The following is a 57,671-nucleotide window of genomic DNA, read 5'->3' on the forward strand; positions in this document are numbered from 1 at the left end:
AAACACCAGACCGGCTTTACAGCCATGGCTTTTAATCAGCTGCAGGGAGCGGTCGACATGCTCGGACGCTTCGGGATGGAAAGTAATGTAAGAGGCACCGGCTTCGGCAAAATCCGGGATCAGACGATCAACCGGTTTGACCATCAGGTGAACATCGATCGGCGCGGTAATGCCGTAGTTACGCAGCGATTTAAGAATGGCTGGCCCCATCGTCAGATTGGGGACGTAGTGGTTATCCATCACATCAAAATGGACCACATCTCCGCCCGCTTCCAGAGCTTTCGCTGTGTCTTCGCCCAAACGGGCAAAGTCAGCAGACAGAATGGACGGTGCAATCAAAAACTGTTTCATCCGCTTCTCCAAACGATAGGTTTATCCGATGATCACCGCTTGGCCGGTAATCAGCGATATAGCGCTAAAAGTTCATTCACCATGCTGCGCTGGGCAACTTTACTGCTGATAGTGCGGCGCGCTGACACGCGGTGCAGCTGTTTCGCCTGTGCATACCATTCCAGCGTAAGTGGTGTTTCGTGGTTGGAAATCAGCACCGGCACATCGTTCTCATTGGAAAGCTGATACGCCAGACGAGCCAGATTACGCTGATCATCCATGCTAAAACTGTTGGTGTGGTACGCCGTAAAATTTGCCGTAGCAGAAAGCGGGGCATAAGGCGGATCACAATAAACCACCGAGCCAGACTGCGCTTTCAGCAACGTGTCCTGATAATGCTCACACACGAATACTGCATTCTTCGCTTTTTCAGCAAACCAGTAGAGTTCTTCTTCAGGAAAATAAGGCTTTTTATAACGCCCGAAAGGCACATTAAACGCGCCACTGAGATTATAACGACACAGGCCGTTGTAACAATGGCGGTTAAGATAGAGGAAAAGTACCGAGCGACGATAAGTATCGCTGCTGGCATTAAACTCAGCCCTCAGGCCGTAAAAACAATCTGATTCGTTAAACTCTGGCGTAAAAAGCACGTGAGCATCACGCACGAATTCTTCAGTGCGTGTCTTCACAATGTTGTAGAGATTGATCAGGTCGCTATTGATGTCCGCCAGAATATAAGCGTCATACTCGGTATTCAAAAATACGGAGCCCGCGCCAACAAAAGGCTCAATCAGACAATCTCCCACAGGAAGATGACGTTTGATGTCATCAATCAGCGGGTATTTGCCGCCAGCCCACTTCAAAAACGCGCGGTTCTTCTTCATGCCGTCAGTTAGCTACTTATATACAATTCACAGCCGCGGATTGTATCCTGTTTTTAGACAGCAAATCGCGTTGAGATCAGTTTCATTTTTTCAGGTCTTGCTGTACCTGATGTACAGGCTTGACCCACGGTTTTTTCGCCTGAACTTCCGCAGGCAAGCTGGAAATAGCACGTTTGGCTTCTGCAGAAGAAGCGTAGTTACCACTCACCAGTACAAACCACGGCTTCCCGTCGCGGGCGGTCTGATAAACCAGATAATTTTTCAGGCCCTGCTGTTTTGCAAACGCATTCAGTGTATTGGACTGAGAAGCGCCGCTCAGTTGCAGGGTAAAGTGCGTACCTGGCGCAGACTTAATGGCAGATGTGCTGCCAGAAGCTGTTGCCGGTGCAGAGGCAACCGGAGCAGGTGACGCGGAGGATTTGGTTGCCGGCGTTTTCGCGGTATGCGACGCCGTTGCTGATGTCTTATGCTCAGCCTGTTTCGAGGTATGAGCAGGCTGCGCATTACGCGAAGACTGTGCCGGACGTACATGGGTGGCTGACGGCTGAGAACCTGCCGGCGCCTGAGTATGAGCTGAACCGTTGACGGTCGCTGGTGCGGTCGGCAAAGAAGTCAGTGACTGAGCCGCAGGCGCCATACTGCCTTGTGCCACGCCATCGACCTGATTTTGCTGGGAAGAAAGCGCATCGCTCATATCACCCGGCAAATCGACACGTTCTTTCGCCTGACCATTATTGGGAACAGGCTCGGCTTCGGTTGGTGTCGGGGAAACTGGCGGTAAACCGATACTCTTCGGTTGCTGGCCATCAGCTGGCTGTTGACCGTCTACGGCTTGCGCCGTATTAGCCTGAGCAGAAGGTTGAGCAGAAGGTTGAGCAGGTGCCGCAGCATCGTTACCTGAGAGACTGATGTCTTTCGGACCATTGGTCTGCTGAGCAGGCTGGCTGGAGGAAGGTGACTTCATGGCTGAGCCGATACCGACAATCAGCAATACCAGCACCACAATCCCGATGCCGATCATCACGTACTGACGGGATACAGCGACTTTTGGAATGGAAGGAGACGGTTTGCGCGCGCGCGGTGGGCGGCGATCGCTGGTGTCTGGTTTGAGATCGTCTTCCGGTGTTAAATCATCCATCTAAAACCTCCAACCCGGCAAAAGCCTCAAGAGGCTTTACGCGGAGCAACTATCCTGACTAAAAATATAAAGCTTTGCTGGCAAACGTAAAATCGGTCGTTATCTGGCCATCATTATGGCCACAGTCTTAACGGCAATCTTCAATCGAAGCCAGCACCATTTCATGCGATACGCCGGAGCGTACTTCAGACTGACCAATTGCTTTCGGTAAAACCAGACGCAGCTCGCCAGCCAGTACTTTCTTATCACGCATCATGTGCGGCAGATAAGACTGCGCGTCCATAACTTCGGGGCCCGTCACAGGCAAACCTGCGCGGGTCAGCAGGGCTTTCACCCGGGCGATATCACCCAGACTGAACTGCCCCAGGCGATGGGCCGTATAACAAGCCATCACCATTCCAGCTGCCACAGCTTCGCCATGTAACCAGTTACCGTAACCCATTTCTGCTTCAATAGCATGGCCGTAAGTATGGCCCAGATTCAGCAAGGCGCGCAGTCCGTTTTCACGTTCATCGGCAGCCACAACCTCGGCTTTCAGCTCGCAGCAACGACGGATGCAATACGCCAGCGCATTCATATCCAGCGCCAGTAAAGCGTCCATGTTGTCTTCAAGCCACACAAAGAAATCAGCATCCAAAATAATGCCGTATTTGATAACTTCCGCAAGACCCGATGACATTTCGCGGGCAGGCAGAGTTCGCAGACAGTCGAGATCAACCACCACCGACGCAGGCTGATAAAAAGCGCCGATCATGTTTTTCCCGAGCGGATGGTTTACCGCTGTTTTACCGCCAACGGAGGAATCAACCTGAGAAAGCAGCGTGGTTGGCACCTGAACAAAGCGCACACCGCGCTGATAACTGGCTGCAGCGAAGCCGGTTAAATCACCGACTACGCCACCACCAAGAGCGATCAAAGTCGTATCACGTCCGTGCGGTTTTTCGAGTAGCGCGGAGAACACGTCATTCAGAACAGTCAGGGATTTGTATTGTTCACCATCAGGCAAAATGACCTGATCAACACGAACGCCTGCCTGCTCCAGCACTGAACAAATTGCATCCAGATAGAGAGGGGCAAGGGTTTCATTGGTCACTATCATGACCTGATCGCCTGCCTTTACCGGCATAAAAGAAGCCGGATCGTGGAACAATCCGGCAGCAATCGTAATGGGGTAGCTACGCTCCCCTAACGTTACGGTAATCCTCTCCATGTCGTGCTCTGTGACCTTCTTTAACTGACACCCTCAGGCAATGATGGACACCAATAATCAGTTACTTTCCAGCATATTGATAATCTGGTTAGCAACGACTTTGGCACTTTGATCATCGGTACGAATAGTGACGTCGGCAATCTCCTCATACAAAGGATTGCGCTCTCTCGCCAGTGCTTCAAGCACTTCACGCGGCGGAGCACTCACTTGTAATAATGGACGTTTTTTGTCGCGTTGTGTACGCGCCAGTTGTTTTTCGATGGTAGTTTCAAGATAGACGACAACGCCACGCGCTGACAAACGGTTACGGGTTTCACGTGATTTCACGGAACCGCCACCTGTCGCCAGAACAATGCCTTGTTTTTCGGTCAGTTCGTTGATCACTTTTTCTTCGCGGTCGCGGAATCCGTCTTCGCCTTCCAAATCAAATACCCAGCCCACATCAGCTCCGGTACGTCGCTCAATTTCGTGATCGGAGTCGAAAAACTCCATATTGAGTTGCTGAGCTAACTGTCGACCAATAGTGCTTTTGCCGGCACCCATAGGCCCAACCAGAAAGATATTGCGTTTCTCTGCCATGTTTTTCGGTATTACTAAGACAATTCGTTGATGATAACCCGCCCCGCCAATCAAATTAGCGGCGGGACCTAAACTGAAACCTCATGAGCGATATAGTGCGAGATCAGAAAAAAATTATCTCAACACTCTTGGTAGTTTGGCAACCGAATAAATCACTTTGCACGCCGCAGGAGGGAAACCGTACGTTTTTATCGGCGTGTCTGTCGTAATAAAAAGATCACGGTGCTCAATTCGGTAACCCTTGTAAGCTAAATCGACGGCAGCGTCAAACTCAGAAGCCTCTTGCAACACAAAAAGTTGCATGCGCTCAACGTTATTAAGTCATTTACAAGGGGTAAGAATACCCATTTAACGGGTGAGGATTAAGGTCGGAGTGATGAAAATCACCAACTCACGCCGCTGTTCATTGGTGTATTGGTGTTTAAACAAAGAACCGACCACCGGAATGTCACCCAGGACAGGGACTTTCGTATCCGTTTTTTGGTTTTTACGCTGGAATATCCCGCCGAGTACGATCGTTTCCCCGTTTTTTACCGTCACCTGGGTTTTTATTTCCTGCTTATCGATCGCCAGCGCCTCGCCTTCGGACTGTTTGATACTTCGCCCCGGCATGTTCTGGCTAATCTGCAACGCCAGTTGAATACGCCCGTCACGCTGAATTTTCGGCATGACTTCCATTCCCAGCACTGCTTCTTTGAATTCGATCGACGTGCTGCCACTCGCCCCGCTGGAAACCTGATACGGGATTTCCGTTCCCTGTTTAATACTGGCAGTCTGCATATGCGCCGTCAGCAGCCGCGGGCTGGCAATAATATCGACCTTATCTTCCTGCTCAAGCGCCGTCAGTTCGAGATCAAGGATCCGCCCGCTGATGTGAGCAAGATTGAAGCCGGCAGTAAATATCGGATTTTCGACCGGCATTCCCATACTGAAATTGTTCATGCGCACCGCTTTTGTAATGGGTTCCTCCCCGGTAAATCCCCAGCGCACTCCAAGTTCGCGCAGGCTTTCGCTGTTCATGGTGACGATATGCGCCGCCAGCTGGACCTGCTGGAGGGGTAAATCCATCTCCTTTACCCACGGTGCCACTACATCCAGCGCCGCCTGCGTGTCACGTAACAATAGCGTATTGGTGCGGGTATCTGCAGAAGCATTGCCTTTTTGCGACAACAGCGATCCTTTCTGAGCGTTCAGGCTAAGCGCCGTCTCTTTCGCATCCGCATATTGCAAAGGGACGGTGAGGCTGATCAGCGGGCTTTGCAGCGCCTGCTGTTCGGCGGCATCTTTTATCCGCTGTTGTACAACCTGCGGGTCTTCTTCAGGCGACACCAATAAAACGTTGCCCTGCAACTGACTGGTGAGATGGTTCATTTGCAGAATGATGTCGAGCGCCTGCTGCCACGGCACATCTTTGAGTTTCACACTCATCTGCCCGTCCAAACCCGGTGCGGTGACCAGATTCAGTTGCCGGGCATCCGCCAGCGCATGCAATACCAAACCGACCGGTGAGGACTGAAACTCCAGCGAAATCAGCGGTGGCGTACCGGCTTTCACCGGGCTAAGACATAAACACAGCAAAAACAGCACAATCCGTTTATTTACGTATTTCATTATTTTCCTTTCCCTGGAGAATCATTACCTTTACCCAGCCTGATAATCTGACGCTGTAAGCCGCAACGTGCGTCACTGAGGCTAAGTTCAACCTGCACACTGCTGAGCACTTCAACCGTCCATTGCGGCATCCCAACGAGTGAACCTGTTTCGACTTTATTCCAGCGCCCCTGCGGAGAAAGCAGCCAGCCATAACGTTGCCCTCCGACATCTGAAATCCCGCTTAACAGCCATTCAGATAATGGAGAAATACCAGCACAGTCGGGTGTCTGTGGCACATTAAACGGATCACGCACGGCTTTCGACGCGACGACACCGCTAACAAACTCCGCCGCTGGCGCAGTTTGTGTCAGTAACACTGATGCTTTCATCCCACCACTACCGGTGGTATGCAGATTCAGCTCGCTAAACGCAGGCTGTTCGGGACGTTGCAACAGCGCATGAAGAAAATGCATCAGTTCGGTAAAAGTCACCTGCAATTGCAATTCACCCTGCGGTTCTTGTTTCGGTTGCGAAACGGGTTGCCAGCGAATCAGCACCGCCTGAGAGTCTTTCAGTGGCCGGGAAAACGCTTGCTCCAGAGGCAGGCTTTTGCGCAGTGATGTCGCATTACCGGCCAGTTCCTGCTCCAGTCTTTCCAGTGGAATCATGCGCATTAGCGTCACCTGAGCCAGGGAAAGGGTCTGTTGTGCGATGTCAATCTCCCGTTTCAGGGTTTCCTGTTGCTGCCATAATCCGCGCAATCCGAACTGATACAGCGTCAAAACCATCATCACTAAACATGCGGTCAGAATGAATACCCGCTGCCAGCCGGGTTTTTCCATCAGCGGTTCAATACGCTCTGATAGAAAACCGGTCATTGCGGTACTTCCGGCGCAGGCAGTGGCCTTTCAGCGCGAAACTGCGTTTTCATCACGAAGCTCAGATTCTGGTTGGGCTGTTGCTGTACATCAGAAAGACTGACCTTGCTGAGCAAGTCTCCTGCCGACAGCATGTCACTCAATGCCAGAATGTCGTGGTACAACCGCCCCTCGCCTTTTAACGTCAGCATTCCCTGATGTTCTGTCAGCTCAGTCAGCCACAGTTCTTCGGGCATCTTTAACGCCAGCAGCTCCAATAATTGCAGATAGTCCCGGCTCCGCTGCACACGCTGGTGGCTCAAAAGACGTGCTTCAGTCAGAACCTTTACCTGTGCTGATGCGGCCTCCACACGACGCTGCTGAAGCATAATCTTTTGAATGCCTGAATTTAGCGCTGACAGCTTCACCTGCAATAACGTCCGCTCCTGCACAATGAAAGCGGCCAGAAGCCAGGCACAGACCACCACAGAGACCGGAAACGAAACGAAAATCTTCAGCCAGCAACGCATCCGCTTTTGACGGCGCAGCTTTCGCCACGGTAATAAATTGACCTGGAGCATCAGTAATCCGCCTGACGAATAGCCAGCCCGACGGCGGGCGCAAACGCACCGGGATTCGCAGGCAAAGGCGCGGACAATTGCGCGATTGCGCTTAATGGCGACCAGCATTGCATTACCGCAGATGGCGATTCGCCACTGAAATAGTCCTCCGCGTGGCACAGTGCGGCCGCGCGATACTGTGTGCGGATCTTCTGAGAAATTGAGGTTTCAGTCATGGCCTCTGCGTGATCCAGCAAGCCAAACTGGAACGGCAAGCTGTGCGGCGAAGCCCAGAGAAAGGCATCGTCAAGGGGATGAATCAGCAATGCATCACCCGGAACGCCAGCAGCACAGGCCGCCATCTGAAGTGCGCAAGGGGCCAGTTCAATAGCATCCGGGAACAACCGTGCCTGCGCCATGCATCGCACCCACTGTTCAATTTCCTGCTGCCTTGCGGCTGTAACCACCAACTGATTATCACCATGAGGGTCAGCCCGGTAGTCCATCACCAGATGTTCCATGCCGAGGGGGAATTGTTTCGCGGCGTTAGCGAAAATAAACGCACTGCGCTGCGGCTCACCCAACCGGGCATCGGGCGCGGCCATTCGCTGTTGCATAATACGTTGTGCAGGAAGGCTTATTCGTAATGAAAACGACGTCGGCAGCGTTTTTCGCCAGCACGATAAAAGGGCGATCAGCGGCGCGGTCTCATGTAATATCCCCTCCCGCAATGTGAAAGGAGGCAAAGGATGCTGCCACCAGTGACGTAATTGCCAGCCATGACGCCGCCGCTGAACGGCGATCGCACGGGCAAAACCGGCTTGAATATCCAGACCTACCTGCCATGCTTGTAGTCGCATTTTCGCCCAATCTCCATATCGTCAGGTAAATAAAAGAACGTATCCATGTTGCTGGCTTGCCTTTATACTACCGCGCGGTTGTTTATAAACTGCCCAATTGACACTTAATGGGAAATCTCAGGTGAAGTTCGTAAAGTATTTATTGATTCTTGCAGTGTGTTGCATTTTGCTGGGAGCCGCCTCGATCTTCGGTTTGTATAAATATATCGAGCCACAGCTACCCGATGTCGCCACGCTTAAAGACGTGCGCTTGCAAACACCGATGCAAGTTTTCAGTGCCGAGGGTGATTTAATCGCTCAATATGGTGAAAAGCGCCGTATCCCACTGAAACTCGACCAGATCCCACCGGAACTGGTGCATGCGTTTATCGCGACAGAAGACAGTCGTTTCTATGAACATCACGGCGTGGACCCGATCGGTATTTTCCGTGCGGCTTCCGTTGCGCTGGTGTCCGGCCACGCCTCACAGGGCGCGAGTACCATTACTCAGCAACTGGCCCGTAACTTCTTCCTGAGTCCTGAACGCACGCTGACCCGTAAAATCAAGGAAGCATTTCTGGCCATCCGCATTGAGCAGATGATGTCCAAAGATGAAATCCTTGAGCTGTATCTGAATAAGATCTATCTCGGTTATCGCGCTTATGGCGTGGGTGCCGCTGCACAGGTTTACTTCGGGAAAAATGTCAACCAACTGACGCTCAGTGAAATGGCGGTGATTGCCGGTCTGCCAAAAGCACCGTCAACCTTCAATCCGCTGTATTCTCACGATCGTTCTCTGGCGCGTCGCAACACCGTACTGGCGCGTATGCTGGATGAGAAATACATCACGCAGGCCCAGTACGATCAGGCGCGTGCTGAGCCGCTGGTGGCGAATTATCATGCTCCACATATCGAGTTTTCTGCGCCGTATCTGACCGAAATGGTGCGTCAGGAGATGGTGAAACGTTATGGCGACAACGCTTATAACGATGGCTACATGGTTTACACCACCATTACCAAGAAAACCCAGCTGGCCGCGCAGGAAGCCCTGCGCACCAACGTGCTCAATTACGATATGCGCCACGGTTACCGTGGCCCGTCAAATCAGTTATGGAAAGTGGGTGAACCTGCGTGGGATCAGGACAAGATTGTTCAGTCGCTGAAAACCCTGCCGGTGTATGGCCCGCTGTTCCCGGCCGTTATCACCGCAACGGACGACGCTCAGGCGACGGCAACGATGTCCAACCGCGCGGTCATCAACCTGCCATTCAGCGGCATGCGCTGGGCGCGACCTTACCGTAATGACAATGCTCAGGGCCCGACACCGAAAAAAGTCACTGACGTGGTGCGCCCTGGTCAGCAAGTTTGGGTACGTAAAGTGGGTGATGACTGGTGGCTGGCGCAGGTGCCTGATGTCAACTCAGCCATCGTTTCACTCAATCCAAACGACGGTGCCATTGAAGCGCTGGTCGGCGGGTTTGACTTCAACCAGAGTAAGTTTAACCGCGCCAATCAGGCGGTTCGTCAGCTCGGTTCGAACATCAAACCTTTCCTGTATACCGCAGCAATGGATAAAGGCCTGACGCTGGCGACTATCCTGAATGACATGCCAATCACCCGCTGGGATGCCGGTGCAGGTACCGACTGGCGGCCGAAGAACTCCCCGCCAACGTATTACGGTCCGATCCGTTTACGTCAGGGTCTGGGCGAGTCTAAAAACGTGGTGATGGTGCGTGCGATGCGTGCGATGGGTGTGGATTACGCGGCTGAATATCTGCAGCGTTTTGGCTTCCCGGCGGCGAACATTGTTCATTCCGAATCACTGGCATTGGGTTCTGCTTCATTCACTCCGTTACAGGTGGTGCGCGGTTACGCCACACTGACCAACGGCGGTTATCTGGTTGACCCGTATTTCATCACCAAAATCGTGGATGAATCCGGCCAGGTTCAGTTTGAAGCTAAACCTAAAATCGCCTGCCGTACCTGTAATATTCCGGTTATTTATGGGGATACGCAGAAATCTGCCGTGCTGTCGGATGACAACGTAGAAAATGTTGCTACGTCCACCATCAATAACAATACCAGTGTGCCAACGCCACAACTTGAGCAGGTTCCGCCGAACTCGCCACAGGTTGATGCCGCACAGCAATACGCACCGCATGTGATCAGTACTCCTCTGTCATTCCTGATCAGTGATGCACTGAACTCCAACATCTTCGGGGAACCGGGCTGGATGGGGACGGGCTGGCGCGCAGGACGCGACCTGAAACGTCACGACATTGGCGGCAAAACCGGGACAACCAACAGCTCGAAAGATGCCTGGTTCTCCGGATATGGCCCTGACGTGGTGACATCAGTCTGGATTGGCTTTGACGATCACCGTCGTGATTTAGGCCGTTCGACGGCTTCCGGTGTCATCCCGGATCAAATCTCCGGTGCCGAAGGCGGCGCGAAAAGTGCTCAGCCAGCCTGGGATGATTACATGAAAGCCGTGCTGGAAGGAGTGCCGGAACAGCCACAGACTCCGCCTCCGGGTGTGGTGACCGTCACTATCGATAAGAGTACCGGTAAGCTTTCTGACGGCGGCGGTAACAGTCGCCCGGAATACTTTATCGACGGGACTCAGCCGACAGAACATGCTGTGCATGAGGTCGGAACAACCATCATGGATAACGGTCAGGAACACGAACTGTTCTGATGCCTGAGCTGTAAAGCAAAAAGCCGGTCTGCGTAATGCATGACCGGCTTTTTTAATGATGTTTTATCGCAGGCTCAGCGGGCATCGCGCATCAGAAACTCATGCGCCAGGAATAACGCACTCACGTTGCGGGCTTCGCAAAAATCGGGATGTTGCAGCAGTTCCATCATGCGTGACACCGGCCAGCGCGTTTGTGGCAAAGGTTCCGGCTCATCACCTTCCAGGCTTTTCATATACAAATCTTTAGCAATGACTATATTCATGCGACTGGAGAAGTAAGAAGGTGCCATGGTCAGTTTTGCCAGCACGTCAAAGTGCCGTGCACCGTAGCCCACTTCTTCCATCAGTTCCCGGTTCGCCGCCTCAAGCACACCTTCACCCGGATCAATCAGGCCCTTGGGGAAACCCAGCTCGTAGCTTTCAATCCCAACGGCATATTCCTGAATTAACAACAGCTCATCATCAATGATCGGTACAATCATCACCGCTTCGCGATCGGAAGGACGCATGCGTTCATACACGCGTTCAGCGCCATTGCTGAATGTCAGATCAACAGATTCGATGGTGAATAATCGCGAACGGGCTACGGTTTCCACCTTCGTAATTTTCGGTTTTTGCAGGTGTTGTGTCATCTCATCCCCAACTTATTATTCACCTGACCAGAGGTGTTCTAATGGGTTCGTTTGTCTGTTCAAAAGCCGCTACCGGTAGTCATTGTGCGTTAAGGAGCGTCAGCATCGCAATCTTTACTGAAAAACTGTCTTTGTCCTGCCTGTTTCCCGTTCAAAATATCACTAAATAATCGCCGTTAATCGCGCAAAAAAAACACGTTGACTCATGGCTGTCACATTTTTGCTTTAACAAAAACACTCTCACTTAAAAATAGGATTATACCGATACCCGTTAATTCCCAAATGCAGGTATCCTCTAGCGTGGTATTTTTGTGCACGCGATTCAGGTTAACAATAATAAAATTCCTATCAAAAAGCACCCATGCGCAGAATGTGCATTTCGTTATATGTATAATACTTTCACAGAGTTGACGTAAGTCACCCACGTCTGAACGGGGATCGGATGAGCACAGTAGTCGTGACACTGGTGTTGTTGTGTATCGCAATTATTGCCACAGCGTCTTATTTTTGGCTCGTATTGCGTCGCCGCCAACGCGGCGAGTCAGTCGTGCGTTTTTCCACACCCAGTCAGCGCAAACTCTCCCAGAAAGAACGCGACGCAGTAGAACGCTATCTGCGACAAAATGAAGGCCTCGGCCAGACACCAATCACCCACCGCAATAATCTGATTATCCTGCGCGATAAACTGACGCTGACCACCAAAAGCGAAAATGTTTATAGCCTGACCCGCGCGATCACCCGTTATGGGGTGGCGAGCGAAGATCCTAACAAATGGCGTTACTTCCTCGATTCTACTGAAATTCACCTGCCGCCATTCTGGGAGCAATACATTGCTCAGGAAAACCAGGTCGAGCTGATCAAAACACAGACTCTGCCGCTGGTGATTTCACTCAACGGTCATACGCTGACCGAGCACGTTTACGAAGGCCCGGCGCCGGTTTCGGCGGTGATACCTTCTCAGCCGCAAAATGCGTCTATCCGTCATGAAGAAAGCGAGCATATTGAACTGGTCAAAGTGCGTCGCGAAACACGTGAAGAGCATGCGCTGACCCGTTCGAATGGTGTAAAAGAAGCGCTGGCTGTTTCCGCTATTCTGCTTCTGCTTTTCATCACACTGCAAAGTCCGGTGATATTTCTGCCCTGGTTGCTGGTGATTTCGGCAGGATTAGCCGCCTGGGTTATCTGGCGGTTTGTGTCTGAACGTTTAGGTAAGAATCGTAAGGAAATTCATTGCCTGCGCGGCTTACCTAAACGCTGGGGTTTGTTCGGTGAATCCAAACAAGGTGATATCAGCAATATTTCGCTCGGTGCGGTAGACCTGATTTATCCGCCTCACTGGCAACCCTATATTGGTCGTGATCTCGGACAGCCAACGGACGTGGAAGTCTATATGAACAGCCACGTTGTCCGTCAGGGAAGCTATCTGACACTGCACGAGGAAGTGAAAAGATTCCCGCTCCAGCAGTGGGGAAGAAACCTGGTGCTCGCCACCAGCGCCTTCCTCTTGCTGCTGGCGTTACTGGTTTATGTGCCGCTTGGCCTGCCGCTCAAACTCAGCGTAGCCTGGCTGCAAGGTGCACAAAGTTCGCAGGTTAACAGCGTACAGGAACTGGAAAAGGCTGCCCTGCGCGTCGGCGACACCCTGAAAGTTCAGGGTACCGGCATGTGTTATGTGCCACCGGCGGCCAGCCGTTCTGCATCCGGTTTTATGCCTTTTGATTGTTCCGCGATTTACTGGAATACCGCGACGCCGCTGCCGGTGCCGCAGTCAGAAATTATTGATGCAGCTACAGCGCTGCAAACCACGGTGAACAACCAGCTGCATCCCGGCCAGAACCAAACCCCCGAGCAAAACATTAACCCGCAACTGGCCACCGCCATCGAGAAATCCGGGATGATCCTGCTTGATGATTTCGCGGATATCGTGCTGAAAACCGAAACGCTATGCGGAAACAGTAACGATTGTGTTCGTCTGAAAAATGCGCTGGTGAATCTGGGCAATTCGAGCAACTGGAATTCGCTGGTGAAGCGGGCAAAAGCAGGCACATTGCAGGGGATTAACGTTCTGCTGCGTCCGGTCAGCGCGCAATCGCTGAGTGAACTGGTGAATAACGCAACGTCTTCTTTCTTTGTTCAGGAAACCCGTCGCGCCGCTGACAGCCTTAACAGCCCGCCTCCGGGCGGATTCTTGATCAGTAACGATGAAGGACGCCAGTTGATTGAAATGCCCACGCCTCCGGTCAGCGTGTTTGCTAACCCGCCTCAGGAGCAGTGGAAGCAACTGCAACAATTATCGACACTCCTGCTACATACACCGTTCAGTGCGCAGGGCGTGATCACCAGTATCAGCATTGATGCTAACGGAACCCGTCACATTTCGCTGCACAGCGAGCCGGATATCTCAACGCTCTGGCGCTATCTGGGCACCAGCTTATTACTGTTACTGTTAATCGGTGTTCTGGCGGTCAATCTCGTGCTGTTTACCCGCCGTTTCATCAAAGATAAGCGCAGAATCGACGATATTCAGCAATATTATAACTCCTGCTTTCATCCCACATTAATGCCAATCCCCGTGCAAAAACTGGGCTGAAAACCACCGGGTGTCCCTGCGCCACCCGGTCAGATTATGCTACCCTGACGCCCTTCCCTGCTTTCATCTGTTCGCCCCTGCGGTTTCTCACAGCCGCAAGAACCTGGAGTCTTCATGCCCCCCGATTTTGACTGGCAATGCATCGATACTGTTTTACTGGATATGGACGGCACATTGCTGGATCTGGCTTTTGACAGCCAGTTCTGGTTGCAGGATGTCCCTCTTGCCCTTAGCCAGCAGCGTGCGATCCCGCTTGAAAACGCGCGCCAGTTAATTCATGACGAATATCTTGCCGTCCAGCACACCATGAACTGGTATTGCTTCGACTACTGGAGTGAAAGGCTGAGTCTGGATATCTACCAGATGACGACAAGCATCGGCAAAAATGCGCGTCTTCGCGACGACACGCTGCCGTTTCTGGCTCATCTGCGTGAAAGCGGACGACAGACAATTTTGCTCACCAATGCGCATCCGCACAGTCTTTCCGTTAAAATTGAACATACCGGATTAGACCAGCACCTTGATTTATTACTTTCCACCCACACATTTGGTTATCCGAAGGAAGATCAGCGGCTGTGGTCTGCAGTTCAGCAACAAACGGGCTTTAATCCCGACAGGACATTATTTGTCGATGACGGTGAACCGATCCTGAATGCGGCAAAAACCTTCGGCATCCGCTATTGTCTGGGTATAGAAAATCCGGACTCGACCATGGCAAATAAGTCATTTGAAGGACATCCTTCCATCAATGATTACCGCAGCCTGTTGCCTGCAATTCACCCCGTAACAGGCCCGGCTAAGTAACACCGGTACGCTCAGGGGAAGAATATGAAAGGTAAAACGGAAGACGACGATAATGCAGTGCGCCTCGATAAATGGTTGTGGGCGGCTCGTTTTTATAAGACCCGCGCGCTGGCACGCGAGATGATTGATGGCGGCAAAGTGCATTACAACGGTCAGCGGGGGAAACCCAGCAAGCTGATGGAACTGAATGCCGAAATTACATTGCGTCAGGGAAATGACTCAAAAACGATCATCGTTCTGGGGCTGACCACTCAGCGCCGTAGTGCAGAAGAAGCACAGAAACTGTATCAGGAAACTGAGGCGAGCATTGCCAGCCGGGAAAAAATCTCCGAAGCACGCAAAATGAACGCGATGCCGCATCCGGACAGACGTCCGGACAAAAAGGAACGCCGCAACCTGATCAAATTTAAATATGGCGATTCTGAATAAATCCAAAGTCCTTCCAGGAGGGATGAAGGATTTGAGTTCGCTAAACAGAGAGAAAATTATGTCTAATCACGACCAACTGCATCGCTACCTGTTCAATCATCACGCCGTTCGCGGTGAACTGGTCTCGCTCAAAGAAACTTTCCAGCAGGTTATTGCCGGTCACGACTATCCGGCAGAAGTGCGCAATCTGCTGGGTGAAATGTTGGTGGCGACCAGCCTGCTGACTGCCACCCTGAAATTTGACGGCGATATTACCGTGCAGTTGCAAGGTGATGGTCCGCTGAAACTGGCCGTGATCAACGGTAACAACAAGCAGGAACTGCGCGGCGTCGCACGTCTGCAGGGTGACATTACCGAAGGCAGCTCGCTGAAAGAGATGATTGGCAACGGCTACATGGTGATCACGATTTCTCCGACCGTCGGCGAACGCTATCAGGGCGTCGTGGGGCTGGAAGGCGAAAACCTGGCAGAGTGTCTGGAAAACTACTTCATGCAGTCAGAACAGCTGCCAACCCGCATCTTCATCCGCACAGGTGAAGTTGAAGGCCAGCCTGCTGCAGGCGGCATGTTGTTGCAGGTTCTGCCAGCGCAAGATACTGATCCGGAAGAGTTCAGCCATCTGGCACAGCTGACCACAACCATCAAGGCGCAAGAGCTGCTGACCCTGCCTGCCAACGAAGTGCTTTATCGTCTGTATCATCAGGAAGAGGTCACCCTGTATGAACCGCAGAATGTCTGTTTCCGTTGCACCTGTTCCCGCGAACGTTGTGCAGCAGCGCTGCTGACGCTGCCGGATGAAGATGTGCTCGACATGCTGGAAACTGATGGAAAAATAGAGATGCACTGCGATTATTGCGGCACGGACTATGAATTTGACGCGATGGATATGGCGACACTGAAAGCTGGCGGCGACGTTCATTCCGGAGATGACCACGTTCATTGATCGTTAACACGCGCAGCCTGAGGGACTTTTCACTGAAAAGTCCCTTTTTTATTGCTATTCCATAACCTCATTTGCACACCTTTCGGGTTTTTCATCACAATTCTGGAAAAACATTCACATCTACCGTTATTCTTTGAGAGCTGTCGTGGCACAAAAGCGATATATACCTACAATAGCAACTGATTTATCCCTATTTACGGGATTCAAATTCAGCAAGGAGCAGGGAAATGCCTACCACTATCGGGATCACCGCCGAAACACTCTCCCAGTATGGGATCCACCAGAATAGCGAAATTGTCTATAACCCTGATTACGAAACTCTTTTTGCAGAAGAGACGGCCCCGGGCCTGGAAGGTTATGAGCGCGGGCAGGTGACAGAGCTCGGTGCAGTGAATGTCGATACTGGCATTTTCACCGGCCGCTCGCCGAAAGATAAATATATCGTCCGTGATGACACCACACGCGATACGCTCTGGTGGGCTGATCAGGGCAAAGGGAAAAATGATAACAAACCGCTGTCGCAGGAAATCTGGACATCACTCAAGGCGCTGGTCAGCAAGCAGCTATCCGGGAAACGTTTGTTTATCGTTGATGCCTTCTGCGGTGCCAATGCAGACTCACGCCTGAAAGTACGTTTTATTACGGAAGTCGCCTGGCAGGCACATTTCGTCAAGAACATGTTCATTCGCCCCGAAGTCAATGAACTGGAAAATTTCGAGCCTGATTTCATCGTGATGAACGGCGCGAAATGTACCAATCCGGACTGGCAGAAACAGGGCCTGAATTCTGAAAACTTCATCGCTTTCAATCTGACCGAACGTATCCAGCTGATAGGCGGCTCGTGGTACGGCGGCGAAATGAAGAAAGGCATGTTCGCGGTCATGAACTATCTGCTGCCATTGCAGGGTATCGCCTCAATGCATTGCTCAGCGAACGTCGGCGAAAAAGGCGATGTGGCGGTGTTCTTTGGTCTCTCCGGTACCGGCAAAACCACCTTATCCACCGATCCGAAGCGTCAGCTTATCGGCGATGATGAGCACGGCTGGGACGATGACGGCGTCTTTAACTTTGAAGGTGGCTGCTATGCCAAAACCATCAAACTGAGCAAAGACGCCGAGCCGGAAATTTTCGGTGCGATAAAACGCGATGCCTTGCTGGAAAACGTGATGGTCAGCGCAGACGGCAAAATCGACTTCAATGACGGCAGCAAGACTGAGAATACCCGCGTCTCCTACCCGATTTATCACATTCAAAATATCGTGAAACCGGTATCGAAAGCCGGTCACGCCAGTAAAGTGATTTTCCTGACGGCCGATGCGTTTGGCGTATTGCCGCCGGTTTCCCGTCTCACAGCCGCGCAAACGCAATACCATTTCCTGTCCGGTTTCACTGCGAAGCTGGCCGGAACTGAGCGCGGTGTCACTGAACCCACGCCAACCTTTTCTGCCTGCTTTGGTGCGGCGTTCCTGATGCTGCACCCGACGCAATATTCCGAAGTATTGGTGAAGCGCATGGAAGCTGCAGGCGCTCAGGCCTATCTGGTGAACACTGGCTGGAATGGTACAGGCAAACGTATTTCGCTGAAAAATACCCGCGCTATTATCGACGCGATCCTCAACGGCACCATTGATGATGCGGAAACCTTCACGCTGCCGCTGTTTAATCTGGCGGTACCGGTTGAGCTGCCGGGCGTCGACACCCATATTCTGGATCCGCGCAATACTTACGCCAGCCGTGAACAGTGGCAGGAAAAAGCTGAACATCTGGCACAGTTATTTATCGATAACTTCGACAAATACACCGATACCCCGGCTGGCGCCGCACTGGTCAGTGCCGGACCGAAACGCTAATCTGCTGGCAAACTCTTATCAGGCGCGGGCTTCCGCGCCTTTTTTATTGCAACCAGCACAGCGGCATTTCAGAATGACAGCATTGCTGTCAGAGGAGCCTGATATGGCGACGATTACCGTTCGTAATCTGGATGATGATGTGAAGGAATTACTGCGCATTGCGGCGGCCAGAAAAGGCCATTCGATGGAAGAAGAAGCACGTTTGATACTAAAACAGGCGCTGACCACTACTGTGCCTGATTTTGGTCTGGGCAGTCAGCTGCGCCAGCGCTTTTCTTCCCTGAGCGTGGAACATCTGGAACTGCCACCGAAATGATCATCCTCAATACTGCCGTCATCCTTGAGATGATTAGCCCCTTCCCGCAAAAGAACGTGCTGCAATGGCTGGACGCGCAGGACGCCACACAACTGTATCTGACCAGCCTGAGCGTCGCGGCGCTTTTCAGCTGGGCGGATAGTCTGCCGGAGAATCAGCCGAAAGCCGCGCTTTCGGACGCTTTGCTGGAGATGATGAACCAGGATTTCGCGGGCAGGCTGTTGCCGTTTGATGCGGCCAGCGCGCTGTATTACCCGCGTGTGATGGCCTTATCGAAGACGGCCAATATTGAGATGGCGGAGCGTGATATGCAGCTCGCGGCAATCTGCCTGAACCATCAGGCGGGGCTTGCCACGGATCACGCAGAAGTGTTTGCACACACGGGCGTGGTGTTAGTTAATCCATGGGATACGGCGGAAACACCACGATGGCGGGAAGAAGCGGCAGAGTATTATGTGATGAGCAGGAAGAATTAAGCCCGCGGCTGGGCTGCTGTTAAACCGTGAGCTGCCGCCCACACCGGCCTTAAGGGTGGCTTATCGCCACCCTTAAGGAATCCCGGGCTCTATTGCGCGCTCCGCGCTGGCTATGTTTCAGCTACCGCAGCGCGATAAGTGATCGCCGAAATTGAGAAACCGAAACTTTCACCTGTCAGAATAAAAGGGATCATTAAGGCTCCCCTTAATCAAACCAGTTTTTGCTGTACCGCCACCGCTTTCAGCATCTCAACCGGTAACGGCAGATAGGCCCGAATTCGTAATCCCCCGCGGTCACTTTTCCCGATATCCAGCGTGCCTGAGTGGGCATCAATAATGCGCTGAACAATCGCCAGCCCGAGTCCGGTTCCGCTGGTAGTTCGCGCACTTTCGCCACGCACAAATGGCTGAAACAGATGCTTAAGCTGGTCAGGCTCAATGCCCGGGCCGTCGTCTTCAACCTGGAACCAGGCCCGCTGCAATTCGCGACCACTACTGACTTTAATCCAGCCGTCGCCATAACGGGCGGCATTCACCACCATATTCACCACGGCACGTTTGATAGACAGCGGATGAGCATTGACCAGCAATTCGCCGTCCGCCAGACCAGAGTCGATCTCACGTTCATAACCGCTTTCCGTCGCAATCACTTCGCCCAGAATACCGTTAAGATCGGTGATCTCGGTCGGCATCTCCTGTCCGGTGCGCAGATAATCGATGAACTGCTCAATAATCGCGTTGCACTCTTCGATATCTTTATTGATCGACTCGGCGAGATAACTGTCATCGTCACTCATCATTTCGGTCGCCAGACGAATGCGCGTCAGCGGCGTACGCAGATCATGGCTGACGCCCGCCATCAGAAGGGTACGGTCATCGGCCAGCAGTTTGACACCGGCAGCCATCTGATTAAACGCCCGCGTCACCGAACGCACTTCAGACGCACCGTATTCACGCAGCGGCGGCGGAATAATGCCTTTCCCTACCTGCAACGCCGCATGCTCCAGCTCAACCAGGGGGCGGTTCTGTATACGGATAAACAGCCACGCGCCACCAATCGCCAGCAACATAATCGCCAATGTATAGCGGAACAGCGGGGAGAAATCGCCCTGATGGATTTCAGTAAGGGGAACCCGCACCCAGATGTCAGGCGACAACCAGGTTTTCAGCCACACCACCGGGGTATTTTTATTGACCTCGACGCGCACGTCGGTAGGACCACCGAGCTGCTGCGCCATCTGCTGACTGAGGAATTCGTAATGCTGCGCCCAGCGCAGGCCACTCTCCTCGGCCGCAGAGTTGGTATAAAGAGAAATGCCCAGTTCGCGGTAGATTTCGCGACGAAATGCCGGTGGAACCGCCAGCAACGTCCCATCTTCCAACTGCAGCCGGTCAGTCATCAGCATACGGACTTCGTATGCCAATACCTTATTGAACTGCTGCAGGCTGGGCAGAATGGCGAAGTTCAGCACCACCAGATAGGTCGTCACCAGGCTGACGAACAGCAAGGTGACGATTAATAACAGTGTTCGGGCAAACGAGCTACGCGGTGAAAAGCGTATTCGCTTCATGCCTTACTGCCGTCCGGTACAAATACGTAGCCCAGACCCCAGACAGTCTGGATATAGCGCGGGTGCGCCGGATCTTCTTCTACCATACGACGCAGACGGGAAATCTGCACATCGATAGAACGTTCCATCGCACTGTATTCACGACCACGCGCCAGATTCATCAGCTTGTCACGGGACAGTGGCTCACGCGGATGGCTTACCAGCGCTTTCAGCACGGCAAACTCACCACTGGTCAGTGGCATAGGCTCATCTTCACGGAACATTTCGCGGGTGCCAAGGTTCAGTTTGAACTTACCAAATGAAATGACCGCTTCTTCCTGAGAAGGTGCGCCTGGCAGTTCATTGGCCTGACGCCGCAGGACTGCGCGGATACGCGCCAGCAGTTCACGCGGGTTAAATGGCTTAGGAATGTAGTCGTCGGCACCAATTTCCAGCCCCACGATACGGTCAACTTCTTCCCCTTTCGCCGTCACCATGATGATCGGCATCGGGTTACTCTGGCTGCGCAGACGACGGCAGATAGATAAACCATCTTCGCCAGGCAACATCAGATCCAGAACCATCAGGTGGAATGACTCACGGGTCAGCAAACGGTCCATTTGTTCAGCATTGGCAACGCTACGCACCTGGAAGCCCTGTTCAGTCAGATAACGCTCCAAAAGTGCACGCAGGCGCATATCGTCATCGACCACCAGAATCTTGTGATTTTCTTGCATTTAAATCTCCCAAAGGCGTGAATGCCTCAAGCTTGTATTGTTAGAAAAGTCAGCCAAAACAGACAGCGTTTAATGGTATATATTCTAGTCGAAATTGTAACAATGATTATGGATTTCCTAATTTATCAACAATATCAGAGGAGTCTTCTGCAAGCGAAGGTTGGTTTGTTACGGGTTGTCCCGCTCTGCAAACCTGCTCATCCGTTTTTCTGGTCATTAACTGAGCATTTCTGCTGAAAGTATCAGGAAAATGATCATCTCAGTGTGCCCGTGGGGATAAAAGTTTGGTGATTTTACTTATTCGTTTGATTAATAATAAAGCGGTAAGGATAATATTTTATTTGAGAAATAGATCATTTACCCACCAACTGATCATTTGAATGAATTAACCAAACCATAAAGATCATAGGCAGTGATATTTCAGATTAAAAACTCATTATCATTTAATTAGACAGGATGCCACCGACTATTCAATGTATAGAACACTTGATAGAATCCGGCGTCTGAAGGTGATGAATTCACTTTATTTAATCCGATAAAGTCATCTTTAGATTAACCACTAATTTTTATTTCTGAATGGACGCAAAAAATGAAAACCAAGTTCAAGCTCTTAGCGGGTGGGATATTTTTGGCTATGGCTGCAAATTGCTATGCAATCGATGGCGCTATTAATTTTACGGGTGCGATTGTTGAAGAGGCCTGTGAAATCAATGGGGGTGAAGAGCTCAATATACCTTTAGGGACTTATTCAGCAGCTCAATTCCAGGAAATTGGTGATCTCTCTCCGAAGATCCCTTTTACCCTGCCACTTGATAACTGTCCTGTCGTTACTGAAAGTAATCCTACTCCTCACTTCCGGATATGGCTGGAGTCAGATACCGTTGCTGATACCACTGATTTGATTGCACTGGGCAATGATTATGGTGATGAAATGGCGGATGGTGTCGGCATCAGAATCGAAGATGCAGAAACCAACGAGATAATGAAAATCAACGGATTACCTGACATCATCTATCCAATCCCCGGAAAGGTTATGAATGTCAACCTTCTCGCATACTATGAGTCGTTTAAATTGCCTGGCGATATCACTGCCGGTGCGGCAGACGCGCGCGTGAAAGTCACTCTCGATTACAGATAAGTACTTTGAGCCTTGCCCTGTAAAAAATTAATTCTACAGGGCATTTCTTATACGTTTATTCAATTACCGCATGAATATATTGCTACTGTAAGGATTCATATTCGAATGGGTAAGTCAAAAATATTAACATTACTTTTCATTATAACTTCAGTAGTTACATCACAAATAACCTATGCCGGCGGAATTATTGTCGGACGGACACGCGTTATTTATGACGCAGATAAAAGGGAAGCTACCCTTTCCGTTAAAAATAATGCCGATAACAATCCTTTCCTCATACAATCGTGGGTTGATGCGGGGGGAGAAAAAACACGCGGTCCTTTTATTATCACCCCGCCACTATTTCGACTGAATGCTCAACAGGAAAGTAACCTGCGCATTTCCTATAACGGCAGCGCCCTCCCGACAGACAGAGAGTCCGTTTTCTATATCAATGTTAAAGCGATACCTTCAACGCCAAAAAATACAAAAAACGAACTTAAACTGGTGGTCAATACGCGGATAAAGCTTTTTTACCGGCCAACAAAACTACCCGGAAAATCGTTTGAAGCACCGAAAGCGCTCACTTTCTCCAGAAATAACGGGCATCTCGTTATCAAGAATCAGAGCCCTTATCACGTTGTTTTCAGTTCACTCAGCATTGGCTCAACTTTTTTAAAAGAGGTGGCCATGATTGCGCCATTGAGCGAGCTGGATGTCATTCTTCCCGCAAAAATCTCAGGCAACAGTGTGAAATGGGAAGCGATAAATGACTATGGCGGCACGACAGAACGATATGAGCAACCTTTGTAACCGGACCAATAAAGCCACGCCATAACTCACAGCAATCGCCTAATTACGGCAACTCAGAAGCACGAGAAAACTATGCTCACGGATGAAAAATTTTTACAGAAGAGCTTGTCTGGAGACATTAAAAAGACCTCCGCGCCGCTCGTGCTAAAACTGGGTGGCCTGCTGGCCAGTACGGCTTTGGGATTACTCGCCGCTCACCCGGCCCGTTCAGAAAATGTCTATTTCGATCCTCAGTTCATCGAGCGTCAAGCCGGTGATGTTGGGGATATCGACCTCTCGTTGTTCCAGAGTAATGACCAGGCACAGTTACCAGGTAACTATGACACTGCATTGTATGTGAATAAAAAATTAAAAATACGTCATTCAATCAGCTACTTGTCCAAACCAGACGGCACGCTTGAGCCACAGATCACGCCTGATATATTGCGGTTACTGGGCGTCAATGTTGATGCGTTTCCGGCGTTAAAAAATCATCAGCCGGACGCACCTTTGGGTTCGCTTGCACAATATATCCCTGCTGCAGACGTCAAATTTGATTTCTACCTCATGCAGCTTAATTTCAGCATTCCGCAGGCAGCGATCCTTCAAAAAGCTGAAGACTATATTGATCCGGAAAAATGGGATGATGGCGCGCCTGTACTTTTCTCAAATTATTCCTATTCAGGCGGCCAGCGGAGTTACCGAAATGGCAGTGATGATTCCAGCCAATACCTGAATCTGCAAAATGGCTTCAACATAGGCCCGTGGCGCTTACGTAATTACACGACTTACAGCAACAGCGGAGATGAGAAGCGTTGGGATACGATCTCAACCTACGCCGAACGGGATATCAAAACCTTAAAATCAAAATTCCAAATCGGTGAAAACTCGACCTCCGGAGAAATCCTCAGCAGTGTCCCGTTCTCCGGGGTTCAGCTTTTTTCTGACGATAATATGCTGCCAAACAGCCAGCGCGGTTTCGCACCCACCATACGGGGTATTGCAAACTCAAATGCAGAAGTCACTATCCGGCAAAATGATCACATTATTTATCAGTCTTTTGTCCCTCCGGGTGCCTTTGAGATTAACGATCTTTATCCCTCATCCTACAGCGGAAATCTTGAGATAACGGTGAAAGAAGCTGACGGGACTGAACGCCGGTTTAATCAGCCTTTTTCAGCGATTCCCATCATGCAACGCCCTGGTCGTTTGAAATACAGCGCAACAGCGGGGACTTATCGCGCGACAGATAACAATGAGAAAGAGCCAACCTTTGCTCAAGGTACGGCTATCTATGGTATTTCAAACACCATTACGTCCTACGGTGGCTCTGTGGTATCTGAAGATTACCTCTCAGGACTCATCGGTATTGGTTATAACCTCCGGTGGCTGGGCGGCATTTCGGCTGATGTTACCCATGCCCGTTCTACACTGGACAATAATCAAACCACCTCAGGTCAGTCATATCGCGTCCAGTATTCGAAAAATATTGAAATGACCGACACAGATTTCAGTCTGGCAAGCTATCGGTACTCAAGTGCGGGATATTACGACTTCGATGAGTCCACACAATATCTTGATGGCGACAATGTTCCGGAACTTGATTATCACAAACGCAGTAAAATCCAGTTCAATATCAATCAGACATTGTGGCAAGGCGCGAGCCTGTATCTGTCAGGATACAAACAGGACTACTGGAACAACAGCGGCAAGGAGAAGAATCTCTCACTGGGCTTAAACAACAGTCTGTTTGGTATCAGCTATAACCTGAGCTATTCCTACAGCCAGTTACAGGATCAGGATAACGATCAACAGATATCCCTGAACGTCCGTATTCCGCTCAGCCGTTGGTTGCCACAAAGCTGGGGGACATACAATGTCTCTCACCAGAAAGGCGAAGGGACACGGCATCAGGTTGGATTAAGCGGAACCGCGCTTGACGATCGTCGCCTGAGCTATTCAGTTCAGCAAAGTTATACCGATCATAACAGTGAAAGCGGCAGCAACCTTTACTCTTCTTACCGCTCCTCCTTTGGCAATCTCAACGCAGGTTACAATTACAGCAGGGATTCTCAGCAACTCAGCTACGGCATTGCCGGCGGGATCGTGGCGCATTCCCGGGGCGCCACTTTGTCTCAACCCCTCGGTGATTCCTTTGCATTAATAGATACCAATGGGGCCAGTGGGGCACGTCTGCAAAATCTTCCTGGCGTCAGAACAGACTGGCGTGGTTTTGCTGTCGTCCCGTATCTGACTGCGTATAACGAAAACCGTATCGCCATGGACACCACCACCCTGCCTGACGACGTAGATATCGAAAATACCTCAGCCATTGTGATCCCGAATTCCGGCGCCATGGTGACGGCACATTTTGATGCCCGAGTGGGGGCCAGAGTTTTGGTGACACTTGTCAGACCAAACGGGGCCACAGTCCCGTTTGGTGCCGTGGCGGCCACTGATAAACAAAGCAATATCGTGGATGAGGGCGGCGTCGTTTATCTGTCAGGTATCCCGTTAGAAAAACCCGTTTTACTTCATGTCAAATGGGGGAATAACGCATCTCAGCAATGTCAGGCTCAACTCAACATTTCTGCCTCAACCTCTCAGGTGAATTCGCTGACGGCTCAGTGTATTTAAGGATAATTCATGCACACTAAAAAACAGGTTTTGCACAACCTGACATCACTCATAAAGCTCGCACTGTTGGGGATCGCCATAAATAGTTTTTCATCCCTCGCACAAGCGGGATCGGCAATGTGCTCGCCAGAAAATGGTGCCGGCGTGAGTTATGAAAACTTTCTTCATGAAGACATCCCCGCGTCGGACAACGAGAGAGGGAAAAAGTATGAAAAAAACATGAATGGTGGAATGCAGAATTACACCATTGCCTGCAATTGTACCGACAACGATGCCAGCAGCCGCAGTGGAGTACTACTGATGTACACCGTAAAAACCGCCTTACCTAAGGGAACTGAGCCGGGATATTACAAAATTAACGACCACATTGATGTCAAAGCAAGCCTTGATCTGCCTCCGGCAACTGATGTTCCGGTGCCGACGACCAAAACACTTGGCGATGCCACGCATCACACAGATGCAAATAATAACGGCGTTTGCGTGCAGCAAAATACCCGTGCCAGCCTCAACATTGGTTCTCAAGGCTCATTAACTTTTTATATCACCACCCCTTTTATCGGAGAACTGGATATACCAAGAACAGAGATCGCTGAGATTTATCTGTCATCAGGTACGGCCATAGTGACCGCCCCGCCGCTTGGCTCCCCTGTTGCCCGCGTCTACGTCAGCGGAAAACTGACCGTACCCCAAAGCTGCGAAATCAATAAAGGTGAAACGATCACGGTCAATTTCGGTGCCATCGCCACCAATAAATTCACCACGCTCAATCAGCCTCCCAGAGGGTTTATTCCTGTAACGTTCAACATTACGTATGACTGCACAGCCAATGGATTGCCGAAGATCCCGGCAGGAACACAGCTTGCCATGCTGTTGAAGGGGGACGACCTGACAGATCAGTACACGCTGGTCGCCAGACGCCGGCCTTCTGACAATAAAGCCGATATTGGCATTCGCGTTGAGAATGCCAGCGGTACAGCGATCCCTTTTGAATCTGGAAACTTACCCATGAATCAAAACGGTATGGGAAACATCTCTATGACGGCTTACCCAATTAACCTCATTGGTGGCGGGCTGGATACCGGCGAATTCAGTGGGATGGCGACCTTGAAAATAGATATCCGATAAGCCTGCCACGCTGTTCAGTTCACAATCTCAATACTCACCAACCGGCTGTCCGCGCGCCCGTGGTCGTCCACCGCGCGAATGCGATACTGGCCGTTATTGATAGGCCGCCAGTCGATAGCGGATTTGCTGGCGGAGCTGCCGAGGTAGATGCCATCGACAAACCAGTACACCGTTTTACTGTCCGCATCCGTGACCGCATTAAAGGAAATCCGGTCACGGCCTTGCTGTGACTGCCGCAGCGTGTAGGTGGTATTTTTCAGCGGTGACGTGATGCGTGGCGGATTGCCACTCACGTCAACGCCCTCATCCTTGCAGTGATTCGCCGGGGGCTTACGTTTTGGCAACCCTGCCTGTGCAAAAACATTCGCCAGATCCGATGGCCAGAACTCAAACACTTCCGTACGGGTTTCGTCCTCCTCATAAGGCGGGCATGCCACTTCACCGCTCAGTTTATCGAGGCGCACCGGGCGGTAAACCGTATCGACTTTGATCGGCGACTTGCCCGGAATAAACCAGGTTTTGCCTTTTTGCTGGCACCACGGCGTCGGCAAATCACCGCTGGCCAGGCAGATATCCACCCTTTTCAACCCTTTGGGAAACGGGCGTTTGGGTTCCTGCAAATCAGGATAACTGGCGGTAATGCTGTCGATAATATTGAAGAACAGCGGCGCGGCCGCATCGGCACCGACAAACACGTTGTTGCCTTTGCTGTCGAAATTCCCTTCCCACACAACAAGCACGTAAGGCCCGAAAACCCCCACGCTCCAGGCATCACGAAAGCCCCAGGACGTGCCGGTTTTCCAGTAAACCGGCAGTGAAGACGGTGCCTGTGCCAGCGTATCGCCCGGACGGCGGTGCTGGCGCAGCATATCGAGGGTGATGAAACTGGCCTCTTCACTCAGTAACCTGACCGGCGTTGTCTGCCGCGGATCGGATTTCTGCATCCGTAACGGCTGTAAGACGCCACGGTTCGCCAGCAATGCGTACAGTTTTGCCAGTTCCTGCATCGTCACTTCGCCACCGCCCAGCACCAGCGATAAACCATAATGGTTCTCGCTGGACATATCCGCCACGCCGGAAAGACGCAGAAACTGATAGAACGTCGGCTGGCGAAGCTGTGAAGCCACATACACGGCCGGAATGTTGCGGCTGAAGTTCAGCGCATCGGTGGCAGTCACTGGTCCGAGAAATCGCCGGTCGAAATTCTCCGGCGCATATGCCCCAAATGCTGAAGGTACATCTTTGAGAATAGTCATCGGATGCAGCACGCCCTGCTCCATGCCCAGCGCGTAAATAAACGGTTTGAGCGCCGAACCGGGCGAGCGTTTCGCATTGGTGCCGTTCACCTGCCCCTGAATCGTACGGTTGTAGTAATCGGCGGAACCGACCAGCGCACGCACACCCATATCACGGGTATCGGCCAGCACAACAGCAGCATTGTGAATCCCACGGCTTTCGTTGCGGGTGATAAACGCATTCACCTGCCGCTCGATCAGCCGCTGCAAACCGGCATCCAGCGTGGTGTCGATACGGGTATCCGTGCGGATAATTTGCGGGTTCTGCTGGCGTAACTGCTCGATGAAATGCGGCGCAATATAAGGCATCTGTTCGGGCTGGCGCAGTGCCAGCGGCAATCTGAACAATGAAGTCTGACTGCTGTCGGTTGCATAATGGGCCTGCCAGCGCTGGAAAAGCCGGTTACGAGCCTGCGTCAGCGCCGCACCGACAACACCCGTTTTAGAGTCGATACGGTAGCTCGGCGATTGTGGCAGAACCGCCAGCGTCAGTGCTTCCGGTAGCGTCAGATCCTTCGGGGCTTTGTTGAAATAAATCAGGCTGGCCGCGCCAATGCTTTCAATATTTCGTCCGTACGGCGCGGTATTCAGATAGGCTTCGAGAATGTCATGTTTGGAATAACTCAGTTCCAGTTGCACCGCGCGCAGAACCTGCATGATTTTACCCGATGGCGTGCGGGTGTTCAGATGCCAGTGCATCCGCGCCAGTTGCATCGTGATAGTGGAGCCGCCCTGCATCTTTCCACCCGTCACATAGCTGCGCCAGAACCCCCGCATCAGGCTGAACGGGTTAAAACCGGGGTTGATATAAAACCAGCGATCTTCATGCAGCAACAAGCTTTTCACCGCCAGCGGAGAAACCTGTTCAAGTGGCGTCCAGAGGCGATAACGGTCGTCGTTCGCCAGCGTGATACGCATCAGCGTACCCTGACGGTCATAATAGACGGTGGAAAAAGGCTGGCCCTGAGAAAGGAGCGGATGTGGCCAGAGGCGGCATGCCACAATAATCATCGCCAGTAAAAAAACCGCCATCGCGATGTTTTGCAGCAGACGTTTGGCTGTTTTAGAAAATGCGCGAAAGGTGATCATCTTGCTACTCAGAACAGGTTAAGCCCCGCCATCAGCGGCGGGGCTTCTGCATTGTGTTATTTTTTAGCAACAGCCGCTTCATCAGCCGGCACGACCACCAGTTTTTTATCACTGACCGACAACGCCTGAACTTCACGGTTATACATCGCTTCCCCGTAAGCCGGAGGGATCACGAAACTGCCGGTGTTGGTGGCTTTAATCTGATACACAAACTCCTGCACATCGGTGCTGGCGCTGCCGTAAATCACCACGCGATCTTCACGAATATCGCTGTAATCCGGTGCCCACGTAGAACCCGATGCCGCCAGCGGTGACTGCCAGGACGCTGAAGCTTCTGCTTCACTGTTTTCATCACTGCTGTCAGATTCCGGTTCCGGTGGCGTTTGCTGGACCACTTCGAATCCGCCCGGCAACAAATCCACAATCGCCAGATTGTCCTGCCCTTCCTGCGAGTTGGCGCGGACTTTCAGATGCACATTGATCTTCTGCCCCAGCGTCACCTGCGTGACTGCGTTGCCTTTTTCATCGGTGTAATCGCGGGTGATTTCCAGACCGCGGGAAATGGCTTTCTTAGGCGCTGCCAGATCGTAACCCGCCTGCGTCACCACGTACCAGGCGGGCGTGTTATTGCCGTTTTCAATGCGAAGTGCCTGCGCGTCAGCGGTGAAATTCGCTTTAGCAAACAGCCCCTGAACCTGTGAAATCAGCTGCGGTTCGACATTTTTGGTTTTGCTTAGTTGCGTAATTTTCAGCGTATCCGGTGCCGTGGCCTGCGCCGCCACCTGTGCGGAATAACTCTCCAGCGCCAGAATGCTCATTGCCGAGGAATACGTGGTGTAGCGTTCCTCTTTCAGTGCCTTGACCATATTTTCCAGCACCTGTGGCGGAATCGCGGAGACTTTTTCCGGGAAGTGACGGGTGATCAGATACAGCCGCGTCGCGTCCTGCACCAGCGGATCAAAGTAACTTTGCGTCCACCAGGCTTTGTCATACGCCTTGCTCAGTTGCGCCCACGTTGGTTGCAACAGCGTATTCGCCTCATCATCCATTTTCAGCAGACGGTAAGAAGACGCCAGATACATCGCGCTGAGATCGGTTTTCCAGGTGTCCGGATAGCGCTGCTGCAAGGTGTCCTGCACCGAGGCCAGCGAACTGGTGGTGATTTCACCCTGACGCGTCAGCAAATAAACCGCCCATGCGCGCAGACGCAGGGTATACAAATCATCATTCTGATTTCCCGCCAGTTCGCGCAGTGCCGAATTGGCTTCTTCCAGCATACCGGCTGGCAACGCAACGCCCGCCGCTTTGGCTTCCAGCAGATATTGCACTACATACGGCGTGACGAACGGATCGGTTTGCGGCGATGAACGCCACAGGCCAATCGCGCCGCTGTCGTTCTGTCGTGAACGCAGCACCCCCAGCATATCTTTCAGTTGCTTGCTGCTGTCCGCCGGGCTGAGATTGCCACGCATTTCCGGATGCACGGTTCCGAGGATCAGCGGCACCGAGCGGCTGACAATCTGCTCAGAACAGTAATACGGATAATCCGCCAGATACTGGGATAACCCGCTGGTCAGTACCAGCGGCGAGTTGGACACCGCCGCTTTACGCACCGCGTAAGCATCAAACATCTGACGCAGATTATCGACGTTCTGGCTGCTGCCGTTCATGCGTCCCATCACCGACTGCGTACGGAACGGCATTGCCGGGCGCACCGACGTACTGATCGTGCGGCGACTGGTTTTATCGCCATACGTCGCCTCAAACACCAGCGGCGCATCGCCCGGCAAGGCTTTGGCGCGTAAGCGGAAATTAATCACGCCCTCGCGTTTTTCAGCCAGCGACAGGTTCTGATCGGTTTTGCCCACCACTTCAAGCTGCGGCGGTACAGTCAGGTGGATAGCAACAGGAATGCTTTTGCCGTTCAGCCCTTCGAGGTTGTTACTGACACCTACGCTGACATCAAACTCATCACCCGGTGCCACCATCGACGGCACGTTTGGCGTCATGATGAAGTTATCGCGCACGGTTGCCGAGGTCTGCGCTTTACCGATTTTGTCCGGCGTCACGGAAATCGCCATCACGCGGATTTTACCGTTGAAATAATCCGGCACCGGATAATCAAACTGCTTCTCGCCGTTCACTTCGGTAATGCCCGACCAGTACGCCACCGGCTTGTCACGCTTACGCTTAAACGGATTGACGTTCAGATCCAGCCCTTCACCGGCGTCACCGCCCGGCGCGGCGGCGAGCTGCATCAGCTTGCTGAATTCCGGCAGGATAAGATCCAGAATTTGCGAGCTTTCCACGCCCAGTTCACGTTTACGGAAGAAGTACTCCAGCGGATCTTTCAGGCGATAACGCGCCACCTGCAAAATTCCCTCATCGACGGCAAACAGCGCCACCTGTTGCGGGCCGTCGGTCTTCACCGTCATGACCAGGTTTTCCCCCGGTTTAATCACCTCAGGCGCGTTGACCTCGAGAGTGTTCTGGCGGGCTTTAGTGCTGATTTTGAACGGCATCACGCCGTAGCTCAGCGGGCTCATAAAGATTTCATTGGAATTCACATCACGCACGAACTGCACGTTGATGTAGCCGTTGCCTTCCATGCCTGCAGGAACACGGATTTTCTGCACCGAACTGGTGGTGTCGGTGTGGAACCACTGCCAGCTGTAGACTTTATCTTTCTCGATGGTAATCAGCCCGCTGCCGGTGTACGGCGCGTTAACGGACACCTCGATTTCCTCACCCGGCTGGTACTCCGCCTGATTGAGTTTCAGCTTCAGTTCGGCATTCCTGTCCAGTGAACGGCTGAGGTTGGCGTTGCCGGCCACGGTATAGCCAATGCGGTTCAGCACATTGCCTTTCGCATCTTCAATAACCAGCACGAAATCACCCGGTTTATCCGTCGCCAGCGTCAGGTCGTTGCCCTGCGCCGTCAGCGACAGCGGCTGTTCCGACAACTGCACTTCCTTCATTTTCGACTGATACTTGTAAACGCCGGAATCCTGTTTGGTGAGCACTGAAATGTATTTCTGTTCAATCAGCGCGACTTTCAGATCCGGCAACGCAATCTGTTTCAGTGACGGGTCGACCGCAATAATGTTCAGATGGCGCGCTGCATCGCGGTTGATATAGCCTAAATCGCCGTCGGCTTTTACGCCGACCAGAGAGTCATACGGCGATACCAGCACCCGAGCCGTTGCGGCCACGGAACGTCCGCCACCGGCCACGAACGCCTCGGACAGCAGTTGCAACTGATAGGTCGCGTCAGCGTAAGATTTCAGATCCAGCGGGATATTCGCCGCGCCTTTTTCATCCGTCGTGCGGTCTTCCAGTTCCGTTTCGAAACCGTCGCTGTTCTGGCGGTTCTCATAGAAAGCGTAATCCGGGAACTGATCGAAGCTCGGATACATCGGGCGCAGCGTCAGTTTCGAGGTCACGCGCCGGTCCTGCGCAGGCGTACCGAACAGGTTCTGCACGTCAATATTGGCCTGCAATTCTGACGGTTTCACCCAGCCTTGTTTGCGCTCCGGCGTCAGTTGCAATTTCACCTTCAGCTGATCCGGCTCGAACTCTTTGACGTTAACTGAGGTATGTCCCAGCAAAGTGGAAGACTCATTGTCTTTGCCGATCAGATACAGATAGACATTCCATTCACCGGTAGGTGAATTATCGTCAGTGGTATAACTCAGCTCATTGAAACCGCTGGCACCGAGCGTCAGCGGGATGGTGCTCATCAGCTTGTCGCGCGGGTCGTGAATTTCCGCACGCACCGGCACACCCGCCAGCCCGTTGCTCCAGTCGGCAGCGCGGGTGATCAACCCGATATTGAAGGTATCCCCCGGACGATAAACGCCGCGATCGGAGAACAGATAACTGCTCAGCGTACGCGGGTCATTGGGGGTGATTTCGCCATCGACATCAAAACGGGAGAAGTCGAGGCCGCGATCGTTATTCCGGTCCGCTGGCAGGAAGGAGACATCGCCCTCTTTTTCCACCAGGAACATCACCGGCTGACGCTCGCTGGTATAAACGTCCAGCGCCGGGAAACGTACATGCCCGTCAGCACCGGTGGTTTGGGTCAGCAGCGTGACGCCGTTTTTAGCAATAACCGAGACTTTCGCATTTGCCACCGGTGTGCCGCTGTGAATTGACTGCACAAATACGTCGCGTGTTTTATCCTGCGAACGCTTGGCAATAATCCCCAAATCGGTGACAACAACGAATCGCGAATCGCCAACCGGCGCTTCATCTCCGCTCTGGTCTTCATCCTGATACACATTGCCGTCGTCATCCGCTTCCGGTTTCACTTCTTTCTTTTTCGGATCCCATTCCGACAGCGTCAGCAGGAATACGCCGCGATGCGAGGTCGGATCAGTGGAGAGATAACGCGAAAGATCGACGCCCTGATAATTCACTTCACCCGGCTTGTCGTTATTCACCGCCGTCTGATATTTGAAGTGCTCGGTGAAATACTCGTCATTCAGACGGTTAAATTCCGCCGATGAATATTCACGACTTTTGAACGACACGATGTGTTGCAGCTGGCTCGGGATCACCCGTTTGATGTCCAGGCGCAGCCCCGGTACGTTACGCGCCGCGACGCTGATTTGCTTGTCACCGTTGACCGACAGCAGCGAGCCTTGCGACATAAATTGCAGGGATTTCGGATAATCCGGAACCTGGACGATACGGTAGACTTTTTCCGGCATTTTATAGCCGCCGGAAGATGTCAGAATATTGTCAATTTCCACCAGCATGGCGCGGTGGGCTGGCGCATCGAAACGGAAGCTGAACTGCGGCTGATAATCACTTTCCGCGTCATTGAGCTGGATATTCAGCGGCGTGGACTGCGCGAGCACATTATTCTCGACGCTGTCGACTGCCCAGCTTGCGTAATCATCCGGGCCTTTGGCTTCGTCCTGATCGTTTGGATTATGCTGTGGCAGTAACCAGACTTTGACCGCCTGGCGGATATCTTTGTCTTTGACCGCGTCGCTGAACCCGACGATCAGCGCACGCTGGCCTTTCGCGCCATCGGCATCCACCACCTGCGCGCTGGCTTCGTTCACCGTCAGGCTATAGAGCGTCGGCACGGACACCACGCCATTCTTCGCCTGCGCGGTGGCATTTGAGGGTACAGAGGCTTTCACGCCTTCGCCAATGATGACACGCACGGAACCACCGTGATCCAGCGATTTCAGCGGTTCGGAATGTACCCAGGCATTGAGTTTCTTCTGGTCATAGACCACAGAATAATTGAGTTTCGTCCCGGTTTTGGCTTTCCCTTCGGTCAGGCCAAGCGAAATCTGTTTTTCGAAACTGGCGACATCCACCGGTGCGTTGAATTTAACGTTAAAAATCGCGCTGCGTTTTTGGGGATCCTGCGGGTCCTGATAATACTCGGCCTGACCCAACTGATAACCGAAAGCCGGGGCAGAAAATTCATAGCGAGTTTTCGCCAGTTTAATTTGTGGCGCAAGCAGCACATCAGGGGTGAAGTTCACATCATATTTGTTGCCCATCGGCAGCGGATTTTTAGGCGTGAACACTAAGGTGTAACCACTTACCCATTTCCATTCACCTTCCGTGGCAGGTTTCAGGGAAATCCCTTTTTCGACCACTTTGCCCACTTCCGTCACGGGCGCGGCAGAATGGCGGAAACTGAAAATGACTTGCTGCGGTGCAGGCTTTTGCGCGGCGTAATTGACGGACTCGGGGCCGCTGACGCTCACGCTGGTGTCCTGATAAACCATCGGTGCAGGTTCTATCGGCTGCGGGCGATTGAGCCACCAGTGCCAGCCGTAAACGCCAGCACCTGCGGCGCACAGCAAAACCAGAATCGCCAGACTGATGGCTTTCGGGTATTTATCTACGCCATTTTCCATCCGCGTAAAGCTGCGCTTCAGCCAGCCTGAAGTGGCTGTCCACCAGGCAGGCGCCCGCCAGTCAATATTCCCGACCAGCGGTTTGAAGACACGACCCAGCAGGCCCAGAACAAAAGCCAGCACGCGGAAAACACCTTTTATCAATGTAAAAGGCAGACGAAGTAAGAATTTTAATAAATCCATTTGTTGCTGTACCCCTAATCCCTGTGAACCATCGCCAGAAGTGATATTTTTATGCGAATCAGGACTTTTATTAAATTCAACGCATTGCGCCGCAGGATAATGATTATTCGCCTAAAAAGCCATCAGATAAAGCGTAGCAGCAACCGGAGATTTCCGGCTGATTTCTGCGCTGCCAGCGACACGATTGTGTGAAACAATAGCGCGAGGATTTTGCGCAAAGCGACAGGTGACATGAAGACGAAACTGATTACCCGTGAAGGCTACGACAAGCTCAAAACTGAACTGGATTTCCTGTGGCGCGATGAACGCCCCGAAGTGACCAAAAAGGTCACCTGGGCTGCAAGCCTGGGCGACCGCAGTGAAAATGCCGATTACCAGTACAATAAGAAACGGCTGCGTGAAATCGACCGCCGCATCCGCTATCTGACCAAATGCATGGAACAGCTGCGCATCGTCGATTATTCACCGCAACAGGACGGCAAAGTGTTCTTTGGTGCCTGGGTGGAAGTCGAAAATGACGACGGCGACATCAAGCGTTTCCGCATTGTCGGATATGACGAAATTTTTGGCCGTAAAGACTACATTTCTATCGACTCGCCGATGGCGCGCGCGCTGTTGAAAAAAGAAGTCGGCGACAGTCTGGTGGTCACCACACCGGTTGGCGACGCGACCTGGTACGTCAATGAGATTGACTACGGGAAATGATCAGCTAACTCTCAAAACACGCAGGCGGACAGCCTGATGACTGGCATTTTATGTCTTCAAACCGTATAACTGTGCCCTGCTTTTTAAACGAAAAAAACTGATATCAGACCTATGAATGATCAACTGAGCCGCATTATCGCAAGTGAATTGCAGGTTCGCCCGGAGCAGGTTGCTTCCGTGGTGCGTCTGCTGGATGAAGGTAATACCGTGCCGTTTATTGCGCGGTATCGTAAGGAAGTCACCGGTGGGTTGGACGATACCCAACTGCGTCAGTTGGACACCCGTCTGGGTTATCTGCGGGAGCTGGAAGACCGCCGCCAGACCATCCTCAAATCTATCGAGGAACAGGGCAAACTCAGCGACGACCTGGCAAAAGCCATTAATACCACGCTGAGCAAAACCGAGCTGGAAGACCTTTACCTGCCGTTCAAACCCAAGCGCCGCACCCGCGGACAAATCGCTATCGAAGCCGGTCTGGAGCCGCTGGCCGAATTGCTGTGGAACGATCCGCAAAACGAGCCGGACGCTGCTGCCGCAAAATTCATTGATGCCGATAAAGGCGTGGCCGACACCAAAGCTGCCCTTGATGGCGCACGTTACATTCTGATGGAGCGTTTCGCTGAAGATGCCGCGCTGCTGGCGAAAGTCCGCGATTACCTGTGGAAAAACGCCCATCTGACGTCCCGTATGGTGGAAGGTAAAGAGCAGGAAGGCGCGAAATTCCGCGACTATTTCGACCATCACGAACCGATTTCTCAGGTGCCTTCACACCGCGCGCTGGCGATGTTCCGCGGCCGCAACGAAGGTATCTTACAACTGGCGCTGAATGCCGATCCGCAGCATGACGAGCCGCCAAAAGAAAGCTATGCCGAACAACTGATCATCGACCATCTGGGCCTGCGCCTGAACAACGCGCCTGCTGACGTCTGGCGTCGTGCCGTGGTCAACTGGACATGGCGTATCAAAGTGCTGCTGCACCTCGAAACCGAGCTGATGGGCACCGTGCGCGAACGCGCCGAAGATGAAGCGATCAACGTTTTTGCCCGCAACATGCACGATTTGCTGATGGCCGCCCCCGCCGGTATGCGCGCCACTATGGGTCTCGATCCGGGTTTACGTACCGGTGTAAAAGTCGCCGTTGTGGATAACACCGGCAAACTGGTGGATATCGATACGGTTTATCCCCACACCGGTCAGGCTGCAAAAGCCGCACAACAGGTTGCCGCGCTGTGCATCAAACATAATGTCGAACTGGTGGCGATCGGTAATGGCACCGCGTCCCGCGAGACCGAGCGCTTCTTCCTTGAGCTGCAAAAACAGTTCCCGGCGGTAAAAGCGCAGAAAGTGATTGTCAGTGAAGCTGGTGCATCGGTGTATTCCGCCTCCGAACTGGCGGCGCTGGAATTCCCGGATCTGGACGTTTCGATTCGTGGTGCTGTTTCCATTGCGCGACGTCTGCAAGATCCGCTGGCTGAACTGGTGAAAATCGACCCGAAATCCATCGGTGTTGGTCAGTATCAGCACGACGTCAGCCAGTCTCAGCTGGCGAAAAAACTCGATACCGTCGTCGAAGACTGCGTGAACGCCGTGGGTGTTGATCTCAATACCGCATCCGTTCCCCTGCTGACCCGCGTGGCCGGTCTGACACGCATGATGGCGCAGAATATCGTTAACTGGCGCGACGAAAACGGTCAGTTCCGTAACCGCGAACAGTTGCTGAAAGTCAGCCGTCTGGGGCCAAAAGCCTTTGAGCAATGCGCGGGCTTCCTGCGTATCAACCACGGCGACAACCCGCTTGATGCCTCGACAGTTCACCCGGAAACCTATCCGGTAGTGGAACGCATTCTGGCGGCGACACAGCTGGCGCTGAAAGAACTGATGGGCGATTCCAATGTGTTGCGCGGCCTGAAAGCCAGCGAATTCACCGATGAGCAGTTCGGTGTGCCGACGGTCACCGACATTATCAAAGAGCTGGAAAAACCGGGGCACGATCCGCGTCCAGAGTTTAAAACCGCGACCTTTGCCGAGGGCGTGGAAACCATGAACGACCTGATGCCGGGCATGATCCTCGAAGGCTCTGTTACTAACGTCACCAACTTTGGTGCGTTCGTCGATATTGGTGTCCATCAGGACGGCCTGGTTCACATCTCGTCACTGGCGAACAAATTCGTCGAAGATCCCCACACGGTGGTGAAAGCGGGCGACATCGTCAAAGTCAAAGTGATGGAAGTCGATCTGCAACGCAAACGTATCGCGCTGACCATGCGACTGGACGAGCAACCGGGCGAAGCACCCGCGCGCCGTTCTTCCGCGCCAGCGTCAGATTCACGAGACAATCAGAAACGCCACGCGCCAAACAAACCGTCGGGCCGCAATGCCGCGCCAGCAGGCAATAACGCGATGGCCGATGCTCTGGCCGCCGCGCTCGGCAAAAAACGTTAATTCTTCGTTTTTCCCCGCCACACCAAAGCCGCTGATATCCAGCGGCTTTTTTTATGTATCTTTTTTCGACACTTTTTAAACTCTGTCTTAATGAATCAATCACTGAGGTAAATCAATAAATCGGCCATCCGGCAGGCATACGATAGCGACGCGGTGGAGATTCCCGTGAAGAGGCACCCCCTCTTTTCTTTTGTCTCCACACGCGTACTAATTATGATAACTATTCTCGTTTGTACTTCTTTGCGTATTCAATACGCCGTCAGCCACAGGCTGACAATTTCGCACCATGGACAATTTCTGAGCAATATTTCGCAGTTAAGTGAGATCACCGGGCACGGAAGCGCGGCGTAACCTTTGTCACGCTGCCCCCAAAAATGCCTGAATGCTTCGCGAGGAACTATGCAACTTCAATCAAAACGTGCTTATAAAATTACCGGCTTTTCACACGAAATCAGCCCGGCTTACCGGCAGAAACTGTTGTCACTCGGGATGTTACCGGGGTCATTTTTCAACATTATCCGCGTTGCGCCAATGGGTGATCCGGTACAAATCGAAACCCGCCGTACCAGCCTCGTCGTCCGCAGAAAAGACCTCGATCTCCTCCAGCTCGAGTTGATGGCCTGATCCCAACATCAGGCCTTTGACAGTTCATTTTTCGCGGCGGCCCCGGGCTTGCATGTTTACCTTTTCTGACACGTAGATTTTATCGAATGAAACCATTAACGATCGGCCTGATTGGTAACCCAAACTCAGGTAAGACCACGCTTTTCAATCAGTTAACCGGTTCACGCCAGCGTGTCGGTAACTGGGCCGGCGTGACCGTCGAGCGCAAAGAAGGTCAGTTTGCCACCGCAGCGCACCAGATTACGCTGGTGGATTTACCGGGTACCTATTCCCTGACCACCATTTCCGAGCAAACTTCGCTCGATGAACAAATTGCCTGCCATTACATTCTGAGCGGCGACGCGGATCTGATGATCAACGTCGTCGATGCCTCAAACCTCGAGCGCAATTTATACCTGACACTGCAACTGCTGGAACTGGGCGTGCCATGCATCGTGGCGCTGAACATGCTGGATATCGCCAAAATCCAGAACATCAATATTGATATCCCTGCGCTGTCTGCTCGTCTGGGTTGCCCGGTGGTGGCGCTGGTTTCTACCCGTGCCAGCGGCATCAAAGAACTGAAAGCCGCCATCGACGAATTGCCACAAGTGGCTGTGCTGGAACGTGTGCAATATCATCCGGTTTTACAACAGGAAGTCGATGTCCTGGCCGCCGAAATGCCGCCAGCCATGGCGCTGCAACAACGCCGCTGGCTGGCACTGCAAATTCTTGAAGGGGATATTTATAGCCAGACGCACGCAGGCAACGCACAGGCATTATTGCCGCAGGTGAGAGCACGGCTGGCTGAGCAGAAACTGGACGATCCGGCACTGCTGATCGCCGATGCGCGTTATCAGAGCATCGCGGCGCTTTGCGCAGAGATCAGCAACTCCCACCTTACGGCGCCGAATAAACTGACGCAGGTGCTCGATCGCGTGATCCTCAACCGCTTTCTGGGCGTACCGATTTTCCTGCTGGTGATGTATCTGATGTTCGTGCTGGCCATCAACATCGGTGGTGCGTTGCAGCCGATTTTCGATATCGGCTCCGCTGCGATTTTCATTCAGGGCATGCAGTGGATTGGCTTTACCCTGCATTTCCCGCAATGGCTGACCATTTTTCTGGCACAGGGGCTGGGTGGCGGTATCAATACCGTGCTGCCGCTGGTGCCACAAATCGGCATGATGTATCTGTTCCTGTCGTTCCTTGAAGACTCCGGTTATATGGCGCGTGCCGCGTTCGTCATGGACAGGCTGATGCAGTCGCTCGGCCTGCCGGGTAAATCCTTCGTGCCACTGATTGTCGGTTTCGGCTGTAACGTGCCGTCTATTATGGGTGCCCGCACGCTGGATGCGCCGCGTGAAAGGCTGATCACCGTGATGATGGCGCCGTTCATGTCATGCGGCGCACGTCTGGCGATTTTTGCGGTGTTCTCTGCGGCCTTTTTCGGGCAGGACGGCGCATCCGTGGTGTTCTCGCTGTATCTGTTGGGCATCGTGGTCGCTATCCTGACCGGACTGCTGCTGAAATACACCATAATGCGCGGCGAAGCCTCGCCGTTTGTGATGGAACTGCCGGTGTATCACGTGCCGCACCTGAAAAGCCTGCTGCTGCAAACGTGGCAACGTCTGAAAGGTTTCGTACTGCGCGCCGGTAAGGTAATCGTGATTGCCAGTATTTTCATCGGCGCACTGAACAGTTTCTCGTTCAGCGGCAAGGCGGTGGATAACATCAATGACTCGGCGCTGGCGTCAGTCAGTAAAGTGCTGACACCGGTGCTCTCGCCGATGGGCGTACATCCTGACAACTGGCAGGCGACCGTGGGTCTGGTCACCGGTGCGATGGCAAAAGAAGTGGTGGTCGGTACGCTGAACACGCTATATACCGCCGAACACATCACCAATGAAGCCTTCGATGCGGCCAGCTTCAACCTGTTCGATGAACTGGGCGGCGCGGTGAAAGAAACCTGGCAGGGTCTGAAAGATACCTTCAGCATCAGCGTGCTGTCGAACCCGATCGAAGCCAGCAAAGGCGACGGCGAAATGGGCGTCAGCTCAATGGGCGTCATGAGCACCAAATTTGGTTCGGCGATTTCGGCTTACAGCTACCTGATTTTTGTATTGCTTTACGTGCCTTGCGTCTCGGTGATGGGGGCGATTGCCCGTGAAACCAGCCGTAGCTGGATGACGTTCTCGATCTTCTGGGGGCTAAACGTGGCGTACTCACTGGCAACCCTGTTCTATCAGGCGGCAACGTTCAGCACGCATCCGGCACACAGCGCGGGCATTATCCTGATCGTCCTGATTTTCAATGCCCTCGTCTTAACCGCCCTGCGCAAAGCCCGCAGCCGGGTCAGCGTTCATCTGCAACCGCGCAATGTGGCGGCCTGTTGTAAACCCGCTACCGGCAGCGATTGCCACTAGGAGATGAGATGACCAGTCTGATTCAGGTTCGCGACAGTCTCGCACTGGCCGGGCGGGCAGATGCCCGCCAGCTCAGCCATCAGCTTAATGCACCACAACCGCTGGTGCAGGCGATGCTTGAACGGCTGGTCGCCATGCGCAAAGCAGAAGTGGTCGAAGCTGATGACAGTTGTCTGAGCGGCAGTTGTAAAAGCTGCGCCGACGGCAAGAAATGCCTCACGGTGAGCTATCAGCTCACCCGACACTGATTCAAAGCCTTTCCTGATAGCCGCGTCGCGGCTATCATCACTCCTCGTTTACGCCCGCAGGAGCCTGCATGATCGACAGTGAAATCACCTTCCGTAAACTCGAAATCTTCCTCGCTTATATGGAAAAGCAAAACATCACGCGTACTGCTGAACAACTCGGTCTGAGCAGCGTCAGCGTGCATCGCGCCCTGCATTCACTGGAAGAAGGTTTACGTTGCCCGCTGTTTATCCATCGTGGCCGCAATCTGCTGCCGCTGCCTGCGGCTGAAGCGCTGCTGGAGCACGCGACGCAGGTCATCGAGCAAATGGAACACGGTATTCTGGCGACCCGGCGCGCCGCCGGTTTTGGCGATAAGCGGCTGAAAGTCGGCACGTTATATTCGCTGACGCTGGAAACCATTCCGCGCCTGATCATGGGGCTGAAACTGCGCCGTCCGGAGCTTGAACTGGAACTGGTGATGGGGTCCAACAATGATTTACTGCACAAGCTGGAAGACGGTCAGCTGGATGCCATCCTGATTTCGACCAGTGATTCCAATGTCGATGCCCAGCGTTACGATCAGTTGCCGCTGTTTCAGGACGATATCTTCCTCGCCGCACCGGCCAGCGCAGAACTGATTTCAGAAGGCACAGCGGATTTACGCGATTACAAACAGAAGAAATTCGTGTCGCTGGCCGAAGGGTTCGCCACCTATCACGGCTTTCAGGAAGCCTTCCAGGTCGCCGGTTTCGAACCGGATATCGTGACGCGGGTGAATGATATTTTCTCGATGCTGAGTCTGGTGCAGGCGGGTGTCGGTTACACACTGATTCCCGGCAGGATGAAAGGCGTGTATGAGAATACGGTGAAATTACTGCCACTGGCCGAAGCCTACCAGATGCGCCAGACCATTTCGCTGGTCTTTCCGCACAGCCGCGAGCACGACCCGAATCTGCTCGCCCTCGCCGCTGAAAGCCGGATGTATGCGCTAGCGAGCAGAAAGCGCTGACGCATTCGTATGGGTCGCCGGTTTAGCGATCGGCTTTCCCACGATTAAGCCCTCAATGCAAATATCTTCATCCAGAGCATCCCAATGCAAACCATAAGCACTGGTTTCGCAATCCTGACGCTGTGCGGGTGTTGCGTTCAGCAGAACAGGAAATTGCGCCAGCGGCACTGTCAGGATCTGGCCATCTTCAAGAGTCACCCACATTGTACTTTCATCAAAACGAACACTTTTAGGCGAAATATTCATTCCATGCTCCTTGAAATAGTGTCTGATAAACGTTAGTTAACGTTATAATTTCCCTGATCTCTTTGGCAGAAGAACCTGTCTGGCGACATAGGGCAACAGGTGAAAGCCATAGTTTGGCTTCTTTCTGACCAGATCTTACATGAATATGATGCGGTTCAAGAGGATTTCCTTCATTGGAATAGAAGAAAAAACGGTAATTTTTAAAGCGTAGTATCACTGGCATGGCGGTGACTTCCCTGTATAAACGGTCCGATAAAAACAAAAAACCTTTCACTCAGGAAAGGCTTTTATTCCGTAGCATCACCAACCTATCACGCCTTTAATCAGCGTTCGTTTTCCCGTAACCGTGTTGCGAGACGTCGCGCAACCTGCATGCCGGACTGGCATAACGACAGCGCTTCGCCCTGCTCCATCGCGCGGCGTGTCAGGCCGCTCAGCACCGCGCCCGGCGGCATTTCAATCGCCAGCCTTACATCGCGCTGATACGCGGCAACCATGGCGTCACGCCAGTTGACAGTACGGGCCATGTTCATCGCCAGGTCGTCAGCGATTTTTTCCGGTTGCCAGTACACACGCCCGGTTGTTCCGCTGAGATAACCGCTGATCGGGCGGGAAATATGAATCTGTTTAAACGCCTCCACCAGTTTCGCCGCAGGCTGATCAAGCAGCGCACAGTGTGACGGCACACTGACCGCCAGCTGATGGGTTTTCTGTGCGCCCTGCGCTTTAGCGAGTTGCATCACCTGCGCCATCGCGGCATCGCTGCCGGCAATTACCAGTTGATCTTCCGCGTTAATATTCGCCAGATATACCGGTGATTCCGCGCTGTTGACCTGCGCCACCAGATCTTCAACCTGCATCTGACGCAGGCCGGTGATCGCCGAGAGGCCAAAGCCCTGCGGATAAGCCTGTTGCATCAGTTCACCGCGCAGTGCGACCAGACGTACAGCATCGCAATAGTCGAGCGCACCGGCAATCACCGCCGCCGGAAACGCGCCAATCGACAGCCCGCTGCAAAAATCAGCCTCAATCCCTGCGGCCTGACATTGTTTCGCCCAGACCACACCGGCAATCAGTAAACACAGTTGTACCGCGCGGGTGGAACGCAGAGCATCGGCGCTGTCGAGCAGCAGAACGTCTTCATCCAGCGCGAGGCTGGCCTGTTCGATGAGGGAATGCGTGAGCGGGTTATCCGGCAGGCGATGCAGCATTTGCGGCACCTGCGGCCCTTGCCCGGGGAAGGTAAATAAGATTTTCATCGTGCTCCTTGCTTCTTGTGGCCGGGTTCAGTCTCCCGGCAATTGCCACGGGTCGCGCACCAGCAACGGGCCGGACGCCGTTTTCAGCATGATGTCACCGCCACGCAACCATTCGCTGAGGGCAAATCCCCCCTGCGGCGTATTGATCTGAACATCGGCGCGGCACGGAAGCCGCTGAAGCTGGTTGTAAAAATCGGAAAACTGAGAAGGTTCTGCCGGTGTGTCGCAACGGACCAGTAAATCGAGATCGCTGTCGGCATGCATCACCGGGAGGTCACTGGCCAGCGCGTAGGCGCAACTGCCCGTCACGCCCCACGCGAAAGGCAGCTTCAGACTGCATAACGTAATCAGCGCCTGCACCGGTTGCTGTGACACAAACGGCAAATGCAGTAATGCATTCACGTCGCTGACCAGTGATTCGGGCGTGACGACCCGCTCCACCGCCGCCGGGTCAATCCAGGCGGCGGCTCGCTGAATACGGGTCAGCCCGCGAATACCCACCGGAACCGCACCGTCAGCACGCTTATCGCGACGCACTACCAGCGGCAGCGCAGTGCGCCAGCCGGTGTTTACCCATTCGGGTAAGGTTGTGTCGCTTTGCAGCGCTGAACTGTCGCTTATCCAGACAAAATCATGGGCACGCGGGTCACACATATTCAATCCTTCTTAAATCAATGCAATGCAGCGGTCAGTGAGATAAACAGCGGCAAAGTCACGATACACAATACGGAACTGATCAGCAGTGATGCTTCTGCATCCGGGGACTGCACACCGAAACGGTTACCGAACACGATACCGAAGAAACCGGCAGACAGCGCAATCATCAGGATTGCGGTCACAGCAACCTGACCGCTGAGGCCAAATGCCAGAACCAGACCCCAGGCGATGAACGGCTGGATCAGGTTTTTCGCCACACAAGACAACAACACCGGACCGTTAATTTTCAGTTTACGGGCTGACAGGATCACACCGGTCAGGAACAGCGCAGATGCGGTGGCTGACAACCCCAGCGGCTTGATCGAAGCCAGGAAAATTTCCGGCATTTTAATGCCAATCGCTGACAGGATCACGCCCAGCAATGGTGCCCAGACGATCGGTTTTTTCACTGAACGCCACATCAGAACCGGCAGTAATGCCAGGGAAGATCCCTGATTTTCACCACTGAGACGCGCTTTTTCACGTTCCAGAATCAGCAGACAGAATGGTGTCATCAGCACGGAACCGCAGGCGATAGAGACCGCGACGGACAGCGATGTTGACGGCGCATCACCCAGCACGCTGCCCAGAATAGGCAAACCCAGTGCCGCATAGTTTGGCAGTGCGACAGTCAGCGTCAGCACCGCCGCATCCTGCGCAGATTTTTTGAAGACTTTGGTGCAAATAAAGTAAATCGCCGCATAAGTGATCCACATCGCCAGAACCAGCACCAGAATCAGCGGTGATTGTTCCACAATGCCCGCCCACGGGGTTTGTACGGTGGCTGCAAACAGCGCAGCAGGTAAAGCAAAATCCATCACGAAAATATTCAGTAAAGAGACATTCTGGTTATCCACCATTTTCGCTTTCCCGGCGTAAAAACCGAGGATCATGATGACGAAAATAGGGGCAAGCGCGTGCAATATTACGTAAGTCATAGCGTTTTTCCTGAGGCAAAAAATGATTGCTCAGTCGGCGCCGGTGCGATGGTTTTTTTAGTATGACAGTCCAGTTGCAGACAACAGCAGGCCCTCGCCCGGACGGTATGTCAGGGCGGGAACCCGCAATGCGGCTGCGTCACGCTGTTTGCAGGTGCGTTACCGGTTGAGACTGAAAGTTGTTAACGAATTACCATTCCTGGCGCATCTGCTGGCGAACGCGCTGCGAACTTGCGCGGTTTTCTGCACCCAGACGGTTGCTGAGGCTAACGCCTTCTTTGCGTGCGTCCTGGATGTTTTGCCAGACAACGTTTTGCACGTTGCTGATGTCGTCGGGTGTGGCCTTGTCCGGGTCAGCGATGTCGAGTAATTGCGACAGCAGGCCCAGCGTGGCGTAGTTTTCGATGTCGTAAGCCATCGGCGGAATGGTGGCAGCCAGTTTTTCCAGCGCATCCACAGAACGTAAGGTGATACGTGCGGCAGATTCTTTACCCATCGCGTGGATCATCACGCCGTTGTTTTTGAAGGCGATCAGTTTGTTAGCCTGATAACCGTGCGCCAGAAACGCACCGGACATCGCTTTACCGACAATCAGCCCGACCACCGGATGCCCGGCCAGACGCGCTTTGGCGTAAGCGCCTGCGGCACCGGCCAGCGCCTGATGGATACCGAATGCTTCTTCGCGGCGACCATAAGCCTGACTTGGTACGTCGATGACCGCCACGATGGCGCGTTTGGTGCTGGCATCAGCGTCGGCGTCAATCACGTCGTTAACGACTTTTGCCAGATTCCAGCCTTCGAGCAAACCGACTTCGCCGCCCGCTGCACGCGGATACTGGTTATTATTGTCCGGCACCACGGCGATAAAACGTACCGGCTGGTCATTCATTTTGCCATCAGCCGCTTTCACGGAAGGGCAAAGACCGGTTACCGGTGTGGCGTCTTTGGTCAGTTCAGCGAACCAGTAATCACCCCGGCTGGCTGCATTATTTGCTACGTTGCTCATGCGCGATCCTCCCGGTTAAACAAGGCTTCCGTCACTTCACGGCTGGCCTGCTGCGCGGTGTCAAAACCGGTCAGTTTTGGCAGGTAATAATCATAATTATCAGAACGATGTGTCGCAGGTACGCCCGCTTTAATAAAGGCCAGCACGCTGTCTTTCACTTCATTCAGGGAATCTTTCACCAGCGCATCAACAAACCCGCTGTGATAACGCACTTCGCCACCGGTCATGCTCCAGATAAACGGACGGTCGCGGGAATCGTATTCATCGATACCGGCTTCCTGTTCGATAACCTGCGGACCGTTCAGTCCCAGACGGGCTTCACGGGTGACAATCAGATAGCTGCACAGCGCGGCGGCAATCGACATCCCGCCAAAGCAACCGACAGTACCGGCAACGACGCCGATCACCGGCGTATAGCGGCGTAAATCCACAATGGCGGCGTGAATGTCAGCGATCGCGGCAAGACCCAGATTGGCTTCCTGCAAACGCACACCGCCGGTTTCCAGCAGCAGAACGGCCTGCGTCGGGATGCCGTTACGGTTATCTTCTGCAGCCAGTTCCAGCGCAGCGGCCATTTTGGCACCGGACACTTCGCCCATGCTGCCACCCTGGAAGCTGCCTTCAATCGCCACAACCACGGCGGGCTGACCGTTAATCTGGCCTTTGGCGACGACCATGCCGTCATCGGCCTGCGGCACGATGCCCTGCGGTTCCAGCCACGGAGACATAATGCGTTCGAACGGCCCGAGCAGTTCGCGGAAAGTGGCGTCGTCCAGCAGTTTGCGGGCGCGCTGACGGGCGCTCAGTTCGATAAAGCTCTGATCAGTATCAGTTGGCATTTTCAGCCTCCTCAAAGACCTGTTCGATACGCAGACGGGCAACCCCTGGTGTGGCGCCAAAATCATTAATGTCCAGACGGCCTGCCGGTAATTCACGCAGCGCGCTCAGACGGTTAAAAAAGTTCAGCCATAAGGTATGGCTGCCGTCGACCGAGGTGGTGACGATAATGTTCAGTTCATTGACTGTTTTTGGTTCATACAGCGCTTCTAAATCGCCGGAACCTACCACGCCTGCTTCGGCACGGCCTGCCAGCGGTTTTGCCGCCGGGTAGTTAAATTCAAAACGTTCCATAACACCTCTTTGTACTGATGTTAGTTAATGCGTATCCGGTTCAGACCACGCTGACGCGGTCAAGAAACAGCGTCGCAGCCAGTAAATCAGCGGCACCGCCGGGCGATGTGTTGTCCGCCAGCATCCGGTGTTCGAGATGGCGCAACCGTTGTTTGCCCGCCATCGTGCTGGTGCCACCGGCTTCCAGCACGGCCTGCGCGCCCTGATGCATGGCTTCCAGCGCCGGTAAGCCACCGCGTGACAGCACGCAGGTGTCGGCCAGTGTGGACATCACCGCCAGTAAGGCATCGACCTGCGCTTCGCTTTCGCTGGCGCCGTGTGCCCGGCTGTGATGAAGCTGCGGCAGTGCACAACCGATAATGTGCGGGAAACCGCTTTGTGCCTCTTCGCGTGCACCCGGCACCTGATAACGCTGCACGGCGTGCGAACCTTTACTGAATTTTTTCGGGCTGAAAGCATCGGGCAACACCGCAATTTTCGCGGCGCGCTGCGCAATATGCAGCGGCAGTAAACTTTCCGGCTGCATGGCAACGGCGCTGACCAGCAACCCCATCGCCCAGATAGCGCCCCGGTGAGTATTCACGCCGCCGGTTTCCGCCATCATCTGCGCTTCGCCAGCACGACCTAAACGGCCCACTTCCTGACGCAGGGCGATATCCGCCGGGCGCTGCCAGCTGTGTAAAGCCAGCAAATAGAACGTGGACGTCAGGCTGCGCGCCGAACGCACCATCAGATCTAAACTTAAATCCTGATGGGCACCGGCACTCCGGCTGTCTACCAGCCCCGGTTTCGGGCTAAGCCGCGCTTCGTCGATCAGCGCCTGCGTCGCCGTTTCTGCCAGCCTTTCGGCCAGTTCTTCCGCTGTGAGCAGAGCGCCAGTCGTTAAAGTCTGCGGCATAGTGATCACCAGCTACGGAATTTGGCTGGCGGGTTATACAAGCCGCCGGACCAGTCAACCAGCTCGCTCACGCTGCCTGCCGCCAGTAATGAACGGGTGGCGTCGGTGCGGCGGATGCCCATATCTTCCGGGAAGACCACCAGTTCCTGACGACGCAGGTCGGCGACGCGTTTGGCGTCAACGCCCAGACCGATGTCAGTGATACCGGCAACTGCCGCCACCATCGCACGGCGTTCTTCGAGAGAACGGGCGCGGTAAAGATAGGCGATACCTTCTTCGGTCAGCACGTGGGTCACGTCGTCGCCGTAAATCATCACCGGCGCCAGCGGCATACCGGATTCTTTACCCACATCGACGGCTTCGAGTTTCTCAACGAATGTCGGTTTGCCACCGGCCTGGAAAGTTTCCACCATCTGTACGACCAGTTTTTTACCGCGTGCCATCGGGTCAGGCTCTTCAATCATATCGAGCCAGGCTGGCGTGGAGTGACGGCGACCGTGCGGGTCATGACCCATGTTAGGCGCGCCCCCGAAACCGGCCAGACGACCGCGGGTCACGGTTGACGAGTTCGCCAGCCCGTCAACCTGCAAGGTCGAACCGATGAACATGTCTACCGCGTACTGGCCTGCCATCTGGCAGAACGCGCGGTTGGAGCGCATAGAACCGTCGGAGCCGGTGAAGAACACGTCAGGACGGGCGCGGATGTATTCTTCCATCCCCATTTCGCCGCCGAAGCAGTGAACGGTTTCCACCCAGCCGCTTTCGATAGCCGGGATCAGCGTCGGATGCGGGTTCAGTGTCCAGTGTTTACAGATTTTGCCGCGCAGGCCGAGCTGTTCGCCGTAAGTCGGCAACAGCAGTTCGATAGCGGCGGTGTTAAAACCGATACCGTGGTTGAGCGACTGCACGTTGTGTTTGGCGTAGATACCTTTAATGGCCATCATGGCCATCAGCACGTGAACCGGTTTGATCAGGCGCGGGTCACGGGTGAACAGCGGTTCGATGAAGAATGGCTTGTCGGCGACGACCACGAAATCGATCCAGTCGCCCGGAATATCGACGCGCGGCAGATCAGTGTCTTCTTCAACCAGTTCGTTGACCTGCGCAATCACGATACCGTTTTTGAAGGCTGCGGCTTCGACCAGCGCCGGGGTGTCTTCGGTGCTTGCGCCGGTATACAGATTGCCTTTGCGGTCAGCTTTGAAACCGGCGATCAGTGCGATGTTCGGCACCAGATCGACGTAAAGGCGGGAATACAGTTCGATATAGGTGTGGATCGCACCGATTTCCATCTGACCGTCTTCCAGCAACTGCGCGATGCGCAGGCTTTGCGGACCGGAGAACGCAAAATCGAGCTTACGGGCGATGCCACGTTCAAAGAGATCCAGATGTTCAGCGCGGCTGACGCTCGGCATGATCATATGTAAATCATGCAGCTTTTCAGGATTCACTTTCGCCAGTGATCGGGAAAGGAAGTCAGCTTGTTTTTGGTTGTTACCCTCCATCACCACGCGGTCGCCGGAGGCAATCAGCGTTTCGAGGATGGGGATAATTTTATCTGTGGGTAAAACTTTACCCTCTGCCACGGAACGGACACTGTCGATACGCCGTTGTTTTTCATTGCGGCGGGTGTCCCACACTTTCGTGGTCTGCGGATGTTGCGGCATGCCAAACCTCCCTGGGTTGAGCTTGCTGAATCTTTCCCGGCGTGATGAAACAAGAGGCATTGGGAAGTTCAGTCAAGTGGCGGTTGCATCACATTTGACCTGTTTTGATAGCCTGCTAAGTGTAAACAGCGAAGAATATTGCATCAATTAAGCGTCCGGACACTTCGTTACGCTGAGAGTAACGGTCTGACGTATTTCTTTAAAAACAAATTGATACAGAACAAAGAAAGAGAAGGAGCGCACAGAAAACGGGAATAAAAAAGGGATGCACAAAGGCATCCCGGGGTTCAGAGCGGCATAAAAGCGATTATTTGAAGACTTCAGCCGTTGCGGTGATTTTCTTCTTCTCCTGAGCCGCAATCACCACATAGTATTTGCCGCCCTTCTCATCAGCCAGTTTGGACAATTCTTCTTTCGCATCCATTGGCGCAGTGTATTCATTGCTGGTCGTGACCACGCCCAGACTGGTGTAACCCTTATCTTTGGCTTCTTCTTTCGAGATCATCTCTGCCGCCATCGCGTTGAGTGAGAATAACCCTGTCAGAATTGCCGCAACGATAATTTTGTTTGATTTCATGACATAACCTCTAAATTGGATGAATAGTTTTCAAAGAAAGCAGTCAGGATATGAACAGCGGGTGTACCTGCGCTGGCATGACCTTCATGGTTAAACGCCAGTAAACTCCCCAGAGACGCAAACAGGCTCGCGTAACAACTTACGCCCGCCTTTCACCCCGTCATCATCGGCTTAAGTATTAGTCACCCTTGAGAATTAGCCAGAAAATTGAAAAAAATATTTACATTGGCTTGCAGTCTGCAATCAGGAAACGCTCGACAAGTTCACAAAACCTATCAGGGTGGGAGATAAACGGCGCATGTGCAGCCTTTTCAACAACTTCCGAACAGGAATCGGGCAGAATCGCATCCATCAGCGGCACCATTTTTCTCGGTACCAGCCCGTCGAGCGCACCGTAAATACGCAGGACTGGCAAGGTCAGTTGCGTCACCGGCTGGCGCAAATCCACGTTGCGTAAAATCTCCAGCCCGCCATTGAGCACGGCAACCGGCGGCATCGGCAGATTCAGAACGATCGATTTCAGCAGCCGCGCATCCTGACGGGCGCTGTCGCTGCCCAGCGTCTGCAGCGCCAGAAAACGCTCAACCGTGCGCTGGAAATCTTCACTTAACTGATGCTGAAAACCCTGCAATACGTCCGGGCGGATCCCCGGCCAGTTTTCATGGGCTGCAAAACAGGGCGATGATGCCACGGTAATCAGTTTTTCCACGCGCTGCGGCGCACTCAGGGCTATCTGGCTAGCCACCAGACCGCCCAGCGACCAGCCAAGTAATGCGCTTTTCTCCGGCATTGCGGCAAGCACGGTTTCCGCCATCTCTTCCAGCGTCATCGCCCCGAAACCCTCACTGCGACCATAGCCCGGCAGATCAATCAGATGCAGACAAAATTGCGGCGCAAGTCGCTCTGCCGTGTAACGCCACACTTCGGCATTCAGCCCCCATCCGTGAAGCAGCACAAGATGGCGATCTCCTTCGCCGATAGTCTCCCGGTAAAGCGTATTCATAGCGTATTGTCCGTGTCTGTCTGATTGGCAAAAGGAACCCGCCGCTATGCTAACAATTGCCAGCCGCTGTTGGCTATGCCAGTGTCCGCTGCATCTCCCGGTTCAGGGCATTTGCAGTTTGTGCATGAAACATTTGCCGGTCGCACCGCCCTGCTGCCTGCGCTGCGGATTGCCCTCTTCCGGGGGCCATGCCGATTGCGGACGTTGTCTGTTAAAACCCCCACCGTGGGACGCGATGATCTTCGCCAGCCCTTATGAAATGCCGGTGAGCGGGCTGGTTTTGCGGTTCAAATTCTCCAGGCAACCGGAACTCGACACCACACTTGCCCGTTTACTTTTTCTGCGCTGGCAGGAACGCTACCGGATGAGCAATCTGCCCAGACCCGACGTGCTTCTCAGCGTGCCGCTGCATCAGAAGCGCTATTTCTCGCGCGGGTATAATCAGAGTGAATTGCTCGCGAAGCCGCTGGCACGCTGGCTGCATTGCCAATATCTGCCCGATGCCCTGAGCCGCAACCGGCGCACGCCGCCGCAGCAAAGTCTGACCGAGCACGAAAGAAAGTGGAATCTGCGCAAAGCCTTCACATGCCATGCCAGCCTGCGCGATAAGCACGTGATGTTGCTCGATGATGTGGTCACGACCGGCAGTACTGTCAGGGAAATCAGCAAAATTCTGCGTAATCAGGGCGTTGCTTCGCTGCAAATTGCCTGTATTTGCCGGACTTTACAGGCGTAAGCACGTGCTGCTAACACACTGGCAACGTGAAGGGTGACGGGTAAAAACAAAGGGCGTATTATAACCAACTAGAGTAGTCAACTATTGAGCGAATGTTATGATCCTTATTACCGATGCTGCCCAAGAGCACTTTGCCAAATTGCTGGCAAGCCAGGAAGAAGGCACCCAAATCCGCGTATTCGTGATCAATCCCGGTACGCCAACCGCAGAATGCGGTGTCTCCTATTGCCCACCTGACGCCGTAGAAGCGACGGATACCGAACTCAAGTTCGAGAAACTGTCTGCTTTCATTGATGAATTAAGCGCGCCTTATCTGCAAGACGCCGTGATCGACTTCGTCACCGATCAGCTCGGTTCCCAGCTCACGCTGAAGGCTCCGAACGCCAAAATGCGTAAAGTCTCTGACGATGCGCCGCTGATGGAACGTGTTGAATATCAGTTGCAGTCGCAGATTAACCCGCAGTTAGCCAGCCACGGTGGTCGTGTTTCCCTGATGGAAATCACCGACGACGGCATCGCTATCCTGCAATTCGGCGGCGGTTGCAACGGCTGTTCGATGATTGATGTCACCCTGAAAGACGGCATCGAGAAAGAACTGCTGCAAAACTTCCCTGAGCTGAAAGGCGTTCGCGACCTGACTGAACACCAGCGCGGCGAGCACTCCTTCTACTGATCACCTGCTGATCAGCCAGAACATAAAAAGCACCCTTCCGTTGGGTGCTTTTTTTATGCCTGCCTGCGCTGGTTTAAATCACTGAGCAGCGCATCGATATGCTCATCAGCAAACATGTCCTCCAGGGTTCGCGTCAGTTTGCGCCGCCAGTTGGGGTATTCGGTATTGGTGCCCGGCACATTCACCGGCAAATCCATGTCCAGCCAGTCTTCCGGTTGCAAACCCAGCAACGCGCTGGCACTGCCCGCCAGATAACGTTGCAAACCCAGGTTCAGCAGCGGCGTCATCGGCATGTTTTCAGCACTGCGGCTGATCGATTTCGGCACACACTGTGTCAGATGCAGCGCATTAAGAAGCCCCTGCTTGCTACGTTCACGTTCCCCGCGCAGTTTTTCCAGCACCTGCGGATCAGGATAAACGCCCAGCGACGCACCGAGCGTTAAATCGCCCCCTTCCCAGTAGCCCCGCAACGTCGGTAAATCATGGGTGGTGACCGTTGCCATCGCTTGTGAAACATAATCTTCCGGCGGCCGGTAAAGGAAGTGTTTATCGTGCTCGAAATACAACACTTTGTAGGAATACACCCCGCTGTCACGCAGGCTGGCGAGGATTTCTTTCGGCACGGTACCGAGGTCTTCACCAATCACCATGCACTGATGCCGCTGACTTTCCAAAGCCAGCACACCGAGTAAATCCTCCAGCGGATAACGGACATACGCGCCGCTGCCCGCGTCCTGTTCGGCGGGTATCCACCACAAACGCAGCAACCCCATGACGTGATCGATACGCAGTGCACCGCATTCCGCCATGTTTGCACGCAGCAAATCTATGAACGGCTGATAGGCACGGGCTTTCATTTCGTGTGGATCAATGGGCGGAAGCCCCCAGTTTTGTCCCTGCGGGCCGAGAATATCTGGCGGCGCACCGATGGTGGCATTCAGGCAATACAGCGCCGGATCGGACCAGGTTTCCGCGCCGCCTTGCGCTACGCCGACCGCCAGATCACGATACACGCCGATCGGCATCTTCAGCTCAACACTGCGCTGATAACATGCGGAAAACTGCATCTGCGCCAGCCATTGCTGCCACTGATAAAATTCAATTTCACCGGCGTAACGCTCGCTGAATTCCCGCACTTGTGCACTTTTCGCATCACGATAGACTTCCGGCCATACCGGCCAGCCCCACTGGCCTAAATCCAGATCGCGCAGATGCGTATGCAGTGCGTCGAACAACGCCTGCTGTCGCAGGCTGTCGCCACCAAGTGCGACGAAACGGCGAAAATCCTGCTTACGCGGGCTGTCTTCCGGCAACTCGCAAAACAGCGGCCAGGCCAGTTTGAGCGCCGCCGATTTCAGCGCCATCACCAGCGGATAATCGACAAACTCCGTGCTGCGCGCCTGCAGTAACGCCTCGCGCGTCTCTGTGGAATGCCACCAGTCTTGCGCCTCGCGACTGGCGGTAAACTCCTCCACGGCATTCACATCAATGTAGGTCAGATTCAGCCAGCGGCGCGACGACGGACTGTAAGGGCTGGCACTTTGCGGATTCGCCGGATAGAGCGCGTGTATCGGATTCAGCCCGACGAACGCCCCGCCGCGTTTTCCAACTTCTTCGACCATTTTTTTCAGGTCACCGAAGTCGCCTGCGCCCCAGTTATTTTCCGAGCGCAGCGTATAAAGCTGAACCGTCGCGCCCCACAGTTTTTCCCCTGCCAGCAATGCCTCAGGCTCATAACAGCGCGGCGGCGCGACGATGATCCGGCAAGGCCAGACGTTATCATTTTGCGATAACGTCAACTGGTGATAGCCAGCAGGCAGCGCAGCCCCGAGGTTCAACACGTTGCCTGTCAGGATTTCGCCCTGCGTCTGGCTGCCATTTTCCTGCGTCAGTTGCCATTGAAATGCGCCACTGCCTTCCGGCGTGAGCCACACTTTTTTGCCTTGTGTAAACACTTTGACCGGCGGCACGGGCGTGATTTCCGGCACGTCAGCCGGATCACGCCCCATCGCCGCCAGCAAGGCGACGCGCGTGTCATCTGACACCGTTTCCACGTCATCCGTCATATTAATGAAACTGTCTACAATGCCTGCCCGGCGCGCGGCCTCAGCGAGTTGCTTGTCCTCCATGTTGGCTCCTATCGTTTGGCCTGCCAGATGCGCTGCTGATAATCGCGGATGGAACGGTCAGCGCTGAACATGCCTACACGGGCCGTGTTGAGCAAGGTACGGCGGGTCCATTCATCGGCATTGCGGTAAAGCGCATCGACCTGTTTTTGCGCCTCGCAATAGGTGGCAAAATCCGCCAGCACCAGATACGGATCACCGCCGTCGAGCAGACTGTTGAGCATCAGATCGAAGGCCTTTTTGTCACCACTGGCATAAAAACCGCTGGCCAGTTCGTCGAGAATGGCTTTGAGATGTTTGTCCTTTTTCACCAGCGCTTTCGGCTTGTAGCCTTTTTTCAGCTGCGCTTTGACTTCATCGACGGTCAGGCCAAAGATAAAGATGTTGTCCTCGCCGACTTGTTCAGCAATTTCGACGTTGGCCCCATCCAGCGTGCCGACGGTCAGTGCACCGTTCAGCGCCAGTTTCATATTGCCGGTACCGGAAGCCTCTTTCCCGGCGGTGGAAATCTGCTCCGACACATCCGCCGCCGGGATCATCAGTTCTGCCACCGAAACACAATAATCGGGAATGAACACCACTTTGAGACGATCGGCGACGATCGGATCGTTGTTGATCTTCTCCGCCACCTGATTGATCGCATAAATAATATTTTTGGCGAGGTAATAACCGGGCGCGGCTTTGGCGCCGAACAGGAAAACACGCGGCACGATGTCGAGTTTCGGGTTATCGCGGATCTGGCGGTACAGGGAAAGAATATGCAGCAAATTGAGATGCTGACGTTTGTATTCATGCAGGCGTTTAATCTGTACATCGAAAATCGCGTCAGGATTAAGCCGGATCCCCATGCGCTGCCAGACGTATTCCGCCAGCCGCACTTTGTTATCGTGTTTGATTTTGCGGTACTGTTTGCAGAATTTTTTGTCTTTAACGCCGTCTTCCAGACCTTTCAGCAGGTCCAGATTATTGACCCAACTGTCGGTTTTCAGCCGTTCATCAATCAGTGCCGACAGCGCCGGATTACATTGTTTAAGCCAGCGGCGCGGCGTGATGCCGTTAGTCACGTTATGGAATTTTTCCGGCCATAACTGGTGATACTCCGGGAACAGATCTTTGACCACCAGATCCGAATGCAGCGCCGCCACGCCGTTCACCGCAAAACCCGCGACCACGCAGAGGTTCGCCATACGCACCTGTTTGTCGTGATGCACGGCAAGTTTCGCCCAGACAGCCTCGTCACCCGGCCATTCCTTGCTGACCTGTTTCTTAAAGTTGGCGTTGATCTGTTTAATGATCTGGAAATGACGCGGCAACAGGCTGCGCACCAGTCGCTCGTCCCAGGTTTCCAGCGCTTCCGGCATTAACGTGTGGTTGGTGTACGCGAAGGTCCGGCTGGTGATGTGCCACGCGTCATCCCAGCTCAGCTGATGCTCGTCGAGCAGCACGCGCAGCATTTCAGGAATAGCGATGGTCGGGTGCGTATCGTTAAGCTGGATGACTTCATAATCCGGCAGTTCGCTGATTTTGCGGCCAAGGAAATGATGACGCCGCAGGATATCGGCCACCGAGCAGGCGCACTGAAAATACTGCTGCATCAGGCGCAGGCGTTTACCGGCCTGATGGTTGTCATTCGGGTATAACACTTTGGTGAGTTTAGCGGCGTCGATGCCCTGTTGTTCCGCTTTCAGAAACTCGCCGTCATTAAACTTTTCGAGATCAAACGGATGCGGATGCGTGGCTTCCCATAAGCGCAGCGGTTGCGTGATACCGTTGCGGTAACCCATTACCGGTAAATCCCAGGCTTCGCCACGCAGGGTAAATTCCGGCTCCCAGCGTGAAACGCCCTGCTCATTTTTCACGATTTTACCGCCAATACCGACGCTGACCGCCAGCGAACTGTTGTGGCGGAACCACGGATATTCGCTGCGGTGCCAGTCGTCCGGGGATTCTTTTTGTTTGCCGTCAACAAAACGCTGGCGGAATAAACCGTACTGATAATTCAGGCCGTAACCGATGCCGGGCTGCCCGACGGAAGCCATCGCATCGAGATAACAGGCCGCCAGCCGTCCCAGCCCGCCATTGCCCAGCGCCGGATCAATTTCTTCTTCCAGCAGGTCGGTCAGGTTGATATCAAACTGTTCCAGCGCAGCGGCAA

The 57,671-nt window shown here is 53.4% G+C and carries 48 protein-coding genes (2 of these 48 cut by a window edge); 20 read left to right on the plus strand and 28 right to left on the minus strand.

Features of this window, described 5'->3' with window-relative positions; translation table 11 throughout:
* From rpe to pilM, 9 genes are all read right to left on the minus strand, one after another.
* A protein-coding gene (gene rpe / locus EX31_RS04705) for a ribulose-phosphate 3-epimerase (protein WP_037033657.1) crosses the window boundary here: on the minus strand, positions 1–351 show its 5' portion. 327 nt of this gene lie to the left of the window's left edge; the window shows 351 of its 678 coding nt (coding positions 1–351); it begins with the start codon at positions 349–351; its stop codon lies off the left edge, out of view.
* A 50-nt stretch (positions 352–401) separates the two neighbouring features.
* On the minus strand, positions 402–1,217 hold the full coding sequence (gene dam, locus EX31_RS04710) for an adenine-specific DNA-methyltransferase (RefSeq protein WP_037033658.1): 816 nt from the start codon (positions 1,215–1,217) through the stop codon (positions 402–404).
* A gap of 82 nt (positions 1,218–1,299) precedes the next feature.
* A complete protein-coding gene (locus EX31_RS04715) occupies positions 1,300–2,355 on the minus strand; it encodes an SPOR domain-containing protein (protein WP_037033660.1) in 1,056 nt (351 codons plus the stop codon).
* Between the two features lie 127 nt (positions 2,356–2,482).
* Positions 2,483–3,565, minus strand: a complete 1,083-nt coding sequence (gene aroB / locus EX31_RS04720; protein WP_037033662.1) for a 3-dehydroquinate synthase — start codon at positions 3,563–3,565, stop codon at positions 2,483–2,485.
* A 57-nt stretch (positions 3,566–3,622) separates the two neighbouring features.
* Positions 3,623–4,144, minus strand: a complete 522-nt coding sequence (gene aroK, locus EX31_RS04725) for a shikimate kinase AroK (RefSeq protein ID WP_014333540.1) — start codon at positions 4,142–4,144, stop codon at positions 3,623–3,625.
* A 348-nt stretch (positions 4,145–4,492) separates the two neighbouring features.
* Positions 4,493–5,755: a DNA uptake porin HofQ gene (gene hofQ / locus EX31_RS04730; RefSeq protein WP_037033664.1), complete on the minus strand. Its 1,263-nt coding sequence runs from the start codon at positions 5,753–5,755 to the stop codon at positions 4,493–4,495.
* The gene (locus EX31_RS04735) at positions 5,755–6,615 is read right to left on the minus strand and encodes a pilus assembly protein PilO (protein ID WP_037033665.1); all 861 of its coding nucleotides are present in this window, start codon (positions 6,613–6,615) and stop codon (positions 5,755–5,757) included. Before EX31_RS04735 ends, hofQ begins: the two co-directional genes overlap by 1 nt.
* On the minus strand, positions 6,612–7,175 hold the full coding sequence (locus EX31_RS04740) for a PilN domain-containing protein (RefSeq protein WP_013573612.1): 564 nt from the start codon (positions 7,173–7,175) through the stop codon (positions 6,612–6,614). Before EX31_RS04740 ends, EX31_RS04735 begins: the two co-directional genes overlap by 4 nt.
* Positions 7,175–8,014, minus strand: a complete 840-nt coding sequence (gene pilM / locus EX31_RS04745) for a pilus assembly protein PilM (RefSeq protein WP_013573611.1) — start codon at positions 8,012–8,014, stop codon at positions 7,175–7,177. The genes EX31_RS04740 and pilM overlap by 1 nt, the downstream gene beginning before the upstream one ends.
* Positions 8,015–8,135: 121 nt before the next feature.
* On the opposite strand from pilM, the gene mrcA reads away from it, so the two are divergent.
* Positions 8,136–10,691, plus strand: a complete 2,556-nt coding sequence (gene mrcA / locus EX31_RS04750) for a peptidoglycan glycosyltransferase/peptidoglycan DD-transpeptidase MrcA (RefSeq protein ID WP_037033667.1) — start codon at positions 8,136–8,138, stop codon at positions 10,689–10,691.
* Positions 10,692–10,765: 74 nt separating this feature from the next.
* On the opposite strand, the gene nudE is transcribed toward mrcA, so the two are convergent.
* Positions 10,766–11,323, minus strand: a complete 558-nt coding sequence (gene nudE / locus EX31_RS04755; protein ID WP_037033669.1) for an ADP compounds hydrolase NudE — start codon at positions 11,321–11,323, stop codon at positions 10,766–10,768.
* Positions 11,324–11,765: 442 nt separating this feature from the next.
* Between nudE and EX31_RS04760 the strand changes: the two genes are divergently transcribed.
* The 7 genes from EX31_RS04760 to EX31_RS04790 all read left to right on the plus strand — a co-directional run bounded on the left by EX31_RS04760 (position 11,766) and on the right by EX31_RS04790 (position 18,731).
* Entirely contained in the window at positions 11,766–13,913 is a 2,148-nt protein-coding gene (locus tag EX31_RS04760) for an intracellular growth attenuator family protein (RefSeq protein ID WP_014411507.1), read from the plus strand.
* 114 nt (positions 13,914–14,027) lie between these two features.
* Positions 14,028–14,717 (plus strand): GMP/IMP nucleotidase, encoded by a 690-nt coding sequence (gene yrfG / locus EX31_RS04765; RefSeq protein ID WP_037033670.1) that lies wholly within the window; start codon positions 14,028–14,030, stop codon positions 14,715–14,717.
* Between the two features lie 24 nt (positions 14,718–14,741).
* Positions 14,742–15,146: a ribosome-associated heat shock protein Hsp15 gene (hslR, locus tag EX31_RS04770; RefSeq protein WP_013573605.1), complete on the plus strand. Its 405-nt coding sequence runs from the start codon at positions 14,742–14,744 to the stop codon at positions 15,144–15,146.
* A 58-nt stretch (positions 15,147–15,204) separates the two neighbouring features.
* Positions 15,205–16,089, plus strand: coding sequence for an Hsp33 family molecular chaperone HslO (gene hslO / locus EX31_RS04775; RefSeq protein WP_037033672.1), 885 nt, complete (start codon positions 15,205–15,207; stop codon positions 16,087–16,089).
* Positions 16,090–16,316: 227 nt separating this feature from the next.
* Positions 16,317–17,939, plus strand: a complete 1,623-nt coding sequence (gene pckA, locus EX31_RS04780) for a phosphoenolpyruvate carboxykinase (ATP) (RefSeq protein ID WP_013573603.1) — start codon at positions 16,317–16,319, stop codon at positions 17,937–17,939.
* A 103-nt stretch (positions 17,940–18,042) separates the two neighbouring features.
* Positions 18,043–18,255, plus strand: a complete 213-nt coding sequence (locus EX31_RS04785; RefSeq protein WP_013573602.1) for a FitA-like ribbon-helix-helix domain-containing protein — start codon at positions 18,043–18,045, stop codon at positions 18,253–18,255.
* Complete coding sequence (locus EX31_RS04790; protein ID WP_037033674.1) at positions 18,252–18,731, plus strand: PIN domain-containing protein; 480 nt, start codon at positions 18,252–18,254, stop codon at positions 18,729–18,731. Before EX31_RS04785 ends, EX31_RS04790 begins: the two co-directional genes overlap by 4 nt.
* Before the next feature lie 209 nt (positions 18,732–18,940).
* Here EX31_RS04790 and envZ read toward each other — a convergent pair whose 3' ends face one another.
* On the minus strand, positions 18,941–20,302 hold the full coding sequence (gene envZ, locus EX31_RS04795; protein WP_013573600.1) for a two-component system sensor histidine kinase EnvZ: 1,362 nt from the start codon (positions 20,300–20,302) through the stop codon (positions 18,941–18,943).
* The gene (gene ompR / locus EX31_RS04800; protein ID WP_009635740.1) at positions 20,299–21,018 is read right to left on the minus strand and encodes an osmolarity response regulator transcription factor OmpR; all 720 of its coding nucleotides are present in this window, start codon (positions 21,016–21,018) and stop codon (positions 20,299–20,301) included. The genes envZ and ompR overlap by 4 nt, the downstream gene beginning before the upstream one ends.
* A 589-nt stretch (positions 21,019–21,607) precedes the next feature.
* On the opposite strand from ompR, the gene EX31_RS04805 reads away from it, so the two are divergent.
* From EX31_RS04805 to EX31_RS04820, 4 genes are all read left to right on the plus strand, one after another.
* Positions 21,608–22,156: a fimbrial protein gene (locus EX31_RS04805; protein ID WP_037033677.1), complete on the plus strand. Its 549-nt coding sequence runs from the start codon at positions 21,608–21,610 to the stop codon at positions 22,154–22,156.
* Positions 22,157–22,261: 105 nt separating this feature from the next.
* Entirely contained in the window at positions 22,262–22,948 is a 687-nt protein-coding gene (locus EX31_RS04810; RefSeq protein ID WP_037033679.1) for a fimbrial biogenesis chaperone, read from the plus strand.
* A 72-nt stretch (positions 22,949–23,020) separates the two neighbouring features.
* Positions 23,021–25,564 (plus strand): fimbria/pilus outer membrane usher protein, encoded by a 2,544-nt coding sequence (locus EX31_RS04815; RefSeq protein ID WP_037033680.1) that lies wholly within the window; start codon positions 23,021–23,023, stop codon positions 25,562–25,564.
* A gap of 9 nt (positions 25,565–25,573) precedes the next feature.
* Positions 25,574–26,689: a fimbrial protein gene (locus tag EX31_RS04820; RefSeq protein WP_037033682.1), complete on the plus strand. Its 1,116-nt coding sequence runs from the start codon at positions 25,574–25,576 to the stop codon at positions 26,687–26,689.
* A gap of 14 nt (positions 26,690–26,703) precedes the next feature.
* Here EX31_RS04820 and pbpC read toward each other — a convergent pair whose 3' ends face one another.
* Entirely contained in the window at positions 26,704–29,073 is a 2,370-nt protein-coding gene (gene pbpC, locus EX31_RS04825) for a penicillin-binding protein 1C (protein ID WP_037033683.1), read from the minus strand.
* 56 nt (positions 29,074–29,129) lie between these two features.
* The gene (locus EX31_RS04830) at positions 29,130–35,147 is read right to left on the minus strand and encodes an alpha-2-macroglobulin family protein (RefSeq protein ID WP_037033685.1); all 6,018 of its coding nucleotides are present in this window, start codon (positions 35,145–35,147) and stop codon (positions 29,130–29,132) included.
* A 231-nt stretch (positions 35,148–35,378) separates the two neighbouring features.
* On the opposite strand from EX31_RS04830, the gene greB reads away from it, so the two are divergent.
* The 6 genes from greB (at position 35,379) to EX31_RS04860 (ending at position 42,560) form a co-directional block, all read left to right on the plus strand.
* The gene (gene greB, locus EX31_RS04835) at positions 35,379–35,852 is read left to right on the plus strand and encodes a transcription elongation factor GreB (protein WP_013573592.1); all 474 of its coding nucleotides are present in this window, start codon (positions 35,379–35,381) and stop codon (positions 35,850–35,852) included.
* A gap of 111 nt (positions 35,853–35,963) precedes the next feature.
* Complete coding sequence (locus EX31_RS04840; protein ID WP_014411501.1) at positions 35,964–38,294, plus strand: Tex family protein; 2,331 nt, start codon at positions 35,964–35,966, stop codon at positions 38,292–38,294.
* A gap of 399 nt (positions 38,295–38,693) precedes the next feature.
* The gene (gene feoA, locus EX31_RS04845) at positions 38,694–38,918 is read left to right on the plus strand and encodes a ferrous iron transporter A (RefSeq protein ID WP_037033688.1); all 225 of its coding nucleotides are present in this window, start codon (positions 38,694–38,696) and stop codon (positions 38,916–38,918) included.
* 86 nt (positions 38,919–39,004) lie between these two features.
* Positions 39,005–41,323 (plus strand): Fe(2+) transporter permease subunit FeoB, encoded by a 2,319-nt coding sequence (gene feoB / locus EX31_RS04850; protein WP_014411500.1) that lies wholly within the window; start codon positions 39,005–39,007, stop codon positions 41,321–41,323.
* A gap of 8 nt (positions 41,324–41,331) precedes the next feature.
* On the plus strand, positions 41,332–41,571 hold the full coding sequence (locus EX31_RS04855; protein ID WP_013573588.1) for a FeoC-like transcriptional regulator: 240 nt from the start codon (positions 41,332–41,334) through the stop codon (positions 41,569–41,571).
* Positions 41,572–41,639: 68 nt separating this feature from the next.
* Positions 41,640–42,560 carry a LysR family transcriptional regulator gene (locus EX31_RS04860; RefSeq protein WP_013573587.1) on the plus strand — a complete coding sequence of 307 codons (921 nt, stop codon included), beginning with the start codon at positions 41,640–41,642 and terminating at the stop codon, positions 42,558–42,560.
* Here the strand turns inward: EX31_RS04860 and EX31_RS04865 are convergent.
* The 12 genes from EX31_RS04865 to bioH form a co-directional block, all read right to left on the minus strand.
* Positions 42,540–42,806: a DUF2442 domain-containing protein gene (locus tag EX31_RS04865; protein WP_037033690.1), complete on the minus strand. Its 267-nt coding sequence runs from the start codon at positions 42,804–42,806 to the stop codon at positions 42,540–42,542. The genes EX31_RS04860 and EX31_RS04865 overlap by 21 nt on opposite strands.
* Positions 42,790–43,029 carry a DUF4160 domain-containing protein gene (locus EX31_RS25145; protein ID WP_013573585.1) on the minus strand — a complete coding sequence of 80 codons (240 nt, stop codon included), beginning with the start codon at positions 43,027–43,029 and terminating at the stop codon, positions 42,790–42,792. The genes EX31_RS04865 and EX31_RS25145 overlap by 17 nt, the downstream gene beginning before the upstream one ends.
* Before the next feature lie 100 nt (positions 43,030–43,129).
* Positions 43,130–44,065, minus strand: coding sequence for a malonate decarboxylase subunit epsilon (gene mdcH, locus EX31_RS04870; protein WP_037033692.1), 936 nt, complete (start codon positions 44,063–44,065; stop codon positions 43,130–43,132).
* A gap of 27 nt (positions 44,066–44,092) precedes the next feature.
* Entirely contained in the window at positions 44,093–44,719 is a 627-nt protein-coding gene (locus EX31_RS04875) for a malonate decarboxylase holo-ACP synthase (RefSeq protein ID WP_037033694.1), read from the minus strand.
* Between the two features lie 17 nt (positions 44,720–44,736).
* The gene (locus EX31_RS04880) at positions 44,737–45,699 is read right to left on the minus strand and encodes an AEC family transporter (protein ID WP_013573582.1); all 963 of its coding nucleotides are present in this window, start codon (positions 45,697–45,699) and stop codon (positions 44,737–44,739) included.
* Between the two features lie 190 nt (positions 45,700–45,889).
* Positions 45,890–46,705 carry a biotin-independent malonate decarboxylase subunit gamma gene (gene mdcE, locus EX31_RS04885; RefSeq protein WP_037033695.1) on the minus strand — a complete coding sequence of 272 codons (816 nt, stop codon included), beginning with the start codon at positions 46,703–46,705 and terminating at the stop codon, positions 45,890–45,892.
* Positions 46,702–47,544, minus strand: coding sequence for a biotin-independent malonate decarboxylase subunit beta (locus tag EX31_RS04890; protein ID WP_037033696.1), 843 nt, complete (start codon positions 47,542–47,544; stop codon positions 46,702–46,704). The genes mdcE and EX31_RS04890 overlap by 4 nt, the downstream gene beginning before the upstream one ends.
* The gene (locus tag EX31_RS04895) at positions 47,534–47,836 is read right to left on the minus strand and encodes a malonate decarboxylase subunit delta (RefSeq protein ID WP_037033697.1); all 303 of its coding nucleotides are present in this window, start codon (positions 47,834–47,836) and stop codon (positions 47,534–47,536) included. The genes EX31_RS04890 and EX31_RS04895 overlap by 11 nt, the downstream gene beginning before the upstream one ends.
* A 40-nt stretch (positions 47,837–47,876) precedes the next feature.
* The gene (locus tag EX31_RS04900; RefSeq protein WP_037033698.1) at positions 47,877–48,734 is read right to left on the minus strand and encodes a triphosphoribosyl-dephospho-CoA synthase; all 858 of its coding nucleotides are present in this window, start codon (positions 48,732–48,734) and stop codon (positions 47,877–47,879) included.
* Between the two features lie 5 nt (positions 48,735–48,739).
* On the minus strand, positions 48,740–50,401 hold the full coding sequence (gene mdcA, locus EX31_RS04905) for a malonate decarboxylase subunit alpha (RefSeq protein WP_013573577.1): 1,662 nt from the start codon (positions 50,399–50,401) through the stop codon (positions 48,740–48,742).
* Between the two features lie 307 nt (positions 50,402–50,708).
* On the minus strand, positions 50,709–50,978 hold the full coding sequence (locus tag EX31_RS04910; protein ID WP_014333504.1) for a YdgH/BhsA/McbA-like domain containing protein: 270 nt from the start codon (positions 50,976–50,978) through the stop codon (positions 50,709–50,711).
* Between the two features lie 220 nt (positions 50,979–51,198).
* Positions 51,199–51,981, minus strand: coding sequence for a pimeloyl-ACP methyl ester esterase BioH (bioH, locus tag EX31_RS04915; RefSeq protein WP_013573575.1), 783 nt, complete (start codon positions 51,979–51,981; stop codon positions 51,199–51,201).
* Positions 51,982–52,027: 46 nt separating this feature from the next.
* On the opposite strand from bioH, the gene gntX reads away from it, so the two are divergent.
* Together gntX and nfuA are read left to right on the plus strand one after the other, a co-directional pair.
* Complete coding sequence (gene gntX, locus EX31_RS04920) at positions 52,028–52,717, plus strand: DNA utilization protein GntX (protein WP_013573574.1); 690 nt, start codon at positions 52,028–52,030, stop codon at positions 52,715–52,717.
* 97 nt (positions 52,718–52,814) lie between these two features.
* Positions 52,815–53,390, plus strand: a complete 576-nt coding sequence (gene nfuA / locus EX31_RS04925) for a Fe-S biogenesis protein NfuA (protein WP_013573573.1) — start codon at positions 52,815–52,817, stop codon at positions 53,388–53,390.
* 53 nt (positions 53,391–53,443) lie between these two features.
* On the opposite strand, the gene malQ is transcribed toward nfuA, so the two are convergent.
* On the minus strand, positions 53,444–55,519 hold the full coding sequence (gene malQ, locus EX31_RS04930; RefSeq protein WP_037033701.1) for a 4-alpha-glucanotransferase: 2,076 nt from the start codon (positions 55,517–55,519) through the stop codon (positions 53,444–53,446).
* Positions 55,520–55,527: 8 nt separating this feature from the next.
* Positions 55,528–57,671: the 3' portion of a maltodextrin phosphorylase gene (gene malP / locus EX31_RS04935; protein ID WP_037033703.1), read on the minus strand. It continues 271 nt past the right edge of the window; 2,144 of the gene's 2,415 nt are visible here — the last part of the coding sequence; its start codon lies beyond the right edge, outside the window — the gene reads right to left on this strand; it ends in the stop codon at positions 55,528–55,530.

The sequence above is a fragment of the Rahnella sp. WP5 genome, assembly GCF_000745615.1.
GTDB lineage: Bacteria > Pseudomonadota > Gammaproteobacteria > Enterobacterales > Enterobacteriaceae > Rahnella > Rahnella aceris.

Coding starts and splice junctions, on each gene's coding strand:
- EX31_RS25145 (WP_013573585.1), bottom strand. CDS start 43,029: ATGCCAGTGATACTACGCTTTAAAAATTACCGTTTTTTCTTCTATTCC.
- EX31_RS04900 (WP_037033698.1), bottom strand. CDS start 48,734: ATGCCGCAGACTTTAACGACTGGCGCTCTGCTCACAGCGGAAGAACTG.
- greB (WP_013573592.1), top strand. CDS start 35,379: ATGAAGACGAAACTGATTACCCGTGAAGGCTACGACAAGCTCAAAACT.
- EX31_RS04810 (WP_037033679.1), top strand. CDS start 22,262: ATGGGTAAGTCAAAAATATTAACATTACTTTTCATTATAACTTCAGTA.
- feoA (WP_037033688.1), top strand. CDS start 38,694: ATGCAACTTCAATCAAAACGTGCTTATAAAATTACCGGCTTTTCACAC.
- ompR (WP_009635740.1), bottom strand. CDS start 21,018: ATGCAAGAAAATCACAAGATTCTGGTGGTCGATGACGATATGCGCCTG.
- mdcH (WP_037033692.1), bottom strand. CDS start 44,065: ATGAAAATCTTATTTACCTTCCCCGGGCAAGGGCCGCAGGTGCCGCAA.
- EX31_RS04890 (WP_037033696.1), bottom strand. CDS start 47,544: ATGCCAACTGATACTGATCAGAGCTTTATCGAACTGAGCGCCCGTCAG.
- EX31_RS04910 (WP_014333504.1), bottom strand. CDS start 50,978: ATGAAATCAAACAAAATTATCGTTGCGGCAATTCTGACAGGGTTATTC.
- aroB (WP_037033662.1), bottom strand. CDS start 3,565: ATGGAGAGGATTACCGTAACGTTAGGGGAGCGTAGCTACCCCATTACG.
- nudE (WP_037033669.1), bottom strand. CDS start 11,323: ATGACACAACACCTGCAAAAACCGAAAATTACGAAGGTGGAAACCGTA.
- envZ (WP_013573600.1), bottom strand. CDS start 20,302: ATGAAGCGAATACGCTTTTCACCGCGTAGCTCGTTTGCCCGAACACTG.
- EX31_RS04855 (WP_013573588.1), top strand. CDS start 41,332: ATGACCAGTCTGATTCAGGTTCGCGACAGTCTCGCACTGGCCGGGCGG.
- hslO (WP_037033672.1), top strand. CDS start 15,205: ATGTCTAATCACGACCAACTGCATCGCTACCTGTTCAATCATCACGCC.
- mdcE (WP_037033695.1), bottom strand. CDS start 46,705: ATGAGCAACGTAGCAAATAATGCAGCCAGCCGGGGTGATTACTGGTTC.
- yrfG (WP_037033670.1), top strand. CDS start 14,028: ATGCCCCCCGATTTTGACTGGCAATGCATCGATACTGTTTTACTGGAT.
- feoB (WP_014411500.1), top strand. CDS start 39,005: ATGAAACCATTAACGATCGGCCTGATTGGTAACCCAAACTCAGGTAAG.
- EX31_RS04740 (WP_013573612.1), bottom strand. CDS start 7,175: ATGCTCCAGGTCAATTTATTACCGTGGCGAAAGCTGCGCCGTCAAAAG.
- pckA (WP_013573603.1), top strand. CDS start 16,317: ATGCCTACCACTATCGGGATCACCGCCGAAACACTCTCCCAGTATGGG.
- EX31_RS04805 (WP_037033677.1), top strand. CDS start 21,608: ATGAAAACCAAGTTCAAGCTCTTAGCGGGTGGGATATTTTTGGCTATG.
- hslR (WP_013573605.1), top strand. CDS start 14,742: ATGAAAGGTAAAACGGAAGACGACGATAATGCAGTGCGCCTCGATAAA.
- hofQ (WP_037033664.1), bottom strand. CDS start 5,755: ATGAAATACGTAAATAAACGGATTGTGCTGTTTTTGCTGTGTTTATGT.
- EX31_RS04735 (WP_037033665.1), bottom strand. CDS start 6,615: ATGACCGGTTTTCTATCAGAGCGTATTGAACCGCTGATGGAAAAACCC.
- bioH (WP_013573575.1), bottom strand. CDS start 51,981: ATGAATACGCTTTACCGGGAGACTATCGGCGAAGGAGATCGCCATCTT.
- nfuA (WP_013573573.1), top strand. CDS start 52,815: ATGATCCTTATTACCGATGCTGCCCAAGAGCACTTTGCCAAATTGCTG.
- malQ (WP_037033701.1), bottom strand. CDS start 55,519: ATGGAGGACAAGCAACTCGCTGAGGCCGCGCGCCGGGCAGGCATTGTA.
- EX31_RS04790 (WP_037033674.1), top strand. CDS start 18,252: ATGATCATCCTCAATACTGCCGTCATCCTTGAGATGATTAGCCCCTTC.
- dam (WP_037033658.1), bottom strand. CDS start 1,217: ATGAAGAAGAACCGCGCGTTTTTGAAGTGGGCTGGCGGCAAATACCCG.
- pbpC (WP_037033683.1), bottom strand. CDS start 29,073: ATGATCACCTTTCGCGCATTTTCTAAAACAGCCAAACGTCTGCTGCAA.
- EX31_RS04715 (WP_037033660.1), bottom strand. CDS start 2,355: ATGGATGATTTAACACCGGAAGACGATCTCAAACCAGACACCAGCGAT.
- mdcA (WP_013573577.1), bottom strand. CDS start 50,401: ATGCCGCAACATCCGCAGACCACGAAAGTGTGGGACACCCGCCGCAAT.
- EX31_RS04875 (WP_037033694.1), bottom strand. CDS start 44,719: ATGTGTGACCCGCGTGCCCATGATTTTGTCTGGATAAGCGACAGTTCA.
- aroK (WP_014333540.1), bottom strand. CDS start 4,144: ATGGCAGAGAAACGCAATATCTTTCTGGTTGGGCCTATGGGTGCCGGC.
- EX31_RS04820 (WP_037033682.1), top strand. CDS start 25,574: ATGCACACTAAAAAACAGGTTTTGCACAACCTGACATCACTCATAAAG.
- EX31_RS04760 (WP_014411507.1), top strand. CDS start 11,766: ATGAGCACAGTAGTCGTGACACTGGTGTTGTTGTGTATCGCAATTATT.
- EX31_RS04895 (WP_037033697.1), bottom strand. CDS start 47,836: ATGGAACGTTTTGAATTTAACTACCCGGCGGCAAAACCGCTGGCAGGC.
- gntX (WP_013573574.1), top strand. CDS start 52,028: ATGCTAACAATTGCCAGCCGCTGTTGGCTATGCCAGTGTCCGCTGCAT.
- EX31_RS04840 (WP_014411501.1), top strand. CDS start 35,964: ATGAATGATCAACTGAGCCGCATTATCGCAAGTGAATTGCAGGTTCGC.
- EX31_RS04815 (WP_037033680.1), top strand. CDS start 23,021: ATGCTCACGGATGAAAAATTTTTACAGAAGAGCTTGTCTGGAGACATT.
- EX31_RS04830 (WP_037033685.1), bottom strand. CDS start 35,147: ATGGATTTATTAAAATTCTTACTTCGTCTGCCTTTTACATTGATAAAA.
- EX31_RS04860 (WP_013573587.1), top strand. CDS start 41,640: ATGATCGACAGTGAAATCACCTTCCGTAAACTCGAAATCTTCCTCGCT.
- EX31_RS04785 (WP_013573602.1), top strand. CDS start 18,043: ATGGCGACGATTACCGTTCGTAATCTGGATGATGATGTGAAGGAATTA.
- pilM (WP_013573611.1), bottom strand. CDS start 8,014: ATGCGACTACAAGCATGGCAGGTAGGTCTGGATATTCAAGCCGGTTTT.
- EX31_RS04880 (WP_013573582.1), bottom strand. CDS start 45,699: ATGACTTACGTAATATTGCACGCGCTTGCCCCTATTTTCGTCATCATG.
- EX31_RS04865 (WP_037033690.1), bottom strand. CDS start 42,806: ATGAATATTTCGCCTAAAAGTGTTCGTTTTGATGAAAGTACAATGTGG.